Source organism: Fluviicola sp. (assembly GCF_039596355.1).
GTDB lineage: Bacteria > Bacteroidota > Bacteroidia > Flavobacteriales_D > Crocinitomicaceae > Fluviicola.
The window spans coordinates 1,038,087-1,095,757 of record NZ_JBCNJW010000001.1; the positions used below are offsets into that span (position 1 = coordinate 1,038,087).

44 protein-coding genes (1 of these 44 only partly in view) are annotated in these 57,671 nt (G+C 44.0%); 29 read left to right on the plus strand and 15 right to left on the minus strand.

The window, feature by feature from the left end; translation table 11 throughout:
* The 6 genes from ABDV94_RS04395 to ABDV94_RS04420 all read left to right on the plus strand — a co-directional run.
* Window positions 1–54, plus strand: the 3' end of a protein-coding gene (locus ABDV94_RS04395; protein WP_343605096.1) for an ACP phosphodiesterase. Its footprint begins 522 nt before the window's first position; only the last 54 of its 576 coding nucleotides appear in the window; the start codon falls outside the window, past its left edge; it ends in the stop codon at window positions 52–54.
* A 94-nt stretch (window positions 55–148) separates the two neighbouring features.
* Entirely contained in the window at window positions 149–1,516 is a 1,368-nt protein-coding gene (locus tag ABDV94_RS04400) for a transporter substrate-binding domain-containing protein (protein ID WP_343605098.1), read from the plus strand.
* A gap of 28 nt (window positions 1,517–1,544) precedes the next feature.
* Window positions 1,545–2,444: a tRNA (adenosine(37)-N6)-dimethylallyltransferase MiaA gene (gene miaA / locus ABDV94_RS04405; protein ID WP_343605100.1), complete on the plus strand. Its 900-nt coding sequence runs from the start codon at window positions 1,545–1,547 to the stop codon at window positions 2,442–2,444.
* A 51-nt stretch (window positions 2,445–2,495) separates the two neighbouring features.
* Window positions 2,496–3,137 (plus strand): ATP-binding cassette domain-containing protein, encoded by a 642-nt coding sequence (locus ABDV94_RS04410; RefSeq protein ID WP_343605101.1) that lies wholly within the window; start codon window positions 2,496–2,498, stop codon window positions 3,135–3,137.
* Window positions 3,138–3,140: 3 nt separating this feature from the next.
* Window positions 3,141–4,322, plus strand: a complete 1,182-nt coding sequence (locus ABDV94_RS04415; protein WP_343605102.1) for a hypothetical protein — start codon at window positions 3,141–3,143, stop codon at window positions 4,320–4,322.
* 64 nt (window positions 4,323–4,386) lie between these two features.
* Window positions 4,387–5,913, plus strand: coding sequence for a thioredoxin-like domain-containing protein (locus ABDV94_RS04420; protein WP_343605104.1), 1,527 nt, complete (start codon window positions 4,387–4,389; stop codon window positions 5,911–5,913).
* A 90-nt stretch (window positions 5,914–6,003) separates the two neighbouring features.
* Here ABDV94_RS04420 and ABDV94_RS04425 read toward each other — a convergent pair whose 3' ends face one another.
* From ABDV94_RS04425 to ABDV94_RS04455, 7 genes are all read right to left on the minus strand, one after another.
* On the minus strand, window positions 6,004–8,493 hold the full coding sequence (locus ABDV94_RS04425) for a PKD domain-containing protein (RefSeq protein WP_343605106.1): 2,490 nt from the start codon (window positions 8,491–8,493) through the stop codon (window positions 6,004–6,006).
* Window positions 8,494–8,698: 205 nt separating this feature from the next.
* Complete coding sequence (locus ABDV94_RS04430; protein ID WP_343605107.1) at window positions 8,699–10,081, minus strand: MFS transporter; 1,383 nt, start codon at window positions 10,079–10,081, stop codon at window positions 8,699–8,701.
* Between the two features lie 16 nt (window positions 10,082–10,097).
* Complete coding sequence (locus ABDV94_RS04435; protein WP_343605108.1) at window positions 10,098–11,321, minus strand: NAD(P)-dependent oxidoreductase; 1,224 nt, start codon at window positions 11,319–11,321, stop codon at window positions 10,098–10,100.
* Between the two features lie 9 nt (window positions 11,322–11,330).
* Window positions 11,331–11,954, minus strand: coding sequence for an HAD-IIIA family hydrolase (locus ABDV94_RS04440; protein WP_343605110.1), 624 nt, complete (start codon window positions 11,952–11,954; stop codon window positions 11,331–11,333).
* Between the two features lie 62 nt (window positions 11,955–12,016).
* Window positions 12,017–13,015, minus strand: coding sequence for a 3-deoxy-7-phosphoheptulonate synthase (gene aroF / locus ABDV94_RS04445; protein WP_343605111.1), 999 nt, complete (start codon window positions 13,013–13,015; stop codon window positions 12,017–12,019).
* Complete coding sequence (locus ABDV94_RS04450) at window positions 13,012–14,013, minus strand: CBS domain-containing protein (protein ID WP_343605113.1); 1,002 nt, start codon at window positions 14,011–14,013, stop codon at window positions 13,012–13,014. The genes aroF and ABDV94_RS04450 overlap by 4 nt, the downstream gene beginning before the upstream one ends.
* Window positions 14,014–14,331: 318 nt before the next feature.
* Window positions 14,332–14,724 carry a DCC1-like thiol-disulfide oxidoreductase family protein gene (locus tag ABDV94_RS04455; RefSeq protein WP_343605115.1) on the minus strand — a complete coding sequence of 131 codons (393 nt, stop codon included), beginning with the start codon at window positions 14,722–14,724 and terminating at the stop codon, window positions 14,332–14,334.
* 201 nt (window positions 14,725–14,925) lie between these two features.
* Here ABDV94_RS04455 and elbB point away from each other — a divergent pair, with 201 nt between their 5' ends.
* The 10 genes from elbB (at window position 14,926) to ABDV94_RS04505 (ending at window position 24,667) form a co-directional block, all read left to right on the plus strand.
* Window positions 14,926–15,612, plus strand: a complete 687-nt coding sequence (gene elbB / locus ABDV94_RS04460) for an isoprenoid biosynthesis glyoxalase ElbB (RefSeq protein ID WP_343605116.1) — start codon at window positions 14,926–14,928, stop codon at window positions 15,610–15,612.
* Window positions 15,609–17,378, plus strand: coding sequence for a DNA mismatch repair protein (locus ABDV94_RS04465; protein WP_343605117.1), 1,770 nt, complete (start codon window positions 15,609–15,611; stop codon window positions 17,376–17,378). The genes elbB and ABDV94_RS04465 overlap by 4 nt, the downstream gene beginning before the upstream one ends.
* Window positions 17,379–17,395: 17 nt before the next feature.
* Window positions 17,396–18,334: a PHB depolymerase family esterase gene (locus ABDV94_RS04470; protein WP_343605118.1), complete on the plus strand. Its 939-nt coding sequence runs from the start codon at window positions 17,396–17,398 to the stop codon at window positions 18,332–18,334.
* Window positions 18,335–18,707: 373 nt separating this feature from the next.
* Window positions 18,708–20,318 (plus strand): phosphoenolpyruvate carboxykinase (ATP), encoded by a 1,611-nt coding sequence (gene pckA / locus ABDV94_RS04475; protein ID WP_343605119.1) that lies wholly within the window; start codon window positions 18,708–18,710, stop codon window positions 20,316–20,318.
* Window positions 20,319–20,527: 209 nt separating this feature from the next.
* Window positions 20,528–21,076 carry a hypothetical protein gene (locus ABDV94_RS04480; protein ID WP_343605121.1) on the plus strand — a complete coding sequence of 183 codons (549 nt, stop codon included), beginning with the start codon at window positions 20,528–20,530 and terminating at the stop codon, window positions 21,074–21,076.
* 36 nt (window positions 21,077–21,112) lie between these two features.
* The gene (gene bla, locus ABDV94_RS04485; protein ID WP_343605123.1) at window positions 21,113–21,838 is read left to right on the plus strand and encodes a subclass B1 metallo-beta-lactamase; all 726 of its coding nucleotides are present in this window, start codon (window positions 21,113–21,115) and stop codon (window positions 21,836–21,838) included.
* Window positions 21,838–22,794, plus strand: a complete 957-nt coding sequence (locus ABDV94_RS04490; RefSeq protein ID WP_343605125.1) for a hypothetical protein — start codon at window positions 21,838–21,840, stop codon at window positions 22,792–22,794. Before bla ends, ABDV94_RS04490 begins: the two co-directional genes overlap by 1 nt.
* 31 nt (window positions 22,795–22,825) lie before the next feature.
* Entirely contained in the window at window positions 22,826–23,554 is a 729-nt protein-coding gene (locus ABDV94_RS04495) for a hypothetical protein (protein WP_343605127.1), read from the plus strand.
* A 7-nt stretch (window positions 23,555–23,561) separates the two neighbouring features.
* Window positions 23,562–24,137, plus strand: a complete 576-nt coding sequence (locus ABDV94_RS04500) for a Crp/Fnr family transcriptional regulator (protein WP_343605129.1) — start codon at window positions 23,562–23,564, stop codon at window positions 24,135–24,137.
* A gap of 86 nt (window positions 24,138–24,223) precedes the next feature.
* On the plus strand, window positions 24,224–24,667 hold the full coding sequence (locus ABDV94_RS04505; RefSeq protein WP_343605131.1) for a carboxymuconolactone decarboxylase family protein: 444 nt from the start codon (window positions 24,224–24,226) through the stop codon (window positions 24,665–24,667).
* A gap of 183 nt (window positions 24,668–24,850) precedes the next feature.
* On the opposite strand, the gene ABDV94_RS04510 is transcribed toward ABDV94_RS04505, so the two are convergent.
* Together ABDV94_RS04510 and ABDV94_RS04515 are read right to left on the minus strand one after the other, a co-directional pair.
* Window positions 24,851–26,461: a hypothetical protein gene (locus ABDV94_RS04510; protein ID WP_343605132.1), complete on the minus strand. Its 1,611-nt coding sequence runs from the start codon at window positions 26,459–26,461 to the stop codon at window positions 24,851–24,853.
* Between the two features lie 359 nt (window positions 26,462–26,820).
* Window positions 26,821–27,420, minus strand: coding sequence for a sigma-70 family RNA polymerase sigma factor (locus tag ABDV94_RS04515; RefSeq protein WP_343605134.1), 600 nt, complete (start codon window positions 27,418–27,420; stop codon window positions 26,821–26,823).
* Between the two features lie 267 nt (window positions 27,421–27,687).
* Between ABDV94_RS04515 and uvrA the strand changes: the two genes are divergently transcribed.
* Window positions 27,688–30,474: an excinuclease ABC subunit UvrA gene (gene uvrA, locus ABDV94_RS04520; RefSeq protein WP_343605136.1), complete on the plus strand. Its 2,787-nt coding sequence runs from the start codon at window positions 27,688–27,690 to the stop codon at window positions 30,472–30,474.
* Between the two features lie 354 nt (window positions 30,475–30,828).
* Here the strand turns inward: uvrA and ABDV94_RS04525 are convergent, their stop codons facing one another.
* Window positions 30,829–32,370, minus strand: a complete 1,542-nt coding sequence (locus ABDV94_RS04525; protein ID WP_343605138.1) for a cation:dicarboxylase symporter family transporter — start codon at window positions 32,368–32,370, stop codon at window positions 30,829–30,831.
* Between the two features lie 200 nt (window positions 32,371–32,570).
* Here ABDV94_RS04525 and rho point away from each other — a divergent pair, with 200 nt between their 5' ends.
* Both rho and ABDV94_RS04535 read left to right on the plus strand, forming a co-directional pair.
* Complete coding sequence (gene rho / locus ABDV94_RS04530; protein WP_343605140.1) at window positions 32,571–34,466, plus strand: transcription termination factor Rho; 1,896 nt, start codon at window positions 32,571–32,573, stop codon at window positions 34,464–34,466.
* A gap of 41 nt (window positions 34,467–34,507) precedes the next feature.
* Window positions 34,508–35,077, plus strand: a complete 570-nt coding sequence (locus ABDV94_RS04535) for a DUF4199 domain-containing protein (RefSeq protein ID WP_343605142.1) — start codon at window positions 34,508–34,510, stop codon at window positions 35,075–35,077.
* 56 nt (window positions 35,078–35,133) lie between these two features.
* On the opposite strand, the gene ABDV94_RS04540 is transcribed toward ABDV94_RS04535, so the two are convergent.
* Together ABDV94_RS04540 and ABDV94_RS04545 are read right to left on the minus strand one after the other, a co-directional pair.
* On the minus strand, window positions 35,134–36,498 hold the full coding sequence (locus ABDV94_RS04540) for a Mur ligase family protein (RefSeq protein ID WP_343605144.1): 1,365 nt from the start codon (window positions 36,496–36,498) through the stop codon (window positions 35,134–35,136).
* Window positions 36,499–36,694: 196 nt separating this feature from the next.
* Window positions 36,695–42,784 carry a hypothetical protein gene (locus ABDV94_RS04545; RefSeq protein ID WP_343605146.1) on the minus strand — a complete coding sequence of 2,030 codons (6,090 nt, stop codon included), beginning with the start codon at window positions 42,782–42,784 and terminating at the stop codon, window positions 36,695–36,697.
* A 103-nt stretch (window positions 42,785–42,887) separates the two neighbouring features.
* Here ABDV94_RS04545 and ABDV94_RS04550 point away from each other — a divergent pair, with 103 nt between their 5' ends.
* Window positions 42,888–44,027, plus strand: coding sequence for an FAD-binding oxidoreductase (locus tag ABDV94_RS04550; RefSeq protein ID WP_343605147.1), 1,140 nt, complete (start codon window positions 42,888–42,890; stop codon window positions 44,025–44,027).
* A gap of 88 nt (window positions 44,028–44,115) precedes the next feature.
* On the plus strand, window positions 44,116–44,655 hold the full coding sequence (locus ABDV94_RS04555; RefSeq protein WP_343605148.1) for a hypothetical protein: 540 nt from the start codon (window positions 44,116–44,118) through the stop codon (window positions 44,653–44,655).
* A 113-nt stretch (window positions 44,656–44,768) separates the two neighbouring features.
* Here the strand turns inward: ABDV94_RS04555 and ABDV94_RS04560 are convergent, their stop codons facing one another.
* Window positions 44,769–45,209, minus strand: a complete 441-nt coding sequence (locus ABDV94_RS04560; protein WP_343605150.1) for a twin-arginine translocase TatA/TatE family subunit — start codon at window positions 45,207–45,209, stop codon at window positions 44,769–44,771.
* Between the two features lie 138 nt (window positions 45,210–45,347).
* Here ABDV94_RS04560 and efp point away from each other — a divergent pair, with 138 nt between their 5' ends.
* The 6 genes from efp (at window position 45,348) to ABDV94_RS04590 (ending at window position 53,648) form a co-directional block, all read left to right on the plus strand.
* Window positions 45,348–45,914, plus strand: coding sequence for an elongation factor P (gene efp / locus ABDV94_RS04565; RefSeq protein ID WP_343605151.1), 567 nt, complete (start codon window positions 45,348–45,350; stop codon window positions 45,912–45,914).
* A gap of 142 nt (window positions 45,915–46,056) precedes the next feature.
* Window positions 46,057–46,833, plus strand: coding sequence for an alpha/beta hydrolase (locus ABDV94_RS04570; RefSeq protein ID WP_343605153.1), 777 nt, complete (start codon window positions 46,057–46,059; stop codon window positions 46,831–46,833).
* Between the two features lie 192 nt (window positions 46,834–47,025).
* Window positions 47,026–48,309: a polyamine aminopropyltransferase gene (gene speE, locus ABDV94_RS04575; RefSeq protein WP_343605155.1), complete on the plus strand. Its 1,284-nt coding sequence runs from the start codon at window positions 47,026–47,028 to the stop codon at window positions 48,307–48,309.
* Window positions 48,302–49,354 (plus strand): agmatinase family protein, encoded by a 1,053-nt coding sequence (locus tag ABDV94_RS04580; protein ID WP_343605156.1) that lies wholly within the window; start codon window positions 48,302–48,304, stop codon window positions 49,352–49,354. The genes speE and ABDV94_RS04580 overlap by 8 nt, the downstream gene beginning before the upstream one ends.
* Window positions 49,355–49,828: 474 nt before the next feature.
* The gene (locus tag ABDV94_RS04585) at window positions 49,829–53,140 is read left to right on the plus strand and encodes a SpoIIE family protein phosphatase (protein ID WP_343605158.1); all 3,312 of its coding nucleotides are present in this window, start codon (window positions 49,829–49,831) and stop codon (window positions 53,138–53,140) included.
* Window positions 53,130–53,648, plus strand: a complete 519-nt coding sequence (locus ABDV94_RS04590) for a hypothetical protein (protein WP_343605160.1) — start codon at window positions 53,130–53,132, stop codon at window positions 53,646–53,648. Before ABDV94_RS04585 ends, ABDV94_RS04590 begins: the two co-directional genes overlap by 11 nt.
* Before the next feature lie 72 nt (window positions 53,649–53,720).
* Here the strand turns inward: ABDV94_RS04590 and ABDV94_RS04595 are convergent, their stop codons facing one another.
* A complete protein-coding gene (locus tag ABDV94_RS04595; RefSeq protein ID WP_343605162.1) occupies window positions 53,721–54,635 on the minus strand; it encodes a C40 family peptidase in 915 nt (304 codons plus the stop codon).
* 185 nt (window positions 54,636–54,820) lie between these two features.
* On the opposite strand from ABDV94_RS04595, the gene ABDV94_RS04600 reads away from it, so the two are divergent.
* Together ABDV94_RS04600 and ABDV94_RS04605 are read left to right on the plus strand one after the other, a co-directional pair.
* Complete coding sequence (locus ABDV94_RS04600; RefSeq protein ID WP_343605164.1) at window positions 54,821–56,434, plus strand: S41 family peptidase; 1,614 nt, start codon at window positions 54,821–54,823, stop codon at window positions 56,432–56,434.
* Window position 56,435: 1 nt separating this feature from the next.
* Window positions 56,436–56,933, plus strand: coding sequence for a DUF1573 domain-containing protein (locus tag ABDV94_RS04605; RefSeq protein ID WP_343605166.1), 498 nt, complete (start codon window positions 56,436–56,438; stop codon window positions 56,931–56,933).
* Window positions 56,934–57,010: 77 nt separating this feature from the next.
* Here the strand turns inward: ABDV94_RS04605 and ABDV94_RS04610 are convergent, their stop codons facing one another.
* Window positions 57,011–57,478 carry a hypothetical protein gene (locus tag ABDV94_RS04610; protein ID WP_343605167.1) on the minus strand — a complete coding sequence of 156 codons (468 nt, stop codon included), beginning with the start codon at window positions 57,476–57,478 and terminating at the stop codon, window positions 57,011–57,013.
* Between the last annotated feature and the right edge of the window lie 193 nt (window positions 57,479–57,671).

A 57,671-nucleotide genomic window follows, 5' to 3' on the forward strand; every position in this document is an offset into this window, starting at 1 on the left:
TGTTTTCATGAATATATGCGCGATGCGAATGAATATTTAATGAGAACCTTTTAGTCTTTTTTGTCGTAATTTGTTCGTAAGTTTGAATATGATGCCGAAAACCAAGAGTGGAATTTTTCGTTTATTTTTCCTGACAGCTGCCTTATTTATGGCGGCCTGTTCCTCCGAAAAAATAGACCTCAGAAAGAAACCACTCAACGCACATGACTTTGATTTACCAGGAATTTACAAACGGGGAACACTCGTTGTCCTGGCAGAAAACAGTTCCACATCTTTTTTTATTTACAAAGGCAAAAAGATGGGATTCGAATACGAACTCCTGAAAGAATTTGCCGAAGACCTGGGAGTAGCCCTCGAAGTGAAAATCGTCAATAATCTCGATGAAATCAATGAAATCCTGAACCGTGGCGAAGGAGATATTATTGCCTGCAACTATACGATTACACGCGAACGACGGTCCGAAATCAATTTCTCCGTTCCGTTCCTGCAAACCAATCAGGTGCTCGTGCAGCGTAAATCCACGCCGGAAACCAAAGATCAGAAAGTGACCTTTATCACCGATCCGATCCAACTGGCGAAGAAAAAAGTAGTGGTTTGGGAAAAATCGAGCTATTACACGCGATTGCTTCACCTCGAAGATGAAATCGGAGATACGATTTTCATTCGCCCTACACAAGCACAGGAAGGTGTGGAAGAGTTGATCGAACAGGTATCTGACGGATTGATCGATTACACCGTAGCCGAAAAAAATGTGGCTGAAATCAACGAGCGGTTCTACGACAACCTCGATGTGAGCCTTCCGATTTCCTTCAAACAAAACATTGCATTCGGACTGAATAAAAAATCGCCGATTCTTCAAAAACGACTGAATATCTGGCTGGCAAAGTTCATGAAGCGCGAATCGTTCTCGTACATCAAACGCAAATATTTCGAACAGATCAGAAGTTCGGTCGACGGCGGGATCAATTTCAAATCGCGCAAGGGAAGTATTTCTCCTTACGATGCCATTTTGAAAGCCGAAGGAAGTAAATACAACATCGACTGGCGCTTGGTAGCCGCATTGATCTTCCATGAAAGTAAATTCAACCCGAATGCAAGAGCCTTCGGAGGAGCCTATGGTTTGATGCAGTTCATGCCGGGAACCGGACCAAAATTCGGGGTTTATCCGACTTCACCACCCGAAGTTCAAATCCAGGGAGGTTACAAATACCTGAACCGGATTTCCAAACTGTGGGCTGGAATCAAGAACGATGAGGAACGCAATAAATTCATTCTTGCCAGCTACAATGCCGGTGCAGGACATATCCTGGACGCGCAACGTTTGGCAGAGAAAAAAGGCTTGAATCCACATGTGTGGGAAGAAAACGTGGAGAAAATGGTTATGAACCTCGGTAAACACTCCTACTACACCGATGAGGTGGTGAAAAGTGGTGCATTCCGTGGAAATATCACCATCCGCTACGTTCGTGGAATTACTTCACGCTACGAAACATACAAAACACTGGTGAAACGCTGATTTTAGCTGCAAAAGTGTACTTTTGCCTATGCAGCAACTGATTGTAATCGAAGGTCCGACGGCCAGTGGAAAAACAGCCCTTGCCGTAGCATTGGCTCAGGCACTGAATACCGTTGTGCTTTCGGCAGATTCCCGGCAATTTTACAAAGAACTGGCTATCGGAACGGCAAAACCAACTCCCGAAGAAATGCAGGGAATTCCGCATTTTTTTGTTGACTCCCACCCGATTTCCGAACCGGTGTCTGCCGCTCAATACGAAGCTGAAGCCATGAAGTTAATTCAAAACGAACTGGCAAATTGTCCGCAATTAATCCTGGCGGGCGGCTCAGGACTCTTCATCGATGCGCTTTGCGTGGGACTTGATCCGATTCCTACTGATCCTGAAATTCAGTCCAAACTCCGCGCCGAACTCGACGAAAACGGAATCGAGGCGCTTTTATCGGAACTGCAGGAAAAAGACCCTGTTTTTTTCAGCCAGGTAGACCGGCAAAACCCGGTGCGCATACTTCGCGCACTGGAAGTGATCCGTTTGACTGGTATTCCGTTTTCAGACTGGAGAAAAAACGAAGGCTCCGAACGTCCATTTGAAGTGATCCGCTTTGTGATCAATCATCCGAGAGACATCCTGTATGACCGCATCAACCGTCGCGTAGACCTGATGATCGAAGCCGGTTTGATTGACGAAGTGAAGAGCGTGGAAAATTACCGCCATCTGACCGCTTTGCAAACAGTTGGTTACAAGGAAGTATTTGATTATTTTGACGGGAAATATACGCTTGAAACCTGTATTGACAAGATCAAACAGCATACACGGAACTATGCCAAAAGACAGCTGACCTGGTTCAGGAGACATCCTGAAACGACCTGGCTGGAGGCAAAAAGCACTTCCGAAATGTGCACAGATATTTTACAAATCATTCAGCAATAAGCAATTGTAAAGTTGGAATGATATTTGAAAATGAATTGAAAAATTACTCAGATGAACATTCAATTTAATCAGGTCATGCCCGCTCCGCTCGCTTCTATCAGCCACGGAACGGAAAGTATCTGGGGAAATAAGGCTGTACTTGAATCCGGGAAGAAAATTCTGCTGAATGCTTCTTCCGGAAAGGGAAAGTCGACCTTTTCCATGACCGTTTTCGGAATCCGGAAAGACTACGCCGGAAGCATTCTCTACGACAACCGCGATATCCGTTCATTCTTAGTAGACGAATGGGTTGAAATTCGCCAGCGGAAAATTTCAACCGTATTCCAGGATCTGCAGCTCTTCCATAAATTGACCGTGGCCGAAAACCTGCTTCTGAAAAACCACCTGACGGATCACAAAACCGAATCCGAAATCAAACAGATGCTCGGCGAGCTCGAAATTGAACACAAATGGAACGATCCCTGCGGTTTATTGTCGATGGGACAACAACAGCGTGTAGCCATTGTGCGTTCGCTCTGCCAGCCTTTTCAGTGGCTGGTACTAGACGAACCGTTTTCTCACCTGGACGAGCAAAACAGCTTGAAATGCCTGGCGATGATTGATCGCGAATGCACTAAACAGCAAGCAGGTTTTGTACTTACGTCTCTGGATGATGACAACCGTTTTCCGTATGATTACGAATTAAAGCTCTGAGCCATGTTACGTAAACTCTTATTTCAACACCAGGACAAACGCCAGTTGGTGATTGCCGTGATCGGGGCTTTCCTGGGAATGACTTTCCTGATCACTTCCATCCATTACCTGATCAAAGTGAATGATTTCGGGAAAGGAGCGGAAATCCTCGGCCCGAATACGATCATCGTTCAAAAGAAAGTTTCCAGCTTCAGTACGCTGAAAATGACGAAAACCGATTTTTCACTGAACGAGATTGAACAGATGAAGAAAGAACCGTTCATATTGGACGTAAAACCTGTTGAATCGAACAATTTTACGGTTTCCATTGAAACCAACGACCCGATGGTTCCGCGATTCAGGGGAAATATCTTTATTCAGACAGTCGATCCGGGATTCCTGGATGTGAAGTCGGATAAATGGCACTGGAAAGAAGGGGATACACTCGTTCCGATGATCATGCCGCGTGATTTCCTCGTGATGCTGAACACGTATATGAGTTCTGCAGGCATTCCGCAGGTGAGCGACGAACTGGCAATGGATATCAAGTTCAAATTTGCTTTGATGAACGACACCATGAAGGAATACGTTTCCTGCCGGATCATTGGTTTCACCAACGAAGTGCCCTCCGTACTTGTGCCTCAAAACTTCATGAACTGGGCCAATAAGCGCTTCGCACCGGATGCAGAACAAAAGATCACACAGATCATGATTTCCGGGAAAGAAAATGAATTTGGCCTGGTGGAGCAAATGCTCAAAGACCGCCACCTGGAGTCGAAAAACGCACAAGTCATTGTCGGCCGGTTGAAAAGTATGGTCGGAACACTGATCCTGGTGGTTCTCGTTATTTCGATTATTGCCGTATTCCTGTCCGGTTTGGTCCTGATTCAGTATCTGCAGCTGCTTCTGAGCAAGAATTTATACGAAGTCAGAACACTCATGCGCCTGGGACATCACCCGAAAACGCTGGTTCGCACATTCTTGGTGTATTTCTCTAAAGTATTCGGACTGATTGCCTTACTGAGTCTCGGAACATTCATCGGGTTCAAAATCCTGCTGGATTCGGTATTTGAGTCCGGAGGTTTGTACATCGATACCCATTTAAGTGTCCTGAGTATTTTGGCATTAATCCTTGCTTATTCCTTGTTCGCACTCGCTTCGTATCTCAGTGCCAGAAAGGGAATTTACGAACAGAACAATGGTTAATTTTATGTTAAACCAATGACTTTATTATTTTTGTTACGTCATGATTAAAAATAACAACTCAAACATGAAACAACTTCTTATTATTGCCTTGCTGCTTGTTTCCTCAACAGGATTTAGTCAAAAACTGCGGTTCAAGGTCGATGGAGCAAAAGACACAACAGTCTTTTTAACAAAATACTACGGTTCGAAGCTGTTCTACGCGGATACGGCTCAAATGAAAGGCGGTGTAGTTGAATTTACCGCAAAACCGGACCTCAAGCCGGGAATCATTGCGTTGTTGATGCCGGGACAAAAGTATTTTGAGGTGATTTACAACAAAGAAGAAATCAATATTGAGACCAAAGGGCCTGATTTTGTTTCCAACATGAAGGTTAAAAAATCGGAGGAAAACAAAGTATTCGTAGCATACATCAATTACCTGCAAGAGCAGCGAAAAGTGGCTACCGGTTATTCCGAAGAGCGTAAAAAATACAAAGAAGGTGATCCGCAGTACAAACGATACGGCGAAAAAATGGATTCCGTTTCCAAATTGGTTACCAACTACCAGTTAGACCTTCAAAAAAACAACCCGACAAAACTGGTTTCCAAAATCATCAAAATGTCCATGGATGTAGTGGTTCCGGATGCTCCGAAAGATGCCACAGGAAAAGTAACTGATGAAAACTTCAGATACCACTACTACCGCAATCATTACTGGGACAACATTGATATGAAAGACGACCGCCTGGTGAATACACCGGTTTTCGGTTCCAAAGTGGAATATTTCTTCGGGAAAAACATGCTGGTGCAGCACCCGGATACCATCCTGGCTTTCGCATTCCCTTTCTGTGACCAGTTCGACAAAAAATCCGAATTATTCAAATACGCGGTAGATTACATCACGAATACCTTTGCGAAATCCAACATCATGGGAATGGACAAAGTGTATGTATACATGGTGAACCGTTACTACTGTAAAACGGATGAGAACGGTAATTCCATCGCATACTGGATGAACGATAAAAAGGACAAATTGAAAGAGTTGTGTGACGAAAACAAAGTGCGTATGAACCTGGTTCAGGGAGTTCGCCCTCCAAACATCAGTCTGCGCGACACAACAGACGTGAACTGGAGAGACTTCTACAGCCTGAAAAGTGAATACACGATTTTGTACTTCTGGGATCCGGAATGCGGACACTGTAAGAAAACCACTCCAAAGCTTCAAACGCTTTACGAGAAGAAATTCAAAGACCGCAACGTTGAGATTTTTGCAGTAGGAAAAGCGACCGGTGAAGATTTCGAAAAATGGAAGAAATTCATTCGTGATAACAAACTGACATTCATCAACGTGGGATTGACGAAAAAACTGTACGAAGAAGCAACTGCTGATCCAAGAAGCCTGATCCCGAAATACACCACGCTTGAAGCATTGAACTATCATGATACATACGACATCTATGCTACTCCGCGTATTTTCGTATTGGACAAAGACAAGAAAATCGTTGCAAAACAATTGACGATTTCCCAGTTGGAGGATTTCATCGACCGCATGCAGAATGTGAAAAATGCAGAGAAATTGTTCCCTCCTGATCCGGAAGAAGAAGCACATTGATTTTCAGATCTCATTATTTTGAAAGACCAGTCAGCCCCGGCAGATTGGTCTTTTTTGTTGAGAACCGGTTCGCCTTCTTAATTCTTCGGTTTATTTCAACAAACTCAGATGCCCGTGAACAACTTCCCTCACATCGTTTTTTGAGTTTTTGAATTCAATCCGCCAGGTGTATATCCCTTCCGGCGACAATTTATCCAGGTAAGTTCCGTCCCAGCCCGCAACCGGGTCATTCGATTCGAAAACGATTTCCCCCCAGCGGTTATAAACCTGAAAATTGTAATCGTCCGGATCAAAACCCGATGTAAAAACAGGCTTGAATAGCTGGTTGAACTCATTACCGTCCGGTGTGAACGCATTGGGAACATAATACACCAGTCCGCCTTCTACGTATACATGTGCAAATGCCGTATCCATACAGCCATCTTCATTTGTCACAATCAAACGAATCGTGTAGGAATCGAATGCATCCGTCGGATAAGTCTGTACCGGTGAAAACTCATCCGAAAACGAGGCTCCATTACCGAAATTCCATTCATAACGCGTTCCTCCGCTTGAAGTATTCACCATCGTTGAAGATGCATTTTCCGAATTCAGAATCACGGGAGAAGGATAAAATGACGCATTGGGTGAAGATGAAACGCAAACAACGGATGGAAAATTGGCAGATGCATTACAGCCAAAAGCAGAAGTCATGTTCAGAGTCAATGCATAACATCCCGGATTCAAAAACGTATGCTGCTGATTTCCGCAACCGGTCAATACCGTACCATCGGAAAATTCCCACACGGCATTTGAACAGTCCGTTGAGGCATTGGAAAATGTCACCGTGAGTGGCGCGCAACCGGCGGTTACAGCGGGAGAGACAGCAACCGCAGGAGGCGGAATGACGGTAACCGTTACACTATCGGTTGCAGAACATCCGGCATTCTGGTCTGTTGCAATGACAGTATAAACCCCGGTTACCTGCGGTGAAAACGGGACATTATCCGTAACTCCGTTATCCCAGCTTAAACCGACACCGGCGTTACCCGCAGAAGAAACGGCATGTAATGTGGTATTTTCTCCCTGACAGATCGTTTGATCCGGTCCGGCATCCACACTCATACTTCCGAGATCAACTGAAATCGTATCTGTTAACAAACAACCGCCTGAACCGGATGACACCGAAAGCCAATAATCACCGGATGAAATTACGGTAATCGTAGGGGTTGTTTCACCGGTAGACCACCAATAAGAAGCTGCAGTAATTCCTGGATCAATCAGCGCACTGACATCACAGGTTTCAATATCCTGCCCGATATCAAGGCTATCAGGTGCTGTATGACTTTCCGGCAAAGTTGCATTGAATACGTAAACCGGGCTAAACTGGCCGGCTGCGGCTCCGTATGTTTGGGAAAAGCAACTTGAACTGCTGTTTAAATCTACTCCGGCAGTTCCGGGAATGAATTGGGTGGTTACGTTGGTTGGAATAGCGCTTCCTGAAATCTGGATTGCACCGGTTCCACCTCCACCTCCCGGCCCGAAACAAGCACCATATGTTGTCTGCTGATTGCCACCGTTTCCGCCATTCACTCTCAATTCCATGTTTCCGCTGAGGGTGTTCACATCCAGTACGATCATACCTCCTGCCCCACCGCCGCCGGCCCCGTCACCGATGTTGTTACTCAGAGTCAATACATCCCCACCATTGGATTCGATGTATGTATTATTGGATTGAATTGTTGCTGCCCGTATAATGATAATTCCACCGCCATTCGAACCGGAAGTCCCCACCTGATCGTTGTGATCCGGAGAGCCGCCGCCACCGCCCATGAAAAGTCTTCCCATCCCGTAATTCAAGGCCATTCCTCCTTCACCACCAATCGGTTGTGTCCCGCAAAAACTGGCCTGATCTCCGCCCCGGCCTCCTCTGCTGCCATTGGATCCACCGCCGCCACCGGTGTTGTGTTTGTTTCCACCACCACCACCATTCCCCAATGCTCCGCGCCCCCCATTCATATTGGCAGGTGCTTCTGCAATTCCTTCACCTTTTTCGGCTCCATAACCGGATGAAACAGCATAAAAGTAATTCGGAAAATTACCACAACCGCCATCCGGGTTTGAGCAGGCAAAAGAACCACGAAATCCTTTTCCGTTCAACGAAATGGGCGCATTCAATGTCAATGTGCCGGATAATTCCATGACGAGCACACCACCTGTGCTTCCATTCCAATCCTGCGCGGTCAGCGTATTTACAACTGTTGCATTGGTATATTGAGGAACACGGATCAATTGAACGCGGCCGGTAATTTCATATGCATTGAGTAGCTGATACTGTAACTGGACAATATTCCCGGAAATGGCTGTGACATTTGCAAACTCGTAATTTCCGCAACCGTGGTAGTTGGTAATCATACCGAAACTTGCACTGTTGGAAGTATTGATTTCCGCTCCTTTCATCTGGATGATCAATACACGATCTCCGATTGACAGAAAAGATGGATTCAGAACGGTTACCTGGTTGCAGGAAATATTGGTAACAGAGGTGTATTGGTTAATCACCCCGGACAACTGCGCATGGATTTTACCTTTAAAACCCATAACGACGATGATTAGGAAAAGGAACCAAGGTTTCATAAGTGCCGATCTTTCATACAAATAACGTATTTCTTACCGGAACATTGCCCCCAATTTTTCAATCAAATTTTAAGTGAGCCGATCCTTTTAGTAATCGGGCGGAAATGGAATGTGTCCTGTCAAAAAAGAAATCAGGGCAGTCAGCTGTTTAACCTGTACTGCCTTTCCATTAATCATAGACCGCATCTAAATCACTTCGTTCTTGCTTTGGAATACGGAATAACAAAAGCAGTCCGACGATGAAAAAGAACGCTACGGAAACAACCGAATAACGAATCGAATCGAATCCGACTTCCATCAACCCGAAGAATAGCGTTCCGGTAACAATCCCGATTTTCTCCGTTGCATCATAGAATGAGAAGTAGCTGGCATTATCTTCCGTTTCCGGTAAATACTTGGAATACGTTGAGCGCGCCAAAGCCTGCACACCTCCCATCACGATTCCAACCGTACAAGCCAGCATGTAGAATTCCACAGGTGTTTTGATTACAAATGCGGCAGCACAAACTCCCAGCCAGATTACCAGGGAGATTCCCAGGGTTTTGACGTTTCCGATTCTGCCCGACAAACGTGACATGATGAAGGCTCCTGCAGCACCCAGCAATTGGATCAGCAAAATGGCAATGATCAAGCCGCTGTCGTCTACTTTCCCATCTTTCACCGGCCAACTGATTTCTTTCTTCGCGAAGAATGTAGCCATCAGCATAACAGTTTGAACACCGGTATTGAAAAAGAAAAACGAAGTGAGATAGCGTTTCAAACGCTTGGTTTTGCGGAATTCGGCAAATACATTCCGGAGTTCTTTGAATCCTTTCCAGATATATCCTTTTTCCTTGATGCGGGAAGAAGTGGAATTCGGTAAAACGCGGTAGGTAAACTGGGAAAAGCCAATCCACCACAAACCAACGAGGATGAAACAGTATGAAACAGGGAAATCCTGTGTTTTGATTAAAATCAGGCAGATAATCAGCAGGATCATGGAACCGAGATATCCCATTGTGAACCCGCGGGCAGAAATCTTATCCAAATCTTTTTTGGGTGCAATTTCGGGTAGGTAGGAATTATAGAACACCAAACTGTTCCAGAAACCGATACTGGCAAAGAACAACGAGAGCATCGCTACTTCCAGTAAACCATCGCGCATCAAATCGGTGAAGAAATACAGCGAAATACACGACAATGCTCCCAAATAACAGAAAAACTGCAGGAAGCGTTTCTTGTTCCCGCGATAATCCGCGATACCGGATAAAAACGGCGATGAAAACGATACCACCAGGAAGGAAGCAGACAATACAAAACTCATCAAAGCGGAGTTAGGGATGTGCATTCCCATGAAATCCACCAATACCTCTTCCCCTTTTCCCAGCTGAGAAGGATCCAGTTCTTCCCATGGAATTCCGGGATTCTTTTCGGATAAATACTGCTTCGTAGTCACCGTATCATAGAAAATAGGAAAAATCGCAGATGAAATCACCAGGTTGTACACCGAGTTCGCCCAGTCATACATCACCCATCCTCTAATCGTTCTCTTGTCGCCTTTTTGTATCGCCATAGTAGAAGTTGCTTAGTTATGTGGTCAGCTGATTCACGTAATCGTTCAAATACGAAAAATACGGAGTCAGGTTTCCATTCAGATCCGTTTCAGACCCTCTCCCGATAATGTTATCCGGGTCATCACCGAACAAATGCGGGAATACCGATTTGATCAGCTCATTTCCGAAATCCTCCGAGGCATCTTTCGGCAGCTCACACGGCAGGTTATCAACCGCCATGACCGTAATGGCTCCCTCCTGTTTCCAATCGCATTCCAATCCTGTTTGCGGATCGTAACCGTATAGGGGATCGGAAATTTTAGACGCACGAATCGATGAAGCAATCGGCCCCTGGATATCGCAGGAAACATCCGCAACAACCCGGATCTTATTTTTTTCGGATTTCAGGTCGGCAGCAGTTAAAATGAACGGCGATTTATTGCTCCAGAAATGGCAGGCAATATAAATATCGGCCACCTCCGAATAACGTCCGAAACTGGATTCGTATAACTCCGGTGTGGAATAAAACTCCTGCTTACTGAACGGTTTTCCGTCCTTGCGTTTGTAATAATCTTCAATTTCCAGGTGCGTAAACACCGGTGTATCGAAATTTTCGGTCAGGAATTCTTCGGGGCTAACTTCTGTAAAAGGAAGCAGGTCCATGATTTCACGGGCTCCATATCCCACTCTTCCGAAACCTGTCAACACTAATTTGGTGTTTACAGGAAGAACTACTTTATGTAATTCCGCTTCCATTTCTTTTCTTCCGGAACATTGATTTGCCGGTTTCAGTTTATACAGATTATTGCGTTCTCCGTAAGCCAATAAACCATTGTATGCTCCTACAATTCCGGCATAGCGCCCGAACCCGATAATGCGTTTGTTTTCTTTCGATTTCAGCACTTCGTAATCAATCAGCTGGATTTTACGCTCCAGGATGGCGCGCAGCAAATCGCGGTTGTAGGGCTGTTTTTTGATCGTGTGTGAAAAGAACAGGTATTTTTTTCCCGGAATCAGGTCAGGGATATTCACTTCCTTGACCCCCATAATCACGTCGCAATCCGACAAATCCTTCACCACTTCAATGCCTTCAGCCTCGTATTCTTCGTCGTCAAAGGCACGAACTTCACTCGCCTGAACGACCACTTTTACCTGTGGAAATTTCAGCTCAACCAACTTACATTGTTTTGGGGTGAGTGGAACTCGCTTATCAGGAGGAACTTTGCCTTCTCTGATGATGCCTAATTTCACTTGATTCATGTTTGTTGTTTAATATTCTTTGATCGGTTCCGAAAGCAGAAAATTATCGATAAATTCTCTCACTACTCCGTCTCCGCCATTTTTCGTTAATACAATATCTACTTCTTTCTTGACTTCCTGAACCGCGTCTTTCGGACAAGCTCTCAGTCCCGCCTCACGCATAATGGACAAATCATTGATGTCATCGCCGATAATTGCCACCTCTTCCAGTGAAATCCCAAGCGTTTCACACCATTGTTTCAAAACGGTGATTTTTTGCTCGCGTCCGACATACACATGCCCGATTTTCAGTACTTCCGCCCGGTTCCGAACCATTTTGTCCGTAAATGCCGATGAAATGATTCCACACAAAAGTCCTTTTTCCTGGGCTTTCATAATGGCCATTCCGTCTTTGGTGTTGTACTTCTTGATCTGGTCTCCGGATTCCGTGTAATACATTCCGCCATCCGTCATTACGCCGTCTACATCGAGAATCAGTAATTTGATTTTCGCGATTTTGCTTTTCAGATGATCGAAAACAAACAAGGGTTTAAAGAGCAGGGAATAAAAATCCACCTCATACTCTTCTGCAATGGCTTCCAGATCCAGGATCGACAATTCGGTCACGCTGTCTACGTCAAAATCCTTCAGCATCTGATAAAAATCAACACCGAATTTGGCGCACAGTCCCTTTATATTCTGTTCTAAAAACAAGGCTATACCAGTTTATATCCAACGCTGGAAGCAATCGGATTGAGTGTTTGTAACAACTGTTTAAACTCTTCGTGGTTCAGCTGCTGGGATGCATCTGATTTTGCCACTTTCGGGTTCGGGTGCACTTCGATCAGCAAACCGTCTACCCCCAAGGCAACACATGCGCGTGACAATCCTGCCACTCCGTAAGCATATCCCATCGCATGACTCGGATCGAGGATCACCGGAAGATTGGTGTAATGTTTCAACCATTCAACACCACATAAATCGAGTGTAAAACGTGTTCCCGTTTCAAATGTGCGGATTCCGCGTTCACACAAAACCACGTTTTCATTTCCTCCTGAAAGAACAAATTCAGCTGCCTGAACGAATTCCTGGAGTGTTGTTCCAAAACCGCGTTTGATCAAAACCGTTTTCTGCGTTTTTGCACATGCACGCAGGATTCCCTGGTCGTACATCGCTTTCGCACCGATCTGGATTACATCTGCATGTTCGATAATTTCATCGATATGTGTTGCATCACGCGCTTCGGTAACTACGGAAAAACCGTATTCTTCACGCATTTTAGCAAGCAACTTCAATCCTTCCAGTCCCAATCCCTGGAAACTGTACGGACTCGTTCTCGGTTTGTAGCATCCACCTCTCAGTGCTGTTAAACCCAATGATTTCAACAAATCAGAAGATTCTCTGATCTGCTCTTCCGATTCGACGGAACAAGGCCCTGAAATCACGATGGTATTCCCGGTTTTTCCTCCTACCGTTACATTTCCGATTTTCACTTCACGTGTTTCCTGGCGGTAATGACGTGATGCCAGCTGCATATCGTTCGGGAATACCCAGTGAGCGTCTGCTACAGCTTCCAATCCTGCCGGAACCTCTTTCACTCCGGATCCGGTTACCAGTACGTTAATTCCCTGCGAAACCAGGTGGAATGCTTTGTTTTCTTCCGCTAATCTGGCTGCGTCAGCTGCACTGACCGTTTGTTTTAAATGAATGATCATATTTCCCCTTTAATCAGGTTTACGAATGTTACTATTCCCTTTGCTTTCTGATCCTGGTCTACAACCGGAAGATAGAGAATCGGGAATGCATATTTTTTAATCTGTTGTAGTAAGTCGTTCACAGTGGCCGTTTCCGGGATTACCAGCGGAGCCGGGTTCATGATTTCTGAAATCGATTCCTGGTTTAAATTCCCGTTGGTACGGATAAGGCTTTTTCGAATATCTGCATTGGAAATCAAGCCCTTCAAATCGGAAGCTTGATTGGTCACCAACGTAAAACCCAGTTTCCCGGATTCAATCTCGTTCAGCACTTCCAGTACGGAAGCATTTTCACCGATCTCGGGAGCTTCGCTCAGCGGAATCATAAAATCGCGGATCAGGAACTGTGAGTTCAGGTTTCGCTTAGTCAAATCCATCAGAGCATGTCCCACACTCGGCGCGTTGAACAAATAGGAACCGGAAACAGACGTATGAACCCCCATATTTCTCAAAATGAAGGAAACTTCTCCGGTTACTCCGCCGTCTACGTGTACCGATTTAGCCGGATATTTCTTTTGAAAATCACGAATCTTCTTGAAGTTCACGGAATCAAAGACTCCCCCGCTCTGCCCCGGAATGGTTGCCATGATCAGGATGAAATCAAAATTCTGAAACTGATCAAATGCTTCAATCGGTGTCGGAGTAATAATGGCTAATCCTTTCTTCCCGGTAATATCTGCCGGAATCTCCAGGTTTTCTTCCAAATCTTCCAATTGAAAGGTCACATAATCCACCGGAACTTCGCGCAGTAAATCATAATAATTCGACGGATGCTTCGTTATAATGTGCAGATCAATCGGAATATCACACCACTTTCTGATCTGGCTGATGTCATCAAAAACCGATGGATCATCATTGCAGTCAACATGCAGTAAATCGACATGGTGAGCAGCCAAATCCTCAATGGTTTCAGATAAACTACGGTTCTTGTCGGAATAAATCGAGGCTGAGATTCTCATAAGACAAAAGTAACGAAAGAATTCCCTCCGGAAGGTATGTTCATAGAATGATATTAACAGAATTTGCACAAAAGTTGACAGGTATTTTAACATCCTGTTTATTTTATTGTTTTCTACTTAAGTACATGACAAAATGTAACTCCGGATGAGTATTCTGAAAGAAATACAAAATTATTTTCATTATGAGCAAATCCGGATGAATTCATTTCAGAAAAATTGTATTCTCGGAACACAAAACACCTTTGAAAGTCAGCTTACAAGTCTTTTACTTCACTTTTTAACGACTGAAAAAGTGGAAAAACAACCAATCTCCGCTCTTTAAATCAGGAAGCGAATTCGTTGCTCCGGTGTGGGGAGCGCGCAAAAACTCCCCGCCAGCCTCATCCTTCGTTTTGCAATAAACGCATAAACCCCATCCCGAAGAAACCGCGGTACCAACCACCCGATTTTTCCAAACTGATAAGGGAAACGCAGGTAGTTCATCACTTTCAAAGCTGCTGTGGAACGGTTGTTCAGTTGGTTCGTGTCCCAGAAATAAAATGTCGACAAATCCATTTCTTCGATTCCCTGCTGCCGAAAGAATGCTTTTGCAAAATCACTTTGAAGCGCACAAAAATGAACTTCGTGGTTCTTCTCGTGATCCAGAACAAACTGTACGGTGCGGTTACAGAAGCCACAGTCGCCATCGTAAAAAATGATCGGTTTGTTCATCTAACAAAGATACGAAACAGAATAGAATCGTATTTTTGAAAAAACAACGAATTTTAAACCGGCAGGATGCGGTCTGGAATCCTTTGCGCTCTTTGCTTCTCTGCGTTTGATTGAACACTTGACATTTTTATCGCAAAGAAAAAGAGGTACGTAAAGATTTCCCGACAACGAATCCGCTACTTTTATCAAAAAAAGAACTACATGAATTTTGGGATTTTACTTTCAGGTTCCGGGGTATACGACGGAGCAGAGATTCAGGAAGCGGTATTGAGTATGCTCGCTGTTTCGGAATTGGGTGATTCATACACCTGTATCGGTGTAGATGCGGATCAGTTTCACGTCATCAATCACGTAACCGGAGAACCGATGAACGAATCCCGGAACATGTTGGTGGAAGCAGCGCGTATTGCCCGCGGAAACATTGTACCGATCCAGGATATTCAGCCTTCTGATATCGATGCGTTGATTATCCCGGGCGGATTCGGAAGTGCAAAAAATTTCACCAAATGGGCTTTTGAAGGCCCGGACGGAAGTATTCTCCCGGAAGTAAAGCTGCTGTTGGTAAACCTGGTAAATATCGGAAAACCGATCGCGGCACTTTGTGTGAGTCCTGTAGTGCTGGCAAAGGCACTGGAAGATTCGTCCATTCATCCTTCCTTAACAATTGGTTCCACTGCAGCACCTTCACCTTATGATATCGAAGCATTTTCACAGGGATTGCAAAAAACAGGAGCTTCTACAACGTACAAAACCGTTCAGGAAATCCTGGTAGACACAGAAAATAAAATTGTCACAGCTCCTTGTTATATGATGGAAGCAAACATCAGTGAGATTTGGAATAATATCCGCCAGGCAGTAACCGAATTGAAGAAACTGGCAACGGTATGATTCCTGACTACGCTGCGAAATCAGCCCACTACAAAAACAGTGTGAATCAAATCAATAAGCACCTTCGCTTCATTGGTTGGTCGAGGTTATTCACCCTGCTGATCGCTGTTTTTTGTTTTTACCAATCGAGAAGTCAGCTTGAAGTGCTTTTTTTGAGCCTGGGAATCCTGTTTTCAGCAGGGTTTGTTTTCCTGGTTTTCTACCATTTCCGGGTAAAACGAAAACTCGAAGTGGCAAGCACTTATTTGTGGCTGAATGAATCGGAGGATAAATTCGTCAAAGAGGCTGTTCCGTATTATCCGAACGGACAGGAATTTACCGATACCACACATCCGTATTCCTTCGACATTGATCTCTTCGGACCACACTCGCTCTACGAGCACCTGAACCGGACTTCTACTGTCATCGGGCGGGAAAAACTGGCAGCAGCTTTGCTACAGACCAAAACCACCGAAGCATTGGCAGAAACACAAGAAGCTGTTAGCGAAGTGTCGGAAGATTTGGAATGGCGGCAAGCATTCCAGGTGTATGCCAAATTGGGAGAAGACACGGCTGAAATCCGGAAATACATCGAGCATTGGCAAGATTCCAGGCAGTCGATTTCCATTTTCTCAGTCATTCTTTCTTTTTTGATGCCTTTGGCCGGATTGACTACCATGATCTTTTTGTGGCGTACCGCGGATGTTTACTGGTTTAATCTTGGAGTTGCCTTGTTTTCGGTCAACATGCTTCTTTTTGGTATGGTTCACTCCCATATCCGCAAGGAAATCGGGAAAACAGAACGGATCGGCGCCGCTTTGTCTGCTTATGGCGAAATGCTGCAATTGATTGAAAGCCGGAAGTGGAAATCCGGGCAACTGCAGGAAATCCATCAAAAAGTCCATTCCCAAAACCAGGCTGCGAGTTCCTTATTGAAAGAAGCCGCACGTATTCATGAAAACCTGGACAGCATCAACAATGGGATTGCCGTTTTTCTGCTCAACGGAACGCTTCAGTTTCACGTACACATTTTCCGGCAACTGGTAGGCTGGAAGAAAAAACACCGGGAATCGATCAGTCAATGGATTGAACAGATTGCGGAGGTTGAAAGCATTCTTTCCTTCAGTAATTTTCATGTCAACAACCCGGAATACGCCTTTCCGGTTCTTTCGGAGCAATCCATTTCATTTGAAGAACTGGGACATCCGCTGATTCCGAAAACGACGCGCGTCAACAATTCGGTTTCGTTTGACCAGGAACGTTTCGTGATCCTGACCGGATCCAATATGTCGGGGAAAAGCACCTTTTTAAGAACTCTTGGAATTGCAGTGATCCTGGCAAATGCAGGTTCGGTCGTTCCGGCAAAAAGCGCCCGCTTCTACCCGATCCCATTGCTGGTTTCCATGCGTTTGAGCGATTCCCTCTCGGAAAGCACCTCGTATTTCTTCTCAGAAGTCAAGCGCCTGAAACTCATTATCGACCACCTGAAAGCGGACAACGCTTTTGTACTCCTGGATGAAATCCTGCGCGGAACAAACTCCGACGACAAACAAAACGGAACCATTGGGATTGTAGAACAAATGGTACGTTTGAACGCCATTGGGATGATTGCAACACACGATTTGGAAGTCTGCGAAACCACCAAGGCACATCCTGCGTATTTAAGCAACCAGTGCTTCGAAGTGGAAATCCGGGACAATGACCTGTTTTTTGATTACACGCTCCGAAAAGGCATCTGTCAAAATAAAAGCGCAACATTCATCATGAAAAAATACCAGGTGATTTGAAATTGAAAAAAGCCATAGTGTGTTTGCTCCTCTTCCCGGTTTGGGGATTCTCCCAAATGACGGAGATCACGGCTCAGTTGACTGAAAATCCGGGAAACCTGAATGCGTATGTGCACGAACCGTTCAAAAAACCAAACGGAAACATGCCTTTGGTACTTGTATTGCATGGCTGTAATCAAACTGCAGCGGACATTGCGCTGGGTTCCGGATGGAATGAATTGGCAGACTCGCTTGGATTCCTGGTGCTTTACCCGGAACAAAAAACAACCAATAACCTGTTCCGCTGTTTCAACTGGTTTTTGAAAGACGACCAGGAAAAAGACAAGGGAGAAATGGCCAGCATCCGCCAAATGATGTGGTATGCAATTGCTCATTACCCGGTCGATCCTTCCCGCGTGTACATCTACGGTGTCAGCGCCGGAGCTGCTATGAGCGTCAATTTCATGGTCTGCTACCCGGATAAACTGAAATCCGGTGCGATTTTAGCCGGAACCGCTTACAAACAAGTGGATCAACCGATGAAATCCTTTGCTGAAATGCGCCAGCCGACTTCTTTTCCGGAAGATGTGCTCCGCCAGCGCCTGTATTCACAGGATTCACTTTACACCGGGGAATTTCCGCAATTGATCGTAGTACATGGAACCGGAGATAAAGTGGTGAATTACGGAAACGGCGAAGTATTGGTCAAACAATGGAAAACAGCGTTCCAAATCGCATCGGAAACCGAACAAAAGGTCAATACCAGTCCCAACTCTCCGGTCATTATCCGCAAAGATTTCAAAGATGCCAGGAACCGCTCTGTGATCATTTTCTATACGGCTGAAGGTTGGGGACACTACCTGATGATCGATCCTGGGCCGGGGCCGAAACAAGGAGGAACTGTGACCAAACACGCACTGGACGGGGATTTCTTCAGCACCTATGAGATTGCAAAAGACTGGAACCTGGTTCCCTGAAGATCAGGCTTTATCCGTCTTTCACGAGAATTCCACCGATTGAAACTTGCTGGTTATTCGAACAAGTTCCATGAGTTGAATCGTTCAAAGCTGCATGAAACCAGTGAATTCTTTGAACTTTTGGAACTGTTTAAACGGTTTCAACCTGTTGAAAAACCAGCTCTAATTTTCAGTACCGGATCGAAACAGGAAGAAGTTATCAACTCCATTCCACAGTCAAAACACTGTCAAATAGCGCCTTAAATCGGTTCATGTAAACAATTTGTTCTTATTCTGTTAATATTTCCGGGTGAAAAAGACTGATTTTTTGACGAATCAGTGTACTTTTGCACCAAAATAAATTCCCCCTCAGGGCAATACAAAAAGACATTTTATGGATGAATTTGGTAAACGAGGAAAAAACGCCGATTTAAAAGCAACTATCGGGTTAGAAAATCTCGGTAACGTATTCTGGAATTTAACACCAGCTGAATTAGTAGAAGATACCATTCTAGGCGGCCAGGGTGTTTTGACAGACACTGGAGCAATTGCTATCGAAACAGGAGAATTCACAGGTCGCTCTCCAAAAGACCGCTTTGTAGTTCGCGATGCAAAAACAGAAGACAGTGTTTGGTGGGGAGATGTAAACATCCCGGTTTCGACTGAGCAGTTCGATGCGCTATACAACCGCATGAAAGCTTATTTGACTGGAAAAGATGTTTACGTACGCGACGCTTACGCATGTGCTGATGACAAATTCAGAATGAACATTCGTGTGACCACTGAATTCCCTTGGTCAAATATGTTTGCTTACAACATGTTCCTGCGTCCGACAGATGCTGAGATCGAAAACTTTGAAGCAGAGTGGAACATCGTCTGTGCTCCTGGTTTTAAAGCAGATCCTGCTATCGATGGAACGCGTCAGGCCAATTTCGCAATCCTGAACTTCACCCGTAAAATGATTATTATCGGTGGAACGGGATATACCGGAGAGATCAAAAAAGGAATTTTCTCCGTATTGAACTATGTATTGCCGCATGAGAAAAATGTTCTTTCCATGCACTGTTCCGCTAACGTCGGTGAAGCTGGAGATACGGCTATTTTCTTCGGATTGTCCGGAACGGGAAAAACAACCTTGTCTTCTGACCCGAACCGTCGTTTGATCGGTGACGATGAGCACGGATGGTCAGACAACACCGTGTTCAACTTCGAAGGTGGTTGCTACGCAAAAACGATCGACTTATCTAAAGAAAAAGAGCCGCAAATTTACAACGCGATTAAATTCGGTGCAATCCTGGAAAACATCGGATTCCACGACGGAACTTCCACTCCGGATTACGCAGATGGTTCTATTACAGAAAACACGCGTGTTTCTTACCCGATCGATTTCATTGACAACATCATGGTTCCGTCTATCGGATCCGGACCAAAAAATATTTTCTTCCTGACAGCTGATGCGTTCGGTGTATTGCCTCCGATCTCCCGCTTGACGAAAGAGCAGGCAATGTACCACTTCATGTCTGGTTATACTGCAAAAGTTGCCGGAACAGAGGTTGGTATTACTGAGCCTACAACCACTTTCTCCGCTTGTTTCGGAAAAGCATTCTTGCCGTTACACCCTGCTAAATATGCTAAATTGTTGGGTGACAAACTGGAAGGAACAGACATCAAAGTTTGGTTGATCAACACTGGGTGGTCCGGAGGATCTTACGGTGTGGGAAGCCGCATGAAATTGTCTTATACCCGTGCAATGATCACTGCTGCATTAACCGGAGAACTGGACAATGTAGCTTACGATACCCTGCCGGTATTTGAATTGTCTTTCCCTACTTCTTGTCCGGAAGTTCCTGCAGAGATTTTAAATCCGCGTGAAACATGGGCTGACAAATCAGGATATGACAAAACTGCCAACCATTTGGCGGATCAATTCGTTAAGAACTTTGAACAGTTTGCTGCTGAAACGTCTTCAGATATTTTGGCTGCAGCACCGAAAGTGACTGTTTAATATTATTTGACTGTTTAAATCAGTGATTGATTTCTAAAAAGCTCTTCGTCGTTTGGCGAAGGGCTTTTTTGTTTACTTGGTTCTTACTCCCTCGAATTGCGCGGAAAGCGGGAACAGATTTCGATGACTGTGTTTTCATAAAAATACTTAACAAGTTATCCCGGTTGAATCTTTGCGCTAATTTTCGCCGTGAAATCTTAAATACCTGCATGAAAACAAACACCGCCACTCTGATTGTCAACGAAGGAAAAACCTTCATCTACCTGATTCCGATTATCTTTTGTTCCATTGCTTCACTCATCAGTTTCGTATTTTTCTGGCCGCTGGGGATTGTACTGGCAGTAATCAGCATCATCCTGAGCCTGGCTGAAACCGGGCTGGAATTAGATCAACAAACCATGAAATACCGTAGTTTCAAATCTTTGTTGGGTTACATGTGGGGAACCTGGAAGAAAATTCCCCAGCCGGAGAGCTTTCACCTGCGTTTATCCGTTGAAAGTGAATCATACCGGGATTACACGTTCGGAGCAAGTACGAATTATTACGGAGGTAGCACCGCTACTTCAAAATCGATTACCTACGACGTCCTGGTTCAGACTCAATCCGAAAAATGGATCACCTTGTATGAATTTCTCAGCTATAAAAAGGCACTTGTGGTCATTCGTGCACTTGAGGAAATGAAAACGTTCGAGGTGACGGATCACATTGCCCTGAAATTGCAAGAAAATCAAGCTCGGAGAGCCCGAAGAAGCATTTAATTGCGTATGTTTATAGGTATGAGAACACGGGTCTTTTTGTGGTTATTTCTGTTAGCGTCCGGGGCAAATGCCCAACTGGATCTAACCAAAATTTCGGATAGTTCCTACATTTTTACGACATATCAAACCTACAAGCAGGCGCGCATTTCGTCACACGGCTTGCTAAAATTAACCAGCACCGGGGTTGTGATGATTGACACTCCGTGGGACACAACGCAGTTTCAACCCCTGCTGGATTCCGTGAAATTGAAATTCAATCTTCCGGTTGTACTCGTATTGTCTACACACTGGCACGAAGACCGCACTGCCGGACTGGATTATTACCGTAAAAAAGGAATTGCAACCTACAGCACCTACGCAACCAAAAATCTCTGTGCAGAGCATCAGTTTCCGCAAGCGACATATACTTTTGAAGGAGACACCACATTCCACATCGGGAATACGGTTTTTGAAACGTTTTATCCCGGAGCGGGACATTCGTCAGATAATATTGTGGTGTATTTCCCGGCGGATCGTTTGCTGGTAGGCGGTTGTTTTGTCAAATCGGCAGAAGCACAGGATTTGGGAAATCTTTCGGATGCAAACATCGGCATGTGGCGCGTGGCGGCTAAAACACTGATCAACAAATATCCGAAGGTAAAAACCGTGATTCCGGGACACCAGAAAATAACTCCGGGCAAAAAGGCATTGAAACACACCTTGAAACTGGCACGCGAAAAGTACAAAGGCCGGCAAAAAGACAAGAAAAAAACAAGTAAATAATGATGAAGACATTAACCCTATTCTGCGTTGCTACTGCGCTATTCCTTTTTTCATCCTGTTCAGACAAACGACCGGAGCTGAAGGATATTCGTTCTCAAAAGACCGCTTCTCACTTAAATATCGGGAGTACGCGCCTGTTCATGATTCCTCCGAAGGGATTTTCAATCGCCGATGACTTTGTGGGATTAATCCGGGATCGAAATTGCACGATCCGGGTCATTGAATCGAAAGGTGAAAAAATCCGAAGTGCATTTCCACTCTATGACGACTCGGCATTTACCAATCACGGGAAGGAAATCCTGGATTCCAAATTGCTGCATGTCAATGAATATGCAGGGAAGTTGATCGTGACTCCGGGAAAATTGAACAATACGGAAACACTGTATTTGTTATTCGGAGACAACAGTTTCTCGGTACTTGTACAGGCGGATTACGAAACGGTGGAGAAAAAAACGCGTGAGGAAATTTACCATGCTCTCGAAAGCATTTACTTCGACCGGAATTTCCAATCGCAGCTTTCGATGAATGCTTCCTACTTGTTTACAGATACGAATTCCAGGTATAAATTCTGCGAAAAAATGGAGCAATTTGACGTTTACACCATCGATGGTGAGCTCAAAGCGATCAATTCCCAGGAACCCCTGATTATGGTTACGACGATGGAACATATGAGAACAGCACCTTTGGATAAAGTTTCTGAGATGAACCGCTTAGGCATGAAAAAACTGGGAGTTACCGATCTGAAAGTTTCAGAACTGTCCCACGAACCGATTAACGGGTATGAAACATTGTCCCTGAAAATTTCATTTACTGCAGGTGGCGTTTCAAAAACGTCCTACCAGGCTTTCTTCAAAAAAGGAGATCAGATTGTGTTGGTTCAGGGAATTGTTTTTGATAAAGACCTGGACAAGCTGGAGGAAATCAAGCAGTTTATATACAGTATTGCTATCCCGTAAAAAACGAGTTATTCATTAATTCAGGCATTTTATGCTGAAAACATTCGTCTTCGCTTGTCTATTTCTCGTGATTTCCCAGGCGTGTAATACAAACAAAAGCACGTCCGAACAAACCAAAACACCGATCCGGAAAGAATTTCTATACGGCGTCTGGTGGTTGGATTCGGTCTCAAACGGAGCGCTCAATTCGGAAGCTCTTTGCATTACACGCGATGATCAGTTTCACATCTTCTCCCATTCAACAGGAAATGAACTGGTTTCTTACGGATGCTACAAAAATCAAAAGTTGTTCAACCAATATGATATGGAATACCCCGTCATCTCATTAGATTCCGATCAGTTGGTCATCCGCGATGAATACAACCAAACTACTTGTTACTACCAAAAAAGCATTCATAAAAATGTTGAGAAAGAATTGGCCGAATCCATGGATAATCACCGGTTAAGAGGTCAGTTACTTGGCTGGTGGAAATTCAACGGACCATCTGAAGATACAAAACCAGATCCTTACATCAAGCCGGAATTTTATAACAAACCCTTTGCATGGTATATCCGGGAAGACGGAAGAGCCGAGGTTTTCGAACATTTCAATACAGCTAATCCGTTGCTTTTTAATTACCTTGTGACGGACAAAACATTGAATATTCGAGAAGGTTGCCTCGTAACATTCGTTCATATCCTTACTGTCAGCGAAAACAAATTGACTGTCGCAGTTCCTCACGACACCATCTCCCTGGAAAGAATTACCCGATTCAATTAACAAACAGATGTCACACATTTTCAAACAGCACCTCGAAAAATTCATCTCCATCTCCGACGAAGAGTTTGAAACGATTCTCACGTACTTTACCCCCCTGCAGGTTTCCAAAAAAGAAAACTTATTGCAGGAAGGTCAGGTATGCCGGCAGCATTATTTTGTACTGAAGGGCTGTTTGCGAAAGTTCTTTATCAACGAGAAAGGCGTTGAGATCACCACCGAATTTGCCATTGAAACCTGGTGGTTGACTGATAACAAGTCTTTTGAATTTCAATCGGAATCTCCCTTTTCTTTTCAGGCTGTAGAAAAATCAGAAGTTCTGGTGATCGATTTCCATTCGCAGGAAAAACTGCTTCAGGATTTCCCGGTAATGGAGCGCTATTTCCGGTTCGTGTACCAGCGTGCGTATGCTGCCGTACAGATGCGTCTCAAATTCCTGTACAACTATTCCAAAGATGAGCTTTATTTTCATTTCATCCGGCTTCACCCTGAGTTCGTACAACGCATTCCGCAATACCTGGTCGCTTCCTATCTGGGTTTCACTCCGGAATATTTGAGCGAAATCCGCAAGAAAAAGCGTTCTTAAACCACCTTAAGTTTTTTTGATTTTCCGTTTCAGACCTTTGTTTCAATCCATTCCACAACACTTGCGGGATCACAAAAACACAAAAAATGGAAAAAAGAATCAACATCCTGGAAACGGAACCCGAAGCAACAAAAGCCATGTATGCCTTAGCTGGTTACATTGAAAAGAGCGCATTGACCAACACACACAAAGAACTGATCAAAATTCGCGCTTCACAACTCAACGGCTGTGCGTTTTGTATCAACATGCACACCAAAGACGCACTGAAACAAGGAGAAACGGCACAGCGCATTTTCCTGTTGAATGCCTGGAAAGAAGTCAACGATCTATACACCCAGGAAGAGCGCATCATCCTCGCTCTCACCGAAGCGGTGACACTGATCCACCAGGATGGAATTCCGACAGATTTGTACCGGGAAGCACAAGCTGTTTTTGATGCACATTACTTATCTCAAATTATCATGGCAGTTGTTTTAATCAATTCCTGGAACCGGATTGCAATCAGCTCATTGCTCCAGCCTGCAGATTAAATTTTAGCGAGGAACCACATAGAAACATAGCTTTTATTAATTCATTGATCTGCGTGAGACATGAACCACATAGGTACATAGCACACATAGCTTTATCTGTCTCCTTATTTATTGCGCGATTTGCAGGAAAAACAAAGGCCGCCTTTACCGGGCAGCCTTTGTTTGTTTTTTATGGATTCAATCTTAATTGATTGTTGCTCTTCCGAATTTGTTTTCCTTGCGTTTCACACCCCAGATAATAAATTCATTTACTTCTGTTTGGTACGTGATCTGAGGAACACAGTACGTGTCTTCATCGCTTGCTTCAGCCATCGCTTTTTTGGTAAATGTTCCGTCTTCACGAATCTCCACCAGGTAAGGAAGTCCTTTTGCAGGGTTTGCCAAAGAAGCAGAGATTTCACCGTCTTCGTTCACCATGTTCTTTCTGTGATCGTTAAATACCAGGTAAACCGTATTTTCTTTCACCGCCAGTGAATAAGACCAGTATTTCTTGCGCTGATCTTTTGTTTCGAAACTCATGAACATCATCATTGCTCCGCCGCTTACACCAAATCCAATGGATTGCGTGCTGCTGATCTGGTTTTTCTTCACCACATCTGCCGCGATGATTTCTCCTTCAGGCGAAATTTTGTAGTAGATGATGTTTCCATAATTTGTAGTGGTTGTACGCTGACCTTTGTCCTGGATAACTGTTACCAGGAAGTACTCAGACAATACTGTCATGGTTCCGTCAGCATGTAATACCACATTGTCCATGGAATACGGTGCAGGAACCTGGATTTCTTTTTGCTTCTCTCCCATACGACGGATGTAACGATCCGAGTACAGGTCTTTGAAGAACTCATCTTTGAAATCGTTCTTTTTCACTTCTGTTACATTCACGTTTTTATCCAGTTTTGCAACAAACAACCCGGTGTAACCTGTGATTATCGCACGTTTTCTAGGGTTTGTCATGTAGTAACCAACTACAGAATATCCCTGATCTGTCTGTACCATGGTAGGATTCAGCAACAAGCTTTCTTTGTCTACGATTTCACTTTCACCAATTTTCTTTCCTTTTGCATCGTAACCAGCAACATTCAACTCGAAGTTCGAAATTGCTTTTTTCGTGAACTCTGTCAACTGGGAAATGAAGAAATAAGATCCGTCATTGTTTACGGTGTGCGTCATTTTAAACTGAACACTCTCCGATTTTGCATCGCGCATCGTGTATTTTACTTCCGTACTCTGATTGTTGCTCAGGTCTTTCAAATCAACCATCACCACATTGCTCATGAATGTCAAACGGTCTCTGTCTGCACGGTCAAAGAAAACCAGCATTTTGTTATTGTCAGGAGAGAAACGAACGTCTACGATCGCGTCTTTGATTTTGTCTTCATCTCCTTCGGAAGTGTAAAACTCTTCCATTTTTCCCTTCTCTTTTCCTTTCGTGCTCAAGGTCTGAGTGTACAGGGTAAAGGATTTTGTTTTCTTATCGTAGCTGTAAATAACCGCCAGAACATCGTCGTTCGCTACCGTAATGTTCAAAAGGCCAACCAGCTGTCCGGAAACGTCCGGCAATTGGTACTCTGTAGAAGACAATTGTGCAAATCCCTTCTCATCATACTCCTCGATGAATCGTTTCTTTCCTTTCGCGGAATAAACGACCATTTTGTTTTTTGCAAATCCGATAATTTTCTGAACGTCGGTGTTACTGTCAAAGGAAGTTCCCCAGTCAATGGACAATGTTTGTGCAAATCCGAACAATGCACTAAGTCCTAAAAATAACGTTAAAAGCGCTGTTTTTTTCATCATTAAGTTAAATTGATTCTTACTTGTTTAGGCGGCAAAAGTAGCTATAATCCGGACTTTGCAAAGAGGCGAAAAGCGTAAAAACGGAGAGAGCAATTCAAAACGGACCTAACATGCAGAACATCAATTATTTATTTTTTATGAACAGTTCTGATTTCTTATTCAAAATTCAAATTTGGCACTTGAAACCAATCCTTTTCCCTTCTCTTTTCCCAAATGGTAAGCCCCTGAAACACATTCATTCCGGTTTTAGTGGATAAGTGTACACTTATGCACTACTTACCCTGGTAAACAACCTGCAAAACGCAAAAATCCCCCGCTTTTCGGCGAGGGATTTCCTATTTTATTGTGGTAGCTAACAATTAATCGAGATCCGTAACTAACTGGTGTTTCTCAATCAACTTCCTCAAATTTATCAACGCATAACGCATTCTTCCAAGCGCAGTATTGATCGAAATATCTTCCATCTCTGCAATATCCTTAAAAGAAAGATCCTGAAAAATCCGCTTTTCAATAATATCTTTCTGACTTTCAGGAAGGTGGTGAATCAACTGAACAAGTTGTTTTTCCAATTCGTCTTTGGAAATACTCTGTTCCACATTCAACGCATCCATCTTCAGCACGGAGAAAATATTGAAATCTTCACTCTTTGCATTGCGCTCGCTCACCATTTTCATTCTTCCGTGTTTGCGGAAGTAATCAATCACCAGGTTTTGTGCAATTCGCATAGCCCAGGGCAAGAACTTTCCTTCTTCATTGTAATTACCCAATTTTAAGGTTTGAATAATTTTTACAAATGTTTCCTGGAAAATATCTTCGGCAATTTCTCTTTCTCTGATCTTATGATAGATAGAACGATAAATTTTATCTTTATGACGCATCAACAAAACTTCAAAAGCTTGTTCGTTTCCTTCCAAATAATGATGTACAAGAACTTGATCGTCTAGAAATTTCATAGCCATAACTCTACTCTTAAAGGTTTAACCAGTTGTTTAATAACAGTTTAAAGTAGAATTTTCTCTATAGGCGTTATGAATTTTTTGGAAAGATAGAACTATTTCAGATAAAATCAAAAAAAAACTTAAATAATTCCGAATGTCCCGTTAGTTGGTTATAAATTCTACCTGTAATTTACACAGCACCTCCTTATCTTAAAAAGTAATAAAAAAGCGTTTATTTATTCGTCATTCAACACCTATAATTCGGAATTAATTCCCGAAATTTGCACTATGTCTGAGAGATATATTCACATCAAGGGAGCACGGGTTAATAACCTGAAAAACTTAGAAGTTAAAATCGAACACGGGAAGCTGACCGTTATAACAGGATTATCGGGATCGGGGAAATCTTCCCTGGCTTTCGATACGCTTTATGCGGAAGGACAAAGACGCTACATTGAGAGTTTGTCGTCCTATGCGCGGCAGTTTTTAGGGAAACTCGACAAGCCCGAAACAGATTTCATCAAAGGAATTGCTCCTGCGATTGCCATTCAGCAAAAAGTGATCACGAATAACCCGCGATCAACCGTTGGAACAACAACCGAAATTTACGATTATCTCAAGATTCTCTTTGCACGTATCGGACGTACCTTCTCCCCTGTTTCCGGGAATGAAGTCAAAAAAGATTCCGTTACGGATGTCATCAATTATATCGCTTCACTGGAACAAGATCTGCGCCTGTTGATTGTTGCGCCGTTTCCTTCCCTGGAAAAATACGGGATCGAGAAATCCATGAAACTGCTGAAAGAACAGGGATATGTGCGTATTCTGCACAACCACGAACTCAAACAGCTGGAAGATATCAATCCGAAAGATTTGTCGGTTTCCGATTCCATTATGATTGTGATAGACCGGATTGTGACCCAGGAAATGGACAATGACTTTTCCGGCCGTTTAGGAGATTCCATTCAATTGGCTTTTATGGAAGGTCACGGAGATTGTTCTGTGATTCACATGGGAAGCATGGAAGAGCGCTCTTTCTCTACCCGCTTCGAACTGGACAATATGACATTTGTGGAACCTACTCCGCATTTGTTCACCTTCAATAACCCGTTTGGAGCCTGTAAAACCTGTGAAGGTTACGGTTCTATTATCGGCATCGACCCGAACCTGGTGATTCCGGATCCGAGTTTAAGTGTTTACGAAGGAGCCGTAGCTCCCTGGAAAGGCGAAGTGATGGGCGAATACCTGCAAGAGCTGGTGCAAAATGCCCGTAAATTTGATTTCCCGATTCACCGCGCAGTAGAAGAACTGACGGAAGAGCAGCAGGCAATTCTTTGGAACGGGAACAAATACTTCGCAGGAATCAACGGATTCTTCAAATTCATCGAAAGTCAGTCATACAAAATTCAATACCGCGTGATGCTGTCGCGCTACCGTGGAAAAACGCTGTGTCCGGAATGTCACGGAACCCGTTTGCGGGAAGATGCAAACTACGTCAAAGTCGGTGGTTTAAGTATCAAAGAACTGGTCTTGATGCCGATCGAAAAAGCATTGGATTTCTTCCAAAACCTGGAAGTAGATTCATTTGAAGCACAAATTACCAAACGCATTCTACCGGAGATTACACAGCGGCTTTCGTTTCTATGTGATGTCGGGCTGGGATATCTGACCCTGAATCGTGCAGCAAACACGCTCTCCGGAGGAGAATCACAGCGTATCAACCTGGCAACTTCCCTGGGAAGCAGCTTGGTCGGATCGATGTATATTTTGGATGAACCAAGCATCGGACTGCACCCGAGAGATACGGAAAGACTAATCAGCGTTTTGAAAAAACTGCGCGATATCGGGAACACCGTAATCGTGGTAGAACACGAAGAAGACATGATGCTCCACGCCGATGAGATCATCGATATCGGCCCTGCTGCCGGGAAATTCGGCGGAGAAGTCGTGTTCCAGGGGAAATTCGATGAACTCACAAAAAACGAAACGAGTCTTACGACACAATATTTAACCGGAGTCAGGGAAATTCCGGTTCCGAAAAAACGCCGCAACGGAAAGAATAAGATTTCGGTGATCGGCGCAAAAGAACATAACCTGAAAAATGTTTCGGTTGATTTCCCCCTGAATCGCATCGTGGCTGTAACCGGCGTGAGTGGGTCCGGAAAATCGACCCTGGTAAAAGAGATTCTTTATCCCGGAATCAGGAAGTATTTAGGTCAATACGGAGATCACCAGGGAAATGTGAAGCGCATTGAAGGAGATTTATCCGGTATTTCGGAAATCGAACTGATTGACCAGAATCCGATCGGAAAATCTTCCCGAAGCAATCCGGTCACTTATGTGAAAGCATTTGACGATATCCGCGAATTGTTTGCCCGGCAGAATGCATCCAAACACAACGGCTACAAAGTAGGTTTCTTCTCGTTTAACGTGGAAGGCGGACGTTGTGAAATGTGCGAAGGAGAAGGTGTTGTAACCGTGAGCATGCAATTCATGGCTGATGTACACCTCACCTGCGAATCGTGTGGAGGAAGCCGTTACCGCCAGGAAGCCCTGGAAGTGCATTACCGCGGCAAAAACATTTCGGATATCCTGAATATGGATATTTCTGCGGCTCTTGCATTCTTCAAGGAAGGAAATGACAAACTGGATGAAAAGATCATTCAGAAAATCCAGCCACTCGAAGATGTGGGGTTGGGATATCTGCAGATGGGGCAGTCCAGCAGTTCCCTGAGTGGTGGTGAAGCGCAACGCGTTAAACTGGCATCTTTCCTGATCAAAGGAGCACAGAAAGATCAAAAAACACTCTTCATTTTCGATGAGCCGACAACCGGTCTGCATTTTTACGACATTGAAAAACTGCTTGTTGCTTTCAACAGATTGGTAGATGACGGACATTCGATTATCGTGATCGAGCACAACATGGACGTGATCAAAGCTGCTGACTGGATTATTGACATTGGCCCGGAAGGTGGTTTGAATGGCGGAAACATTGAATTTACAGGAACTCCGGAAGAATTGGTGCAGCAGGCAAACAACTACACGGCGAAGCACTTAAAGCATAAGTTGAAGTAAGGCTTGTTAGTCGACGAAAGCAACATTTTATTCGACGAAAGTAGCAAAAAGGACACTTTCCGTTTCTGCATTCCGACCTTTAACTTATATTCGGATCATGCTAAAGAGGTTTCTGTTAATCTGTTTCACACTATTCACAATCAATGGGTTACCATCCTGTTCGACTGAGTCAGAAGTGAAGCATGAAACCGGTTCTTCGCTTTCCTCAAAGGACTATATCGCCAAAGAAGAAACGGAACGTCATGTGTCATCTGCTGAAGAATTAATACTCCAATTCCACGGTTGTAAAGCGCATCAATGAGCCTCTTTAGAAAGTAAGTAATAGTATTTGATAACGGGTGATCAAACAAACGATTACCCGTTATTTTTTTCTGTCTGCAACTCTCCTTCGCTTCTGGCAATAACCGCTGAAGCCAAACAGTTTCCAAGGACATTAACGGACGTTCTGGCCATATCCATCAATGCATCGATTCCGAGAATGATCCCCGCTTTTTCCACACTGATTCCCAAATGTTTGTAATCCATCAACGTAGTCGTCAAAATCACAAAGGAAGCACCACGAACTCCTGCTACTCCTTTACTGGTGAGCATCAATGTGAGGCAAATGGAAACCTGCTGACCGATCGTCAGGTCTACCCCGCTCATTTGGGCCACAAAAACAGTTGCCATTGATAAATACAGGGTTGTACCGTCGAGGTTAAACGAATACCCGGTCGGGATCACGAAACCGACAATCTTTTTAGAAACGCCGAATTTCTCCATATTTTCCAATGCTTTTGGCAACGCAGCCTCACTACTGGCTGTAGCAAAGGCAACCGAAAACGGTTCTGTAACCGCTTTAAGAAATCCTCGTAACGGTACTTTCGCAATCAGCGCAATCGGAAGCAAGACAACCAATACAAAAACCACCAGTGTCACATAAAGCGTTGCTACGAGTTTCATCAGGTTTGCCAATACATCCGTTCCAGAATTCGCCACCGTGTAAGCTATCGATCCGAAAACAGCAATCGGCGCCACATACATGACGATATCCGTAAACTTGAACATGACTTCCGAAAGACTCTCCATCCAGTTGAGCATGGTTTCCTTATGCTTCAGGTTTTGAACCAAACTCAATGCAATGGCAAAAATCAGGGAAAATACCACGATTTGAAGCACCTGGTTTTCTACAATTGCTTTCGCGAAATTCTCCGGGAATATATCCACCAGGTGGTCTTTCGGTTTCTCCAACTGAGCCAGCAAATCAGTCGATTTCTCTTTCATTTTCTCGGACACTTCTACCTGTTGCACTCCTTTACCTGCTTGTGTCAGGTTAATCGCTGCCAGCCCAAGAAACAAGGCAAATGTGGTTACTACCTCAAAATAAATAATACTCTTCAAGCCAATTCGCCCCACCTGGCGCAAACTGCTGTGTCCGGCAATTCCCACCACCAGCGTTGAAAACAGCAATGGGGCTACCAACGTTTTAATCAGTCTCAGGAAAATATCCCCGAAGCGTTTCAATTCCAGTGACATCTCCGGAAAATCTAATCCGACCTCTACTCCAATGATCATCGAAGAAAAAATCCAAAGCGACAGTTTTTTACTCCGCATGGAAAATGCAATCAGTAAGCCGATCAGTAAAAACTTCACCACATGGCCTCCCATGAACAGTGCGCTCCCGCCCAGGCGCTCAACGTAGAAAAACAAAGCTGTCAACCCATAAATGGCAACATAATACAGCAGATTCATTCGTGAACGGAATAGATACCAACCTGCCATGATTCCTGCCACAATCGTTCCCGGAGCAATCAGGGCAAAAGGATCTGTTTCTTTTCTAAAAATCCCAATCGTAAACAACAAGGCATAGAACAACACAATCAGCAGCAGGAGTATTTGTTTTTTTGAAATCTTCATGGGGAATTTTTATCATTTTTTCCGGTGTGGCACAAATTTAATAGTATAAAAATGAAAACAAAACGGTTTTTTTTTTGAAAAAAAGGAATTTCATTGTGCTTGTATAAGGAATATTTGTAATATTGCATCATCGTAATTGAAATCACATTGCTTTTCGCAAGTATTCAGTCGAATACATTACAACTAGTCCAAAATTTTATATGAATAAAAAAGACTTAGACGGCAAGTTATTGCCAGAATTAAGGGAAATTGCTAAATCTCTCGGTGTCAAGAAAGTTGAATCATTTAAAAAAGGTGAATTGATTGAACAAATCCTGACCGGCTCAACACCTGCCGCTGAACCGACCGAAAAAGCACCTGCCAAACCAAAGACTACTAAAAAAACTGCTGAATCGAAAAGTGAGAAAAGTGCCCCGGCGGCAGACTTATTTACGACAGAAACTCCGGAATCTTCAACTCAGGAAATCAAATCAGAAGAAGCAAAACCGGAAACGGAACCGGCTCCGAACAACTCATCCAGAGAAAGACGCAAACGTATTCCGGCTGCAGCTGCTGCTCAAACAACAGAAGTAAAAGCAGAAACTCCTGATACTCCAAAGACAGAAGAAGCGCCTAAAAAAGCCGAGGAGCAGACACAGACTACGGAAGAAAAACCGGCTGCAGGAATCAAGCCTTTCGAACGCATTATCAATAAAAATCGCCAGGGAAATCAAGGGAATCAGAACCAAAATCAAAATTCCCAAAACCAGAATAACAATCAAAACAACCCTGGCAACAAACAACGATTCAACAATCAGGGCGAAAACCAGGGAAATCAACAAAACCAGGAACGCCAGCAGAATCAGAATAACAATCAGAAGAATCAGAATCAACAGAATAATAATCAGCAGCGAAATCAAAATCAGAATCGCCCGCAGCACCAGAATCAAAACCAAAATAATCAGCAGGAAGAAAAAATCGACGAAGAAGCATACAACCTCGTTGGTATCGTAACAGCTGAAGGTGTTTTGGAAGTGATCCAGGATGGTTACGGATTCCTTCGCTCATCGGATTACAATTACCTTCCGTCTCCGGATGACGTGTATGTCTCTCAAAGCCAGATCAAATTATTCGGTCTGAAAACGGGAGATACCGTTCGCGGAACAATCCGTCCACCGAGAGAAGGTGAGAAATTTTTCCCGCTGGTAAAAGTAGATTCTATTAACGGACGTGATCCGGGATATATCCGCGACCGTGTTCCGTTTGAATACTTGACACCGTTGTTCCCGGATGAGAAATTCAAACTTACCGGACACAGAGAAGAAACCATGTCGACACGCGTAATGGACTTGTTTGCCCCTATCGGGAAAGGACAGCGCGGAATGATCGTGGCACAGCCGAAAACCGGTAAAACCATGTTGTTGAAAGATGTGGCAAATGCTATCGCAGCAAACCACCCGGAAGTTTACCTGATCGTTTTGCTGATCGATGAACGTCCGGAAGAGGTTACAGATATGGCACGCAGCGTAAAAGCGGAAGTAGTTGCTTCTACCTTCGACGAACCTGCAGACCGTCACGTAAAAGTGGCAAACATCGTTTTGGAAAAAGCAAAACGCATGGTAGAATGTGGTCACGACGTATGTATCCTACTGGATTCCATTACCCGTCTGGCTCGTGCCTACAACACCGTTTCTCCTGCTTCCGGTAAAGTTCTTTCCGGTGGTGTGGATGCAAACGCACTACACAAACCAAAACGTTTCTTCGGTTCTGCCCGCAAAATTGAAAACGGAGGTTCACTTTCCATCCTGGCGACTGCATTAACAGAAACAGGTTCTAAAATGGACGAGGTAATCTTCGAAGAATTCAAAGGAACGGGGAACATGGAATTACAGCTCGACCGTAAAATCTCCAACAGAAGAATTTACCCGGCGATCGACATTCTTTCTTCCGGAACACGCCGCGAGGACTTACTGGTAGGGAAAGATGTTTTACAACGCATCTGGTTGCTCCGCAAGTTCATTGCAGATATGAACCCGGTAGAAGCCATGGAGTTTGTGAAAGGACACATGGAAAATACACGCTCCAACGAAGAGTTTTTAGTATCAATGAATTCATAATCATTCAAGTCCCGGGGAATCCGGGACTTTATTTTTATATCATGAGAATTTCTTTAAAAATTGCCGTGTTGTTTGTTGGTATTTGGTTTACCGGCAAAATGATCTTTTTTTATACCCAAATCCTCCAGGACGAAGCAAGTGTCAAATTCCAGGTGATGTGGAATATCCTCTGCCTGTTATTGGGAATGACGATTGGTACAATCGCTGAGAAAAGATCTGAAAACAGACAGGAAAGCAGCGCTCTGGGAGATATTAAGAACACCCTGGGCGGCGGATTACTTTATACCGTTTTGGTAGCCGGGTTACTTTACCTGTATTATGCTAAAATCGACCCTTCCTACAATGCCAATCAATTGGCCAAGGCAGAAGAAGTGGTCAAAAGTACCCTGGATGATCCTGCGAAAATGAAGGAGTTGAGAAAAGATCCGGAAATGGAGGTTTTGACCAAAGAAGAGATCTATAACAAAGCGATGACAAATTACCGCTCCATGTTTAATCCTGTTTCTACAATGACCATCTCTTTATTGGGAATGCTGATACTTTCAACGGTCAATGCCATTCTCCTGACGGTCATCTTCCGCAGGATTTTGTTCAAACAGCGAACTTTTTAAACTGCATTATAAAAAAGACGATGTCTGCTTATTCCCCGGAATAGCAGACATTTTTTTTATCCGATCGTTTGAACCAGTTCTTCTCCGAGCCGGTCGTAATCAATTCCGTCAAAATTCCCGGAAGACATCATCAGTAACACCGAATCATTCCAGTTCTTTTCACGAATGAATTGAAGGACTTCTTCCGTATCGTTCACCACTTTCACCCTTCCTCCGAAAGCAGCCTGTACTTCAGCAATACTCAACGGAGCGAGTTTTTTATGTGCGACCACTTCCGGACTGAAATATACCAGCGCTTCATCAGCTGCATTCATTGCACCGTCATATAACGGAAGAAACTCTTTTCTCAGGGAAGAAAAAGTATGCAATTCCATACAGGCTACCACATTTCTAGTCGGGTATTGTTCTTTCACCGCGGAAGTCGTAGCCTTCAGTTTAGATGGTGAATGCGCAAAATCCTTAAACAAGGTAAAAGTATCTTTCTCAACCACCTTCTGCAAACGTTTTCCCGCTCCTGTGAACGTTTTTATCGCCTGCAGGAAGTCGTGATTAGAAATCCGCATCGATTCTGCCAAATACATCGCTCCAAGCAGGTTTTGCAGGTTATGCGCACCAAAAATCTGGAGCTCGTATTCTCTTCCATCGTAAATCAGAACTGTTCCTGAATCGGTCACGCGGTATTGCGGTGTCCGGTAAGGCTTGGTATCCAAACGGTCTTTAAACTCCCCTGCCAACTCATTCAGCGTCAGATCTTCGGAATTGTAAATCAGTCTGCCTCCCGGTTCGATCACCTCGCAGAACAATCGGAATTGGTCTACGTAATTCTCCCAGGTCGGAAAAACGTTGATGTGATCCCAGGCAATTCCACTGATCAATGCCGTATTGGGTTTATACAGGTGAAATTTCGGTCTGCGGTCAATCGGAGAACTCAGGTACTCGTCCCCTTCCAGGATCATGAACGGTGCATCTTCAGATAATTTGACCATGCAGTCATAACCTTCCAGCTGTGCTCCTACCATGTAATCCACGTTTAATTCCAATGCGTTTACAACGTGTAGCAACATGGACGTAATGGTTGTTTTTCCATGGCTTCCACCGATAACAACCCGGTGTTTGTTTTTACTTTGCTCATACAGGTATTCCGGGTAGGAGAAAATCGGGATTTGAAGTTCTTTTGCGCGCAGCAATTCCGGGTTGTCCTCCCGGGCATGCATTCCCAAAATAACTGCGTCGAGATCAGTCGTGATTTTATCCGGAAACCACCCGATTGATTCGGGCAGAATTCCCTGTTTTTCCAGGCGCGTCCGTGAAGGTTCAAAAATTTCATCATCAGAGCCGGTTACCACCGCTCCCTTACGTGACAAAGCAATTGCTAAATTGTGCATGGCGCTTCCGCCTATTGCTATAAAATGAACATTCATAAACTGGAAATTAAAGTTGATCCCGAAATTACCGGAATCCGGGCAAAAAAAAAGTGTGAGTAAAAATAGTTACTCACACTCTTCCTTTCATTTCTTAATCTTGTTTTCTTTATATCCCGGCAAAGACGTTGTCCATTCGGGCAATACTGCCTGTGTCCATTCTCGATACGCTTCGCACCTGAATGGACACACCATCTTAATAATTGCGTTTCAGCGTTGCGTCTTGTGTTTCTCTTTGCCAAACATACTCCGTACATCCCTGACCGTTTTTGGTATAGGTAATGGCATCCATCGTCTGCGTACGGATATACACATCTGCTTTTCCGTTTTTAACCACGACTCTTCGCGTTACAACAGCAGAAACCAATCCGTCTGATCCTAATTGATCAAATTGCTCCTGGTTCACACCTTCTTTGTATTTGGATAAATCCACATCGTAGGCCCCTACAGACACTTTCTGCGGCTGTTCTTTAGCGGCATTATCAATCGCCTTTTTGGAAGCCACAATTTTATCTTCCGTTTTGTCCTGCTGAATCTGTTCAGTTGTTCCCAACTCCTGTTTCGCATTTTTGATCAGGTTTGCATTATCAGTTGACTGGGTGCTTTGCGGCTTCTCCTGGATTTGCTGCTGTGTAGCACGAAGTTGCTGCTCATTGCTCAACAGTTTATCGCCGTTCTGTTCGTTTTTATCTTTTTCAATCTGGTTTGCATGTTGCTTGATCTCATCAAGGTTCTTTTTATTTTCAGTAACCGCAATAGATGGTAAACTTTCTTTATCTTCCATTTCACGGGTCTTCACAGATAAAACCTGTTTGTTCTCCAGGTTTTTCACGTATGCTTTGTTGTAGTCTGCGCGCTCCAGTTCCATTTTCTGATCTCTGACGTTTTCAATCACGTTCGTATTCTCACGATTCTCTTCGAGTCTGTCAGAAATTGCCTTCGCTACTACTTTTTCAGTTTCACTGTTCTTCGCAGCAAAGCGTTGGGAATTTTCTACCTGGGCAGTACTCTTTTGAGTTCCTTGCTTGTATGTCTCTTTATCAATCTCCTTAATCACTTCATTGTTATTGTTGGATAGTTTTTTTTCTTCAACAACCTTCTGCGAAACGTTATTTTCAACCTGTTTCAACACTTCTTTTGTCTCTACGGTTCTTTCACCGGCTTTCACACTGTTTTCCTCATTCAAACGAACCTGGGTAACTTCAGCTTCACGGACTTTCTTCTCCTCAGCCAAACGATCCTGTGTATCATCGATCCCGTTTTTCTCCTGTGTTAAACGAATCGTGGTGTATGTTGCATCATTCTTAGCGATTTCGGAATTCTTTTCTTCCGCCATCTTGTTATTTGATTCTCCCAGGTTGGTTTTTGCGGTCTTGATCACTTCGTTGTTTTCAACCGCCCCGCCATCAAGTGTGCTGTTTGTAACGATCACTGCCTGTCCTGCCGCATCCAGCTGTTGTTTCTGGTTCACAATGTTCAGTTCCTTGATTGTTGCATTTTCGTCATTGCTTTTCGCAACCGACTCACTTTTACCTTCAATTGCCGAAACATTGTTTTGAACTTTCGCTGTAGCAGCCACATCGCGCTCCGTATTGTCGATGCGGATTTTTGTAAATGTACTATCGGTAGAAAGTGCTGCATTCGCCTGCTGGTTACCCAATTCCGCAGACTTGTCACTGACCTTCTTCGACTTCTCAGCCATTTTCTGAGACAGGTTTCCTTTTCGTTTTTTCGATGCCTGCTCCAGTCTCTTCGCTCCCTCTGCCAGTGAATTGTCTGTTTCTTCTCCCAGACTCTTCAACTCAATGGGAGTAGGCTCAGATGCTGTAGAAGGATTTTGATTAGCAACCGGCGGATTCTGGATGTTTTCGATCTCTCTCAGTTTTTGTTTCGGATACGGATCGTTCGGGCGCTGAGTTACTGCCCGTTCATACAGTTCTTTTGCCTTTTTGTAATTCGCAGCATTGAATTTTTCATTCGCACTGTTCACCAGGTTCCGGTAAACACGCTCTTTATCAGCATCTGCTTCTTCTTTCAGCTTAATCTCACATTTTTTGGATTGCTCGTAAGCATAATTGTTGGAAGGATATTTCGCCAGGATATTGTCATAAGCTGCTTTTGCATTGGACCATTTTCCGCTATTGAATTCCTGGTCTGCAGCAGCCACCAATGAAGCCAGTTCCTTGTTTGCTGCATTCTCTTTCGCTACATTATCCAGGATCTGACGCATTTCATCAATCTTGCTCAACGCAGGCTGGTCTTTCGGCTGGTGCTTCAATGCTTCTTCGAAATACCCGATTGCTCCGTTGTAATCTTTGGAAGCTGCGGCATTCTTTCCTTTCAGCATCGCTTCGTCGTAACGTGTTTTTGCTTCTTTCGCCGGATCAACCTTGTTTGCAAGCAGTGACTGAAGGTCCTGGATCTTTTGATCCGGAGTCAGATCATCCGGTTTGATGGTCTTCGCAGCCTTGTATGCAGTAATTGCTTCTTCCAGTTTATTTGCCTTCGCCAAAGCATCTGCTTCGCTCATTTTCTTTGCAAACTGGTTTTGCTGTTCCTGCGCCAGTTTTTCCGTTTTTTCAATTTCGTCAATTTGAGATAGTTTCTGCTTCGGGTATTGGTCTGCCGGACGGAAATTAGCCGCACGGTTAAACATTTCCTTCGCTTTCGTGTAGTTCTTTTCATCAAAAGCTTTGTTCCCCACATCGATGATTTTCTGGTATGCCATATCACCGTCACTGGTTTCCTTTTCAGATAAACTCTTCGCTAATTCTGCTTTTTCTACCGGAAGTTTTTCGTAAGGCTTCAATACCAAGGCTACATTGTAAGCCTGAACCGCTTCCGTATATTTCTTTTCAGCCACCAGGTCATCTCCTTTTTTGAGCGCTGCCTGGTATTCCTGATCAATTTTTTGTTGCGCTGCTTCCGAATCTTTCAATGTTTTGATTGCACTGATGCGGTTCTTCGGTTCCTGTTCATTACTCTTGATTTGCAATGCTTCGTTGTATTTTGCAATCGCATCATCATACTTTTTCGCCGCTTCCAGGTTTTTCGCTTCTGCCAAAACAGCATCGTATCGTTTGTTCAGATCTGCATTTTTCAGTTCTTCTTCGAGCTTCTTATCCATCAAAGCAATCGCTTTTTCAATCTCATCATCAGATTTGATCGCTTTCGCCTCTACGTATTTTTGTTTTGCTTCTGCATATTTACCTTGCCCCTGAAGTGCAGCTCCCTCGCCTTTCAGTTTCTCAAAAGCAGCTGTTTCCTGTGCTTCACCTGCCTGGTCATTTTCCAGTTTGGTAATCTCAGCAATCTTTTCTGAAGCGGTTGCATTGGAAGCATCCAGACTCAACACCTGCTGGTATTTTCCTTTCGCTCCGGACAGATCTTTTTTGCCCAATGCCGCAGCTCCTTCAGCAAGTAGTTGTGTCACCTGTTTCTCTTTATCTGCTTTCGCAAGCAATCCGTCGATTTCCTTTACCTTTTCTTTCGGAAGCGTTTGAGTAGCATCAATCGCTCCGGCTTCTTCAAATTTCTTTTTGGCCTCTGCGAGTTTATTTTGTGCAAGCAGGTCATTTCCGGCTTTCACCGCTGCATCGTATTTATCTTTCTGCGCAGCCAATTGTGTATTGTCAGCCAGGATCTTTTCTACTTCCGCCAGTTTCTCTTTTGCTTCTGCCTTTGTATTGTCGATTGCCAATGCAGCCTGCAGTTTCTCTTTTGCGGTAGGATAATCTTTTGCCGTCAATGCACTGACTCCGGCATTGAATGCTTCCTGGTATTTCTGGTTCTTATCTTTTTCCGCATTGGCCTGGGCAATCTTCTTCTCTACTTCAATCAGTTTTTGTTTTGGCACTGTTGATGAAGCATCCAGAATCTGAGCTTCCTCGTATTTTTTCTTCGCAGCTTCGAAATTGGATGTTGCCATTGCCGCATCACCATCAGCGATCGCCTGGTCAAACTTGGCTTTCTGCTCTGCTTTCTTGCCATCAGCCAGAATTTTCGCATCTACGGCATCAATCTTAGCCTGTACCACTGCATCCGGAACCAATCCGATCGATTCCTGGTATTTTGCTTTGGCATCCGCATATTTACTGGCTTTATCCAAAGCATCTCCCTCGGAAACCAATTGTTTTGCTTTCGCAATTTTATCCGCGTTTGCTTTTTCCTGCTCCAGTAATTTGTCAATATCCTTTACTTTTTCTTTCGGAAGCGTCTGAGCAGGATCGATCGCACCGGCTTCTTCAAATTTCTTTTTGGCCTCTGCCAGTTTGTTTTGTGCCAGCAGGTCATTACCCGCTTTCACCGCCGCATCGTATTTGTCTTTCTGCACAGCCAATTGAGCATTGTCAGCCAGGATTTTTTCTACTTCTGCCAGTTTCTCTTTTGCTTCCGTTTTCGTATTGTCAATTGCCAATGCAGCCTGGAATTTCTCTTTCGCTACCGGATAATCTTTTGCATTCAATGCACTGACTCCCGCATTGAATGCTTCCTGGTATTTCTGATTCTTCTCTTTTTCGGCATTGGCCTGTGCAATCTTCTTCTCTACTTCAACCAGTTTTTGTTTTGGAACAGCTGAAGCGGCATCCAGCACCTGAGCTTCTTCGTATTTTTTCTTCGCTGCTTCGAAATTGGAAGCTGTCATTGCCGCATCACCATCGGCGATAGCCTGGTCAAATTTGGCTTTTTGCTCCGCTTTCTTCGCATCAGCCTGTATTTTCGCATCTATTGCATCAATCTTAGCTTGTACAGCCGGATCAGGAATCAACTGAATCGATTCCTGGTATTTTGCTTTGGCATCCGCATATTTACTCGCTTTGTCCAAAGCATCTCCTTCGGTAACCAATTGTTTTGCTTTCGTAATTTTATCCGCATTTGCTTTTTCCTGCTCCAGCAATTTGTCGATATCCTGGATTTTTGTTTTTGCTTCCGCATTCGCAGCATCCAGTGTCAACACCTGTTCGAATTTTGCTTTCGCTGCCGGGTATTGTTTCGCACCGATTGCCGTGTTTCCTTCTGCCAGCAATTTGGTGATCTGCTCCTTCAAGGCATTTGCTTTCGCAATTTCTGCCAGTTTAGCATCTGCTTCCTTGATTTTATCTTTCGGATACGTTGCCGCCGCTTCAAAGGTCAATGCCTCCGTATATTTTGCTTTGGCATCCGCCCATTTTTCTTCTCCCATCAGGGCATCACCTGCAGCTACCGCATCGTTGTATTTCTGCTTTTTCTCCTGCTCCGATTTCTGGGCATTCAATTTCCCTTCCAGGTCAGCCAGTTTACCAGTTGCAACCGGATCATTCGGCTTCAGTTTCAACGCTTCCTTGTATTTGTCGCGTGCTGCCATCCAGCTTTTTTGAGCATAGAATGCATCCGCTGCTTTGATCGCCGCATCGTATTTCGCTGCATTTTCAGCATCTTTCTTCGCTGTTTCAATCGCCAGCTCACACTTCGCGATTTCGTCTTTCGGGTATTGTTCCTGTTTTTTCGCCAGTGCTTCCTGGTAACGACTGATTGCTTCCGCATATTTTTTCTGATCACGCAAACCGTCAGCTGCCGTGATCAATGCTTTGTATTCACCGTCAGCCTGTGCATTTGCCAGGTTCGCAGATTTAGCTGCCCGAAGAATTCCATCGATTTCAATCAAACGGTCATTCGGGTGTTTTTCAGTCGGTTTGATTTTGACAGCAGCTTCATACTGAGTCAATGCCTCTTCGTATTTCTTCGCCGTAAAAAGCGCATCTGCCTGTTTGATAATGGCATTGTAGTTTGCTTCGCCCTGTTTTTGAGAGGCTTCAGCATCCTTCATGATCTTCTCGATCTTCTTGGCCATCTTTTCAGCCAGCACCCCGTCGTACTGCAATAAGGTATTTTGTCCGTCAAAATAAAATTCGGTAAACGGGTTATTCTGAACGTAGCTGTAATCCACATTCTGCTGCTGGTCAAAGAGCGCAACTTCGGCTTCCCCGTATGGTTTCGAACTTCCCTGCAACAATTCGTCGTCAATTCCACTTACGTTGATGGTGAAATTCCGCGAAACCTTTCCGGCTTTTGAAAGTTCCACTTTGTATTTTTTTCCTGATTTCAGTGTGAATTTCACTTCACCCGAAGCGTCCGTAACCGAAGATGTCACTTTGGTGCTTCCTTCCAGCAACGTCACCGTAACTCCCGCTTCTTTTTTGCGGGTGGTGTAATTGATCGTCTTGACAAAAAACTGCACGTCCGATTGGCCTATTGCCCAATTGGTCAGGAAGAAAAAGGAAATTAAAATAAGGAGTTTCACTCTCATGTTTTTAGTTTATTCTGGTCGTAGTACAACCGAAATCGATTTTGGTTTAAATTCGTTCAGTTATTACAGACAAATATCGGTAAAAAAGTTCATTTTATTCGCTATGATTCAATTTAAACAACTCAGTTTTTGGGAAAAGGTAACGCTTTTGGAGCAGATTGATTTTCTGGTAGTTGGAAGCGGGATTGTCGGATCGGCATGCGCACTCGAATTACGGCGCAGGCATCCGGACGCAAAAATCGTGATCCTGGAGCGGAGCTATCTGCCCCTGGGAGCAAGTACCAAAAATGCCGGTTTTGCTTGTTTCGGAAGCGTCACAGAGCTTCTTGACGACCTCGAAAAATCAGACGAAACAACCGTTTGGAACACCGTAAAACTCCGCTACAACGGATTACAGCGACTCCTTCAACGTTACCCGGAAGCGGAAATCAATTACGAAAACTGCGGCTCATACGACCTGATCTCCAGCCAGGCAGAACAGGATTTTTACCACCCGAAACTGGATTACCTGAACCGGCAAATCGAGTCACTGACCGGACACAAAAATTGCTACTCTTTTGAAAGCGATGTTCAGTCGAAATATGGCTTCAAGGGATTTACCGGCGGTTATTTCAACCGGCTTGAAGGCGCAATCGATACCGGGAAACTATTGCTTGCAACACAGAAAGACCTGGCCAGAAACGGCATCATGTGCCTGTTCGGAATTGAAGTGAGCAGTTTTCAAAGCGACCGGAATCACGTAACGATCGAAACCAATTACGGAGAAATCAAAGCGCGAAAACTATGCGTTACCGTCAACGGTTTTGCCAAAAAGCTGCTTCCCGGATTGGCGGTCGAACCGGCGCGGGCACAAGTGCTCGTTACCTCCGAAATTCCGGATCTGAAGGCAAAAGGAACGTTTCACCTCGATAAAGGGTTTTACTACTTCCGGAATGTCGGAAACCGCATATTATTTGGCGGAGGACGCAACCTGGATTTTGAAGCAGAAAACACCTTCGACCTGGGACAAACCAAGCTCATTCAAACCAAACTGGAAACACTTTTAGCCGGGTATATTCTTCCCGGAAAAACGTTTACCATTGATTACCGTTGGTCGGGAACGATGGGGGTCGGAGAAATCAAAGCACCGATTATAGAAAAAGTTGATCCTCATTGTGCTGTCGGAGTAAGACTAGGCGGAATGGGTGTTGCCATCGGGTCTTTGGTCGGTGAGCAATTAGCAGGACTGATTTCCGAAAGCTAATTTGAAGTCATTACAAATAAGCCGTCCTTTCCTTTAAAAATGCTGGAATTACCAGAAATCTCGTATTTTCGGAACAAATTGAAGGATTATGAACGCAGCACATTCACACTTAATCATGAACCATTTTCCGATTATCGGGCTCATTTTCGGAATCATCATCCTGTTAATAGGTATTCTAGCCAAATCAAGCGTCACCAGAAGAGTCGGACTACTGCTTTTTATCCTGGCAAGTATCACCGCACAAATTTCAGCCGCAACCGGTGAAGGAGCTGAAGACATTGTGGAACAGGCTGCGGAACAGAAAACAATTTCCATGGACTGTCCGGATGCCATTCAGACCACGTTAGAAAACGGGGAAGAACTCAAAACCCTGATTCATATCCACGAAGAACACGCTGAAGAATTAATGCCGATCATGTGGGGGATTTTCTCTTTGTCGTTAATCACCTTGTTTCTTGAATTCAGAAAGAAATCAATGGCTCTTCCCGCTTCGATCATTGTGTTGATTATCGGAGTCATTGCATCTTATTTCGCGAAAGAAGTTGGGAATTCAGGCGGAGAAATTTCTCATCCGGAAATACGAAAAGACTTTAAGTTTACGGAAAGTCCAGCGCACGACGAGGATTAATCTTATATTACGAATTACGAATTACGAATTACGAATTACGAATTACGAATTACGAATTACGAATTACGAATTACGAATTACTTCATTAAAAAATAAGAATTCGGCATTCGTAACTATGACTGAGATTCGGTCGGTTTAACGGTCTCCTGGGCAGCAGAACTCTCTTGCTGCTGATCCAAAGGAGTGGTGTCTGTTGTTGCCGTTTCGGTCGTTGTATGTGCCGGAGCTGACGGATTGGCAATTCCGAATGGTTTAGAGAATTCTGTCGGAGTTTGAATGATCTGATCCATTTTCACTGCTTCTTCGACAATCGGCTTCTCAATCACATTCAAGGTATCTTTCATGACATTCTGCAGGTTGAAATCCGTTTTGATATCGCCGGCAGATTTTTTGATTTCATTCTGTACATCTTCCGATGCCTGGCGAATCTGGTGAACCGCTTTCCCCATAGAACGGGCAATCCCCGGAATACTTTTCGATCCGAAAAAAATCAGGATAACAACTAAGATCAGAACGATCTCTGAACCTCCGACATCACTGAGAAATAAAGGCAAAAATGTCATAATGACAACAAAAGTAATCGATTTAATTGAGCATTCCTAAAGTAATCTCTTATGAAACGTTAATTTTTTAATCGTTTTTCGGATGAATTTTTGGTTATATTTGCGCCGAAAATTAATTAAGAAAAAGCTATGGCAACCACGGCAGATATTCGAAACGGACTGTGCATCAAGTTTAACGATAAAATCAGTCAAATTATTGAATTTCAACACGTAAAACCTGGAAAAGGGCCGGCTTTCGTACGTACAAAAATGCGTGTAATTGAAACAGGAAAAGTGATTGATAACACTTTCTCTGCAGGACACAAAATTGAAATCGTTCGTGTTGAAAACCGTGAATATCAATACTTATACCAGGAGGATCAGGATTTCATTTTCATGAATAATGAAACATTTGAACAAGTTCCTATTCCTGCAAAAATGATTGAAAAACCAGCTTTCCTGTTGGAAGGAATGATTTGTAACATCCTCTACGATGCAAACGAAGAAGTTCCGCTGGTAGTGGAATTGCCAATGTACGTTATTTCGGAAGTAACTTATACGGAACCAGGTGTAAAAGGTGATACGGCTACCAACTCGATGAAGCCGGCTACAATTGCCACCGGAGCAGAAGTAAAAGTTCCTTTGTTTATCGATATGGGTGAAATTATCAAAGTAGATACCAGAACAGGAGTTTACGTGGAACGCGTAAAGAACTAATTTGGAGAAACAATCATATTTCGAAGAAAACCATTAGTCAAACGGCTGGTGGTTTTTCTTTTTTAGCTACTTTTTATTCAGGTTCAACGAGTCAGCGCAGGAAGAGTTCTCGTTGCACTTTTTAAACTATTGCACTTTTCACATGGAAAAAATCATTCGCCTCGACTCAAAAGAGATCAACATTCAGTGGCTCAATCACGGAGCAATGAATGGCTCACGTCCGTTATTGGTATTTCTGCATGAAGCACTGGGAAGTATCATTCAATGGAAAACGTTTCCACAGGATTTGTGCACCTCTTTAAACCTGCCCGGATTGGTCATTGAGCGTAGTGGACATGGAAAATCTTCTGCACTAACCGGTGAACGCGACATCCGTTACCTGCACCAATATGCAGATGAAACAGCAGAAGTGCTTCGCGAAGTGTTGAGTCCGGAACAGAAAATCGTGCTGGCAGGTCATAGCGACGGCGGAAGTATCGCTTTGATTTTAGCCAGTAACCAATTGAAAAATCTTCAGGCCGTTGTCACAATGGCAGCTCATACGTTTGTGGAAGAAGAAACACTCACAGGAATCCATCCGGCAATCGAAGCATTCAAGCATGGAAAACTGAATGGGTTGTATAAAATCCACGGGGAGAAAACCGAAGCGCTTTTCTATGCCTGGGCGAATACCTGGCTTTCTCCCGGTTTCAAAGCATGGGACATCCGAAGTGAAATTCAGGACTTCAAGCAGCCGGTATTAGCAATTCAAGGAATCAATGACCAGTACGGAACGGAAGAACAAGTTCACTCAATCGTAAAAGGACACAGTAACAGATCGGGAAAAATGATCCCGGCTTGCGGGCATCATCCGCATTTAGAGAAATCTGCAGAAATGGTTGCACTGATTTCGGGGTGGATTTCGGAGCAAAACCTCTAGCGGAATAGCGGGCGTAATTCCGCAATATTACGTCCGCTGTTTAACACCCGGAATTCCAATCATTAATCCGTTCAGGATAAAGCGTTTATCACGCCAAATTTACCCCTACATTATTTTTTTACATATTTCACCTCTAAACCAGCTAAAACCAGTACCTTTGCCCCTCATTTTTAACTAATTTTTGAATAGCTGATGAGTAATGCATTGGGGAACCATATTCTTGTTGAGTTTATGGGGTGCGATCCGCACATTATGAATGATGTATCTTCAATCGAGCGCGACATGGTAGACGCGGCCTTGAAAGCAGGTGCAACTGTGATTAATTCTACATTCCACCATTTCTCTCCATACGGAGTTTCTGGTGTAGTGGTAATTCAGGAAAGCCATTTGGCAATTCATACATGGCCGGAATACGGTTATGCTGCCGTAGACTTGTTTACATGCGGTGAAATGGATGCCTGGATTTCGTTCGATTACCTGAAAGAATGTTTTGGTGCAAAGAATTATTCCGCTTTGGAAATGAAGCGCGGAGCTGTTCAGTTGTTGACCAGAAATGACTTCGACATCTCTTCCATGCGCCAAAAAGCAGGAGAATGGACGAATCCTGAAATGTATACCCGCAACGTATGGTTTACAGATAAGGATGACAACCAGGCATTGTCCCTGCGCTACACAGGAGAAGTATTCTACGATGTACAATCTCCGTTCCAGCGCGTACGCATCCTGGAATCTCCGAAATACGGAAAATTACTGACATTGGACGACATGTTCATGACAACAGAAAAAGATGAATTCCATTACCACGAAATGATCTCCCACCCGGCCATGTTTACGCATGGAAATGCAAAAAACATCCTGGTAATCGGAGGTGGAGACGGTGGAACCGTTCGTGAATTCCTGCGCCACGAAGGTGTAGAGAAAGTAACAATGGTAGAAATCGACGGAGAAGTAATCAAAGCATGTAAAGAACACTTACCTTCTATCGCCGCATCTTTCGACGATCCGAAACTGAACCTGATCGTTGGAGACGGAATTGCATTTGCAAAAGAAGCAGCAGACGAAGCATACGATTTAGTCATTATTGATGGTTCCGATCCGGTTGGCCCGGCAGAAGGATTGTTCTCCGTTGAATTTTACAGAAACTGTCACCGCATCCTGAAACCGGGCGGAATCCTGGTTGCTCAGGGAGAATCTCCAAAATTCAACGAACAGGCATTTACAGAATTGAACATCACCCTGCAACATATCTTCGGAAAAGAAAATGCACCGGTTTCACTGTTCTACGTTCCAACATACCCAACAGGAATGTGGAGTTTCCAGTACGGATTGAAAGGATCAGCTCAACCGAAAGCAATTTCAAACGAAACGCAAATCGAAGCATTCGTCACTGCAAAAGGATTGAAATACTATAACTCCGATATCCACAAAGCAAGTTTCGCGTTGCCGAACTTCGTGAAAACGTTGATTAATGGATAATTCGAAGACATTTGACCCGAACGGCGTCGGAATTGCAAACGGGAACATTTTCGGTTTCCCGGTAAGCGAAGAACACGCAGAAATCGTCATTATTCCTGTTCCCTGGGACGCTACGGCTTCTTACGGTAAAGGAACCAGCGACGGGCCGAAAGCCATCCTGGATGCCAGCACGCAGTTGGATTTTTACCATCCGCAGTTACCGGAAGCCTGGAATACACAAGTTTTCATGACGCCGATTTCGGACGAAATGAAACACATCAACGACCAGTTGTGTATCGATACGGTTCAGTACATTGCATTTTTGGAAGAAGGCGGAGAATTGGAATCCGGTTCCGATTTTCACCAGGTACTGGAGAAGGTCAACGCCATGTCCGACCATTTGCGCAAGAACCTGAAAGAACGTGCTTCAAAATTGCTGGCTGAAAACAAAATCGTAGCTGTTTTGGGTGGTGAGCACAGTACACCGCTGGGTTTAATGGAAGCTTTAAATGAAACCGGACAATCTTTTGGAATTCTTCAGGTTGATGCACACGCAGACTTGCGAGAAGCCTATGAAGGATTTGAACAGTCTCACGCAAGCATCATGTACAACGTACTGAAATCCTGCAACAACCTGCAAAAACTGGTTCAGGTAGGAATTCGCGATATCGCACATTCGGAAGTACAGCTTTCCGATTCAGATCCGAGAGTAAAAACATTCTACGACTGGGATTTGAAGCGCGGACAGTTTGAAGGACAAACCTGGAAAGAACAGGTTAGCATGATCCTGAACGAGCTACCGGAAAGAGTGTACATCTCATTTGATATCGACGGACTGAATCCGGCACTCTGCCCGAATACCGGAACACCGGTTGTTGGCGGATTCGACCTGGAACAAATCAATTACCTGTTCTTCCAGCTGGTAGAATCAGGACGAAAGATCATCGGGTTCGACCTGAACGAAGTTGCTCCGGGGAAAGAAGGCGACTGGGATGCCAATGTTGGTGCCAGAGCTTTGTGGAACCTGGTTTGTGCAACGGAAAAAAGCAGAAAAATCAATTACTGATATTCACACTTTTGAGTGTGTCGAACACCTGGAGAATCTTTTTTCTTCAGGTGTTTTTTTATTTAGGTGTTCAAGGATGTTTTAGCCACTAATTACACAGATTATTTGTAGCATTCGCCACTTAAGCGAGACCAGCCTGTCCCGACTCTTCGGGAGTAGGCGAACTATGAATCTGTGCCACTTGTCCCGACAAGATATTCGACGGGATTTGCGGGAAAAATGAAGAGCCCTGCCAGCAGCTACTGAAAGGATGAAATCCCTGGCATATTTTGAGCGCTAACCTTACTCCGTTTACCCACTCCATTTTCATCCCAAACCTCATTTCCGAAGATCTTCTCCGGGATTTCAGGTTTCAGGCATCCGCTCCCTCCTACTTTTTATCCTTTAAACCCGGATAAGCACGAAATTTCGAATCTTCGAAACTTTCGTACCAAACATTTATTCATATATTCGTGTCCTATAACAACAAAGTCCATGTTGAAAAACAAACTGGTATTAGTCATAATCCTTTTCACGGTTCTTTTCGCGGGAATATCCTCCGCTCAGAACATCACATTACAGGGAAGGATTAATACCAAACATTTTTCCATCAATGACTACGGGAGCGCCGGACAAATCTGGACCGGACTTCAGGCTGCAAACGGAAACGTACTCTTCGGAAATCGCCAGGATATCCTCTCTTTTAACGGAATCGAATGGTCGAAAATCAAGACTGATACGGAGAAAACCGAAAAATCCATCCAGGACGGTTGCTCCGAAACCTATGTTTCAAAACTCTATCTCGCATCAGACGACCGTGTATATGTAGGACGTGAAAACAACTTCGGTTACCTCGATTATTCCCGGAAAGGAGAATTGGTCTATTTCCCGGTTTTTTACGGCGGACTCAAAAACGATATCGGGCAGGTTTGGAACATCTTCGAACTCGGAGACAATTCCATCCTGTTTGTGGCAGAAAAAGGGCTCTACATCTTCAAAAACGGTAAAACCGTCCGGTTGGAAGTCCCGCCAGCTTTTCAGGACCTGGAGTGCAAAACTTCCTGCCGGATTCTGAACGGATTCCTGCTCACCTACCAATCGAAAGCAGAATTCAAATCGCGGAAAGAAAATTACCTGTATTACGACATCGTCAATGCCAAACTGAAAGAACTGCATTTACCGCAATCGGTACACATCAAAAACATCCGTGGTAGTTTCCAGATCGACAATACCTGGTACATCGTTGATGCGAAAAGCAAGATCTTCAGCGTTAAAAACTCCGCTGGAGCGCAGCAATGGGATTCTGTTCCCGGAAAGCACTTTCCCTGCCTGAGTAAATACTTTGTCAACGGAGTGGTGAAATCCGGCAACTACCTGCTTGTCAGTACTGAAAACAACGGATTGGTTATCGGGGACATCCATGGGAAGATTATCCGCGAATACAACCTGGATGATGATCTGGCGAACCTAACGATCAATCAATCCTTTTTCGACTCGAATTTCAACATCTGGCTGTGTCTCGGAAACGGAATTCAATTTATTGAAACGGGTTCCCCCCTTTCCTTCTTCCACAAAAACGAAGGAGTCAACTCACAGGTCGAAACCATCGATTTTAACTCGGGAATTCCCCTGATCGGGACACACAACGGAATCATTTCGCCGCAAAACTCCGATGCAGGAAATAAAATGCTCCCTTTCGGAACACTCAACGAGATCATTTTCGACATCGAAACTATCAGGACTTCCAAAGGAAACCGGTCCATGGTGATCGGGTATAACGGCGTTTACGACCTCAATACCCAAACCCGGAAAGAAACTTCGGCATCCTATCAATACGCGATTTCGTTTGAGAAAGACCCAAGAGATCCCAACTCGATTTTCCTGACGCTGGAAGGCGGGCTTGCCAAACTGACACTGCTCCCGAATGGCAAATGGGAATACGAAGAATTGGTTGGAGATGCCGGCGGAGAAACCGTCAGTCTTGCTTATTTCCGCGACAAAATCTTTTTAAGTATCCGCTCCAAAGGAATCGGGATTTATGACGTGAAAACAAAGAAATTTGATATCGTTACGGTTCCAAGCCTCAGTAAGGAAGACCAGAACAATAATTTCTACGTTGAAGAGTTCAGAGGGCAGATTTTTGTCGGAACAGCGAACGGCATGTTTGTCTTCAACGATGCGTTGGATAAAATCATTCCTTTTGAACCGGCTGCCATCTTCAAAACAAAAAATTACAAAAATACCATTCACCGGATTATCAATGTAGGCGACGATCAGCTTTGGGTGGTGGTTTACCAGGATAAAAAAGACAGTAAGTTTGAAAACATCTTCGGATGGTTTGAGAAAAAAGGGAATCGCTGGGAATGGATTTCCTGGCCATTAGCCGGATTGAAGAATGCAGGTCTGGTCTTCGCCGTGGAAAAAAATCCCTTTACCAATGAAGTCTGGATCGGTGCCAACGACGGTTTGTTTGTATTGAACCTGGATGCCATCCGCAAAAACAAGAATGCATTCAAAGTTCAGGTTGATCGTTTTGAAGTGAACGGAAAAATCTTTCTCTACGACGTTTCAAAAAGTAAGAAAATTGAAGGATTGGATTATGCGCAGAATTCCTTCAAACTGATCTTCCATGCGAACTCTTTCTCCAGTATAGGCCCTACTTTTTTCAGTTATAAACTGGAAGGATTCAGCGATCAGTGGTCACAATGGTCTCCGCTCAATTTCGCCAACTTTGAAAAAATTCCGGAAGGTACATACACGTTTAAAGTCAAGGCAAAATCTGCATATGGTATTGAAAGTGAAGTTCTCACCTACGAAATCGTTGTCTTTCCTCCATGGTACAGAACCATTTGGGCTTACATTATCTACGTAATCCTGTTGATCTTCCTGATCTATTTCGTGGTACAGTTATCTACACAACGTGTGAAGCGGCAAAACCTCAAACTGGAGGAAACCGTTCAGGAACGAACCAAAGAAATTGCCGAGCAAAACCACCAGCTGGAAATGCAGAAGGAAGAGATTACGGCAAAAACAATGGATATTCTTGACAGTATTCATTATGCGAAACGCATTCAGTCAACGATTCTTCCCACAACCTTGCGCTTGAACGAATTATTCCGGCAGCATTTTGTATTCTATCGTCCGAAAGACATTGTTTCCGGAGATTTCTACTGGGCACGTGAGGTTCAGGGAAAAATGATCTTCTCAGCAGTCGATTGTACCGGTCATGGAGTTCCGGGAGCCCTGGTGAGTATTGTCGGTAATAATGGCCTTTTGCGTGCAATCAACGAATTCAAACTGACAGAACCGAATGAGATTCTGAACAAACTGAGAGAAATCGTACTCAACGCTTTCCAGGCAGAAGAAGGTCAGCAGGATGTAAAAGACGGAATGGACATCGCGCTCTGTTCGATCGATCCGCAAACGGGAATCCTGAAATTCTCCGGGGCAAACAACGAATGTGTCATTATCCGGAAGGGGGAGGTTTTCGAGTTGAAACCAAACAAACAACCGATCGGTCAATTTATCGATGCCAAACCGTTCACTCAGCAGGAATTCCAGTTGGAAGACGGTGACTGTGTGTATCTGTACACAGACGGTTACGTAGATCAATTCGGAGGCGAACGCATGAAGAAATTCAAATCGCGCCCGTTTAAGAACCTGCTTTCAACCATTTACCACCTGGATATGGAAGCTCAATACAAAGAGATTCAACGAACTTTTGATGACTGGAAACACGACCTGGATCAGGTGGACGACGTCTGTGTGTTTGCGGTCAAATACTTAAAATCACCGCATGAAAGCTAAATGGCCTGCGTTACTTGCCTGGGCGTTTCTGGCGCTCCTCATCCTCCTGTATTTGGGCTGGAGCGAATTTTCCTGGAAACTGACCAAGGTACTTCCTTACTTTATCAGTTGTGTTTTCCTCTTTTTCCAGTTTCTGACCGTCAGCCGGATCAGCTCCCGCACATTCAAGATCATCAATACCGGCCTGCTGATTGCACAAATCGCATTCCTGGTATCTTTCCTTTCGTCATTGGTGGAAATCAAAAGCATCTGGAAATTGAACATGCTTTTCCTGCTCGCTGCAACACACGTTTACCTATTGGATTTGAACAACCGGTTCATTCAAAGACGTTTGTTCTCCAAATGGCTCTTACTCCTCTTGTTGGTGATCAGCCTCATAGCTTTCCTGTTCATCGACAAATCTCCTTACCTGATGAGTGTTGGTTTCACCAGCGCCATGATTTCCGGGCTGATTGTTTTAATGAATATCTTTTTGTACAACCCGAAGAAAGAGAGACGGGTTCATTGATTTTCCACCTTCCTTAATCCCTCCTCAAGGAGGGAAATCAATCAACTCCTCCCTCGGGAGGGTGGCAGAGCCTTAATTCCCTTTCACATACGTCCCGATCGCATACAGACGCTTCAGCCAGTATTCCGATTCCTCGATATTCGTAATGATTACTCCTTTACTGGAACTTGCGTGAATCATTGTTAAAGGCTCGCCTTTGGCTGAAACAATAATCCCGACATGAGAAATTCCCGAACCGTTGTTGAAGAACACCAAATCCCCCTTTTGAGCATTTTTCTGCTTCACTTTCACAGAAGAAGTATACTGATCTTCGGCTCTGCGGCTGAGGGTTACCTTGAACTCTTTCATCACATACGAAGTAAATCCGCTGCAATCAAAACCATTCGCATCTACGCCGGCCCATTTGTACGGCACACCGATGTACTTCTTCGCATATTTGATGATTTCTTCCCGTTCTTTCGACGTAGCGGCCGTTTCTTTGATCTCCGGAGCATCTACAACAGGCGGTTGGATTTCTCCCGGAACATCCAAATCCGGAATGCGGTCAAACAACCCGAACAGAATCTGCTGAATTTCGTCGTATTTATCGCGTTCGCCGGCTGCTTTATAATTCAGGGCTTTTTGAACCAGGTCTCTTTTCAACTGGGAAACATGGTTCAAATGTGTATTGAACACCTTGATTCCATCCGGAGAAGCAATCACCATACTGAACAATTCGCGGGCTTCCTGCAAGGCTTTCGGATGAAAATGCCCCCAGACTCCCTGGTCAGCCAGCTGAAACAAAGCCAAACTTTTGTAAAACTCCGGTTTGAAGGAATAATCGTAATCCGGCTGATCCAATAAACGGTTTGCATGACGCAATACCATCTTGTAATGCCCCTGATCATACAAAATTTCCAGCTTGTCCAAAGCTTTGACCTGCCCCGACGATGTAAGCGAAATAAAACTTACAACCACCGCCAATAAACCATTTCTTACCTGCTTCATAACTGATGTATACGTCTTAAAATTACAAAAAGAGGTTCTTGGAACACGGAATAAAAGACCAACATCGGATTGTTCGTAACTATGAATTCAAATTATCTTTTTTTAACAGCAAAACGCAACTTCGAATGTACCTGACAAGTCGTTTGAACGTTTTATACGTATATTAGTATTCTCAAGAAAATTGTATGAAACAGTATCCCATTTTGCTGGTTCTAGGACTAAGCCTTCATTCGTTTGTGTCCTCAGCCCAAAAAGTTCCGGCCGAACCTAAATCCCCAACCAACGGACAACGTCTGGATGAAATTTTCATGTATGTAGATAAATTGTACGTCGACCCGGTCGATGACAAAAAACTCATGGACGCGGCAATCGTCGGAATGCTCGAAAAGCTCGATCCGCATACCGTATATATTCCGAAAGAAGAAGTAGAAGCTGCCAATGTAGCAATTGACGGAAGTTTTGTAGGAATCGGCGTTCGTTTCCAGATTTTGAAAGACACCCTGATGGTGGTTGAAACCATTGCCGGAGGTCCTTCTGAAAAACTGGGAATCCGTGCAGGAGATAAAATTGTGACAATCGACGGGGTAAACGTTGCCGGAGTGGGTCTGAAAAACAACCAGGTACGTGAAAAACTGCTGGGAGAAGCAGGAACAAAAGTAAAGGTTGATATCCTGAGAAAAACACAAAAGAAACCCATCAACTATGTCATTACACGGGATAAAGTTCCTGTAAACTCGGTAGATTGTGCCTACATGGTGAGTCCGAAAATCGGTTACCTGAAACTGACGTCTTTCTCCCGCAGTTCGTATGAGGAGATCAAAAAAGGCATTGAAAAACTCAAAAGCCAGGGCATGGAAAGCCTAATCCTCGACCTGCAGGGAAATGGCGGTGGTTTGCTTTACGCTGCGCAGCAAATTGCAGATGAATTCCTGTCGGACAACAAACTGATCGTTTACTCCGAAGGACGCGCTCAACCGCGCCAGGACTTGAACGCAGGAAGAAAAGGTTCCTGGGAACAGGGAAAAATGGTGGTTCTGGTTGACGACAATTCCGCTTCCGCTTCTGAAATCTTATCCGGAGCAATCCAGGATTGGGACAGAGGATTGGTTGTGGGACGAAGAAGCTACGGAAAAGGATTGGTACAACGTCCTATCGACTTGTCTGACGGTTCTCAGATGCGTTTGACCATTGCACGTTACTTTACTCCTTCCGGTCGTTTCATTCAACGGCCTTACGACGACATCAGCGAATACAAAAATGAGTACATGAGACGGTTCATGCACGGAGAGTTTACACATATCGACAGTATCAAACTGCCGGATTCACTGAAATTCGAAACACGTGTTACTAAAAGACCGGTTTACGGCGGAGGTGGGATCATGCCGGATTTCTTCGTTCCGATCGACACATCCGAAATCACCGATTTGTATCGAAAAACAGTGCAGAACGGTTCTTTCAACGGATTCCCGCTGACATACGTAGACAAAAACCGCGACGAACTGAATAAGAAATATGAAACCGTAGATCAGTTCGTGGCCAATTTCACCGTCGACAAAAAACTCATGGACGAATTCTTTGCTTACAACAAAAAGGAAAACAAAGATTTTGAATTCAACGAGGAACAATACAAGATCAGTAAAAACCTGATGGAACTGCGTTTAAAGGCAACCATTGCCAACGACCTGTTCGGGATCGAAGCATTTTACAAGATCTACAACCAAAAGAATGAAATTTTACAGAAAGCAATTCAATTGCTGGAATCACACGAATACGACAAACAAAAACTCGCATTGAACTAATATGAAAAAGAAAAGTTTCTTCATTGCCCTTTTATTGATTGGCGGAACCATGAGCGCTTGTTCGGATAACGCTTCAAAAACAGATCCTGAAGACGGACTGAAGCTGGAAGTTGCCGACGATCCGGAAACGATCAAAGCAAACGAACAAGCCTTAAAAGAATTGAAAGAACAGCAGCGCATCGAAGCCGAATCGGTTACCACGATGAAAATCGACAAAGAGATGCACGATTTCGGAAAAGTAACGGAAGGTGTAGAAAATCACTGTACGTTCGTGGTTACGAATACCGGAACAAAACCACTGGTTCTTTCGGATGTGAAAGCAAGCTGTGGGTGTACTACTCCAAGCAAACCGGAAGGCCCGATTGCTCCCGGAAAATCCGATAAAATTGAAGTCGGATTCAAACCGAACGGAAAAGGAGTCAGTGAAAAAACGATTACTGTTACTGCCAATACGGAACCGCGTATTACAACGCTGAAAGTAAAAGCAGACGTGCAATAATCATTGAGAATTGAAAAGTTAAAATGGAAAATTGAAAAGTGGGCTGAGCGGAGTCGAAGCCCCTTTTCAATTTTAACTTATATCAGTCCGCTGAGCGATGCCGATTTCTTCGCATAGGCCTCCAAAGCCGTTTTCGTCGCTTCCTTCAGCTTACTATACCCGGTAATAATTGCCGTAGCATCCTCGCTGATATTTCCATTGTATTTCAACTGTTTCGGAGCGTTTTCCTGGATTAGCAAACGTAAAAAGCGGTATTCCACATTCCCGTCATTCGATTTAATCTCCGATTCAAGCATTTTTTTACCGGTGTTAAACAATTCCATTTTGTCTTTTGCCGTTTTCTGAAACTGTGCTGCTTTCATCTGCAAAGCTCCTTTAAATGCCTTCACTTCCGAAGATTCTTTTGCATTCTGCAAACCATCCAGTTGTTTTTGTACCAGCTCTTTCGAATCACTAGCCAAAGCCGTGTAAATGGATTTCCGATCCAGCTGTGCATGCACACGAAGCCCTAAAAAACAGATTGTTACTAAGATAAACGCTTTCATTTAAAAAATTTTTGCAAAGATACTTACTTAATGCAAAATTCAAAAAATTTAAAAGGCACACTCCCAATCTCCCATTTCACATTTTGACTTTTAACTTTTGACTTTTAACTTTTGAATTTTGAATTCTCATTACAAACCTCGTTCCAATCTCAAATCCCACGCCCTGTTTCGAAATCCACGAATTTTGATTAAA

What these genes read in the sequence shown, in the direction of transcription:
- ABDV94_RS04585 (WP_343605158.1), top strand. Translation starts at nt 49,829, where the DNA reads ATGTTGAAAAACAAACTGGTATTAGTCATAATCCTTTTCACGGTTCTT.
- speE (WP_343605155.1), top strand. Translation starts at nt 47,026, where the DNA reads ATGAGTAATGCATTGGGGAACCATATTCTTGTTGAGTTTATGGGGTGC.
- ABDV94_RS04455 (WP_343605115.1), bottom strand. Translation starts at nt 14,724, where the DNA reads ATGAACAAACCGATCATTTTTTACGATGGCGACTGTGGCTTCTGTAAC.
- ABDV94_RS04420 (WP_343605104.1), top strand. Translation starts at nt 4,387, where the DNA reads ATGAAACAACTTCTTATTATTGCCTTGCTGCTTGTTTCCTCAACAGGA.
- ABDV94_RS04595 (WP_343605162.1), bottom strand. Translation starts at nt 54,635, where the DNA reads ATGAAGCAGGTAAGAAATGGTTTATTGGCGGTGGTTGTAAGTTTTATT.
- ABDV94_RS04555 (WP_343605148.1), top strand. Translation starts at nt 44,116, where the DNA reads ATGAACGCAGCACATTCACACTTAATCATGAACCATTTTCCGATTATC.
- ABDV94_RS04440 (WP_343605110.1), bottom strand. Translation starts at nt 11,954, where the DNA reads ATGCTGAAGGATTTTGACGTAGACAGCGTGACCGAATTGTCGATCCTG.
- ABDV94_RS04600 (WP_343605164.1), top strand. Translation starts at nt 54,821, where the DNA reads ATGAAACAGTATCCCATTTTGCTGGTTCTAGGACTAAGCCTTCATTCG.
- ABDV94_RS04550 (WP_343605147.1), top strand. Translation starts at nt 42,888, where the DNA reads ATGATTCAATTTAAACAACTCAGTTTTTGGGAAAAGGTAACGCTTTTG.
- ABDV94_RS04415 (WP_343605102.1), top strand. Translation starts at nt 3,141, where the DNA reads ATGTTACGTAAACTCTTATTTCAACACCAGGACAAACGCCAGTTGGTG.
- elbB (WP_343605116.1), top strand. Translation starts at nt 14,926, where the DNA reads ATGAATTTTGGGATTTTACTTTCAGGTTCCGGGGTATACGACGGAGCA.
- ABDV94_RS04465 (WP_343605117.1), top strand. Translation starts at nt 15,609, where the DNA reads ATGATTCCTGACTACGCTGCGAAATCAGCCCACTACAAAAACAGTGTG.
- ABDV94_RS04510 (WP_343605132.1), bottom strand. Translation starts at nt 26,461, where the DNA reads ATGATGAAAAAAACAGCGCTTTTAACGTTATTTTTAGGACTTAGTGCA.
- uvrA (WP_343605136.1), top strand. Translation starts at nt 27,688, where the DNA reads ATGTCTGAGAGATATATTCACATCAAGGGAGCACGGGTTAATAACCTG.
- ABDV94_RS04545 (WP_343605146.1), bottom strand. Translation starts at nt 42,784, where the DNA reads ATGAGAGTGAAACTCCTTATTTTAATTTCCTTTTTCTTCCTGACCAAT.
- ABDV94_RS04525 (WP_343605138.1), bottom strand. Translation starts at nt 32,370, where the DNA reads ATGAAGATTTCAAAAAAACAAATACTCCTGCTGCTGATTGTGTTGTTC.
- ABDV94_RS04410 (WP_343605101.1), top strand. Translation starts at nt 2,496, where the DNA reads ATGAACATTCAATTTAATCAGGTCATGCCCGCTCCGCTCGCTTCTATC.
- ABDV94_RS04450 (WP_343605113.1), bottom strand. Translation starts at nt 14,013, where the DNA reads ATGAGAATCTCAGCCTCGATTTATTCCGACAAGAACCGTAGTTTATCT.
- rho (WP_343605140.1), top strand. Translation starts at nt 32,571, where the DNA reads ATGAATAAAAAAGACTTAGACGGCAAGTTATTGCCAGAATTAAGGGAA.
- ABDV94_RS04435 (WP_343605108.1), bottom strand. Translation starts at nt 11,321, where the DNA reads ATGAATCAAGTGAAATTAGGCATCATCAGAGAAGGCAAAGTTCCTCCT.
- aroF (WP_343605111.1), bottom strand. Translation starts at nt 13,015, where the DNA reads ATGATCATTCATTTAAAACAAACGGTCAGTGCAGCTGACGCAGCCAGA.
- ABDV94_RS04570 (WP_343605153.1), top strand. Translation starts at nt 46,057, where the DNA reads ATGGAAAAAATCATTCGCCTCGACTCAAAAGAGATCAACATTCAGTGG.
- efp (WP_343605151.1), top strand. Translation starts at nt 45,348, where the DNA reads ATGGCAACCACGGCAGATATTCGAAACGGACTGTGCATCAAGTTTAAC.
- ABDV94_RS04535 (WP_343605142.1), top strand. Translation starts at nt 34,508, where the DNA reads ATGAGAATTTCTTTAAAAATTGCCGTGTTGTTTGTTGGTATTTGGTTT.
- ABDV94_RS04400 (WP_343605098.1), top strand. Translation starts at nt 149, where the DNA reads ATGGCGGCCTGTTCCTCCGAAAAAATAGACCTCAGAAAGAAACCACTC.
- ABDV94_RS04495 (WP_343605127.1), top strand. Translation starts at nt 22,826, where the DNA reads ATGCTGAAAACATTCGTCTTCGCTTGTCTATTTCTCGTGATTTCCCAG.
- ABDV94_RS04540 (WP_343605144.1), bottom strand. Translation starts at nt 36,498, where the DNA reads ATGAATGTTCATTTTATAGCAATAGGCGGAAGCGCCATGCACAATTTA.
- ABDV94_RS04605 (WP_343605166.1), top strand. Translation starts at nt 56,436, where the DNA reads ATGAAAAAGAAAAGTTTCTTCATTGCCCTTTTATTGATTGGCGGAACC.
- ABDV94_RS04425 (WP_343605106.1), bottom strand. Translation starts at nt 8,493, where the DNA reads ATGGGTTTTAAAGGTAAAATCCATGCGCAGTTGTCCGGGGTGATTAAC.
- ABDV94_RS04515 (WP_343605134.1), bottom strand. Translation starts at nt 27,420, where the DNA reads ATGGCTATGAAATTTCTAGACGATCAAGTTCTTGTACATCATTATTTG.
- ABDV94_RS04500 (WP_343605129.1), top strand. Translation starts at nt 23,562, where the DNA reads ATGTCACACATTTTCAAACAGCACCTCGAAAAATTCATCTCCATCTCC.
- pckA (WP_343605119.1), top strand. Translation starts at nt 18,708, where the DNA reads ATGGATGAATTTGGTAAACGAGGAAAAAACGCCGATTTAAAAGCAACT.
- ABDV94_RS04610 (WP_343605167.1), bottom strand. Translation starts at nt 57,478, where the DNA reads ATGAAAGCGTTTATCTTAGTAACAATCTGTTTTTTAGGGCTTCGTGTG.
- ABDV94_RS04480 (WP_343605121.1), top strand. Translation starts at nt 20,528, where the DNA reads ATGAAAACAAACACCGCCACTCTGATTGTCAACGAAGGAAAAACCTTC.
- ABDV94_RS04505 (WP_343605131.1), top strand. Translation starts at nt 24,224, where the DNA reads ATGGAAAAAAGAATCAACATCCTGGAAACGGAACCCGAAGCAACAAAA.
- miaA (WP_343605100.1), top strand. Translation starts at nt 1,545, where the DNA reads ATGCAGCAACTGATTGTAATCGAAGGTCCGACGGCCAGTGGAAAAACA.
- ABDV94_RS04490 (WP_343605125.1), top strand. Translation starts at nt 21,838, where the DNA reads ATGATGAAGACATTAACCCTATTCTGCGTTGCTACTGCGCTATTCCTT.
- ABDV94_RS04580 (WP_343605156.1), top strand. Translation starts at nt 48,302, where the DNA reads ATGGATAATTCGAAGACATTTGACCCGAACGGCGTCGGAATTGCAAAC.
- ABDV94_RS04590 (WP_343605160.1), top strand. Translation starts at nt 53,130, where the DNA reads ATGAAAGCTAAATGGCCTGCGTTACTTGCCTGGGCGTTTCTGGCGCTC.
- ABDV94_RS04430 (WP_343605107.1), bottom strand. Translation starts at nt 10,081, where the DNA reads ATGGCGATACAAAAAGGCGACAAGAGAACGATTAGAGGATGGGTGATG.